Origin of the sequence: Anianabacter salinae (assembly GCF_019061145.1) — a bacterium.
Taxonomy (GTDB): domain Bacteria; phylum Pseudomonadota; class Alphaproteobacteria; order Rhodobacterales; family Rhodobacteraceae; genus Anianibacter; species Anianibacter salinarum.
Genome location: NZ_JAHQZS010000003.1, coordinates 439,616 through 483,965, shown reverse-complemented (window position 1 = coordinate 483,965; position 44,350 = coordinate 439,616). Strand labels below are relative to the sequence as shown.

Sequence of the window (44,350 nt, the reverse complement as noted above, 5' to 3'; positions counted from 1 at the left end):
CATGGGGGCTTTGCCCCCAAACCCCCGCAGCATTTGGGGGCCCCCCCCCCCCCCCCCCCCGGCCCCTGGGGGCCAAAAAGGGGGGGGGGGGGGCGGGCGGGGGGGGGGGCGGCGGGCGGGCGCGGCGGGGGCGGGGGGGGGGGGGGGGGGGTTTCCCCCCCCCTGCGCCTTCGGCGCATTCCCCCCCAGAGGTATTTGTGGACCAAAGATGCAGGGCGCGCGCCATGGCGGCGATTGACGGACTGCCGCCCCTGAGGGACGTGATCGCGGCCCATGACTTGCGCGCGAAGAAGGCACTGGGGCAGAACTTCCTGCTGGACCTGAACCTGACCGCCAAGATCGCGCGGCAGGCGGGCGATCTGTCGGGCTGCGATGTGCTCGAGGTCGGCCCCGGCCCCGGCGGGCTGACCCGGGGGCTGCTGGCCGAGGGCGCGCGCAGGGTGCTGGCGGTCGAGAAGGACGCGCGCTGCCTGCCCGCGCTGGCCGAGATTGCGGCGGCCTATCCCGGGCGGCTGGAGGTGATCGAGGGCGATGCGCTGGCGCTCGACCCGCTGGCGCATCTGACGCCGCCGATCCGGATCGTCGCCAACCTGCCCTACAACGTGGGAACGGAGTTGCTGGTGCGTTGGCTGACGCCCGCGGTCTGGCCGCCGGTCTGGGACAGCCTGACACTGATGTTCCAGCGCGAGGTGGCCGAGCGGATCGTGGCGCGCCCCGGGTCCAAGGCATATGGGCGGCTGGCGATCCTGGCGCAATGGCGCTGCGAGGCGCGGATCGTGATGGACCTGCCGCCCGAGGCATTCACGCCGCCGCCGAAGATCCGCTCTGCGGTGGTGCATCTGGTGGCGCGGGCCGAGCCGCTGTATCCCGCCGATGCCGCCGTCCTCAGCCGGGTGGTGGCCGCCGCTTTCAACCAGCGCCGCAAGATGCTGCGGGCCAGCCTTAAGGGCGTGGCGCCCGGGATGGAGGCACTGCTGGAAGAGGTCGGGATCGCGCCGACATCGCGCGCCGAGGAGCTGTCGGTCGAGGCGTTTTGCGCGCTGGCGCGCCGTGTCGCCACGGCGCGCTAGGGATTATTCCGCCGCCTCGGACGATCCGTCGCCGCTGCCTTGCGGCGCGTCCGCACCGCTGGCTGCGCGCGGCTTGCGCGGGCGGCGGGGCTTGGGCTTGTCGGCCTTCATCTCGGGTGTCTCGACAAGGCCGCTGTCCCGGGTCTCGCCGTCCTCGTCGCTGGCCACGAATTCGAGAGGCTCGGGCTTCTTGCGGCGGCGCGGTCGGTCGGCCTGATCGGGCTGCGGCTGGCGCGGCTGATCGCCGGACTGGCTGTCGGGCCGACTGTCTGAGCGGTCATCCTGCTGGCGGTTGTCTTGTTGGCGGTTTTCCTGCTGGCGGTCGTTCTGGGAACGATCGTCACGCTGGCGGTTGTCGTGCTGGCGGTCGTTGCGCTGTCCGCCGTCGTCGCCGCGCTGGTCGCCCCGCCCATCTTGCCGGTTGTCTTGACGCCCATCCTGACGCCCATCTTGACGGTTGTCCTGGCGCCCATCCTGACGGTTGTCTTGACGTCCATCCTGGCGGTTGTCCTGGCGTCCATCCTGGCGGTCGTTGCCGTCGTTGCCTTGCTGTCCGCCGTTCTGGTCCTGCTGGTCGCGGCGCTGGTCCTGTTCGCGCTGCGCCTCGGCCAGCATCCGCAGGTAGTGTTCGGCGTGCTGCTGAAAGTTCTCGGCTGCGACGCGGTCGTTGCTGAGCTGCGCATCGCGGGCAAGCTGGTTGTACTTTTCAATGATCTGCTGGGGGGTGCCGCGCACCTTGCCCTCGGGGCCCGAGGAGTCGAAAACGCGGTTGACGACGTTCCCCATGGACCGACTGCGGTTCTGCTTTGACCGCGAACGTGACTTCGAAGATCTCATAAACTCTCGGTTCCAGCCAATATTAGGCGTTCGTGCCTGTGCGTTGGGACCTGTCGCTTTGTGGAAAACGGCGCGAAAACAGGTCTCTCTTGTCCGGCTTGTCGACCCGGCGAGGGCGGACCCTCAGCCAAGGTGTGCCTCGACTAACCACGCAGGTTTCGCGCTGACAAGCGAAAAATAGGCATGTTTCGCGGCTTTGGCGCGATATTGCGCGATTGTCACGGGTTTTGGTGCCGTTGTGCGGGCGCGCGGCCCAGAACCACGCGGTCCTTGCCATTGAGATCAGGCCGGACCTCGACCATTTCAAGACCCGCTGACGTGAAGAGACCGCAGACGGCCTGCCCTTGCCCGTGGCCGATCTCGACCAGCAGCCAGCCTTGCGGCGTCAGGTGGCCCCGCGCCCGGGCGGCGATGATGCGGTAGGCTGCCAGACCATCGCCGCCGGGTGTCAGGGCCAGACGCGGCTCGAACGCAAGTTCGGGGGCAAGTGTCTGCATCTCGGCGCCGGAGATATAGGGCGGGTTCGACACGATCAGATCGAACGGGCCGGTGACGCCGTTCCACCAGTCGGATTTCAGGAACGCCGCGCGGCCCCGAAGCCCCAGCGCCTCGGCGTTGCCCCTTGCGACGGAAAGGGCGGCGGCGGAGACATCCGTGCCGGTGCCGGTCGCCCCCCCGCGCTCGGCCAGCAGAGACAGCAGGATCGCGCCCGATCCGGTGCCGAGGTCCAGCACGCTGCGCCACTCAAGGTCCAGCGCCGCCGCAACCAGCGTTTCGGTGTCGGGACGCGGATCGAGCACGTCAGGGGTCACGTGGAAGCTGTGGCGCCAGAACTGGCGGGTTCCGGTGATGTGGCTGACCGGCTCGCGCGCGGCGCGGCGGGTGATGGCAGCCGCATAGGCGGCGGCCTCGTCCGGGGTCAGGCTGTCGGGGACGGCGCGTCCTGTGACATGGGCCAGAAGGCGCCGCGCGTCGGTGGCGGGGTCGGGCACGCCTGCTGCTGCCAGTCGGGCCCGCGCGGCTGCAATTGCGGCAGCGGCGTCCGTCACGCCCCCATCTCGGCCAGCAGCGTCGCCTGATCGTCCGAGATCAGCGCGTCGATGATGTCGTCGAGATCGCCCTGCATCACCTGGTCGAGCTTGTAGAGCGTCAGGTTGATGCGGTGGTCGGTCATCCGGCCCTGCGGGAAGTTGTAGGTGCGGATGCGCTCGGACCGGTCGCCGCTGCCGACCTGGGACTTGCGGGCAGAGGCGCGTTCGCCGTCGGCGCGGGCACGCTCGGCCTCGAACAGCTTGGCGCGCAGCACGCCCATCGCGATCTCGCGGTTGCGGTGCTGGGACTTTTCCGACGAGGTGACGACGATGCCCGACGGGATATGCGTGATGCGCACCGCCGAATCGGTCGTGTTGACGTGCTGGCCGCCCGCGCCCGAAGACCGCATGGTGTCGATGCGGATGTCGCCCGCGTCGATCTTCACGTCGACCTCCTGTGCTTCGGGCAGGACAGCGACCGTCGCGGCGGAGGTGTGGATGCGCCCGCCGCTTTCGGTTTCGGGCACGCGCTGGACACGGTGGACGCCGGATTCGTATTTCATCCGCGCGAACACTCCCTCGCCTTTCACGCTGACAACGGCCTCGCGCACGCCGCCAAGCTCGGATTCGGCCAGTTCGATGATCTCGGTGCGCCAGCCCTTCGTCTCGGCATAGCGCTGATACATCCGCAGAAGATCGCCTGCGAACAGCGCCGCCTCCTCGCCGCCCGTGCCGGGACGGATCTCGACGATGGCGGGGCGGGCATCGGCGGAATCCTTGGGCAGAAGCGCGATCTGCAGCGCCTTCTCGACCTCGGTCAGGCGCCTTCGAAGGGTCGGCAGTTCCTCTTCGGCGAGCGCGCGCATCTCGGGGTCGGACAGCATCGCCTCGGCCTCGTCGATCTGGTCCGTCAGCGCCTGCCAGTCCTCGATGATGGCTACGATGGGCCGCAGGTCGGCATATTCGCGCCCGAGCGCCGCGATGTCGCCCGTGCCGGAGGACATCCGCGCCTGCACGTATTCGAACCGCTCGGTGATGCTGTGAAGTTTTTCTCTGGGGATCATGGGCGCGGTTTTGCCGAAAGCCCCGGCGCGGTCAAGGGTGACAGGCATCGCGGCGCGTGCCATGCTGAATGGATGATCCGCGCGGCAGCCCTTGCCCTGCCCGTCTGCGTCCTGGCCGCGTCCGCGTCGGCCGAGACGAAGCCCGGGCTCTACAGCCCCCTTCCGGGGATCGAGTATTATTGCCGCGACCGGGACGGCGGGCGCCGTGAGATCGGCGAGGTGATGTGCATCACCGCCTCGTGCCAGACCTGGACCGCACGCTGCGAGATGGGGGCGAACAACAACCTCGCGATGTGGCGCAAGTTGCAGGACGGCTGCCCTGGCGCGTCAGCCCTGCCCCTTGAGGATCGCATCGAGGCGCTCAAGCACGCGCTCTGAACGGGCGCGGTTCACGCCCATGTCGCTCTTGCCGAAGCGCAGGCGCGAATAGAGCCACAGCCCCGTGCCACCCTCAACCGCGGCGGCCTTGACGGTGATGTAGTCGGGAAATCCCATCAGGCGCGAGCGGGCGATGTAGGTCACTTGCCCCTCCTCTGCCGAGCCCGCCAGCCGGGTGATGCGCGGCTCTGCCCGCAAGGCGGCATCGAAGGCATTCAGCAGTTCGGCAGGGCTGGCCGCGCGCAGCGGGTTGCCGGGATCGCCGGGCTTCAGCCGCACACCGCCGTCTCCGGGATCGGGCGCGGCACCGGGATCGACGTGCCAGCGCGCGGGATCGGACGGCGCGGCGCGCACCCAGACGAGGGCGGCGGCGAGAACCAGAAGCACGAGAAGCAGGGCGAATTTCATGTCACATCCTTCGGGCCGGGCTGAGGGTGGAGGGGGCTGGAGGGGCGCTGCCCCTCCAGACCTCCCCGGAGTATTTGCAGACCAAAGATGGGACGATCAGCCTGCCTGACCAGTGCGGCGCGCCAATGCGACGAGGCACAGGATGGCTTGCGCCACATGCGCGCCCGCGATGGCGGTGGCGCCGGTGGTGTCGAAGGGAGGCGAGACCTCGACCACGTCGCCGCCCTTGATGTTCAGACCCTTGAGGCCCTGCAGCATCGCCTCGGCCTGCCATGTCGTCAGCCCGCCCCAGACCGGCGTGCCGGTGCCGGGCGCAAAGGCCGGGTCGAGCGCGTCGATGTCGAAGGTCAGGTAGGCGGGCGCGTCGCCGACGATCTCGCGGATGCGGGCGACGATGGCGCCCGGCCCGTCGCGGTGGACCTGCGGGGCGTCAAGGATGGTGAAGCCGTGGGTGTCAGGGTTGGTGGTGCGGATGCCGACCTGCACCGATTTCGCCGGGTCGATCAGGCCGGTCCTGGCGGCCTTGTAGAACATCGTGCCATGGTCGATGCGCGTCAGGTCGTCGTCGGTCCAGGTGTCGGAATGGGCGTCGAAGTGGATCAGCGCAAGCGGGCCGTGTTTCGCGGCATGGGCCTTGAGGCAGGGATAAGAGATGTAGTGATCGCCGCCGATGGCGATGGCCGCCGCGCCCGCGTCGAGGATGCCCGCGATATGGGCGGTCAGGGTGTCGGGGAAGTCGGACACCTTGGCATAGTCGAAGGCCAGATCGCCGTAGTCGACGATGTCGAACTCCTCGAGCGGCTCGAACCCCCAGCCATAGGGCGGATCGACCGACAGAAGCGCCGAGGCTTCGCGCACCGCGCGGGGACCAAGCCGGGTGCCGGGGCGGTTCGTCACCGCCTGGTCGAACGGAACGCCGGTCACCGCGATGTCCACGCCCGTGAGGTCCTTGGTGTAGCGGCGGCGCAGGAAGGAGGTGGCCCCGGCAAAGGTATTCTCGAACGAATAGCCGCGGTTGCGGTCGGCGGTGAAGGCACGGTCGATGTGGCGTTTGGCGTCTTCAAGGGCCATCAGGCATGCTCCAGCGGTTGGGCGGTCTCGACGAGGCGGGCGAAGAACGACGCGCCCAGCGGTGCGACGGCGTCGTTGAAGTCGAATTTCGGGTGGTGCACGAAGGGCCCCGGCCCGGTGCCGAGGAACAGGTAGGCACCGGGGCGCTGGTTCAGCATATAGCTGAAATCCTCGGCGCCCATCTCGCGGCTGGCGGTGTCGTTGACGCCGTCGGTGCCCGCGACCTCGCGCGCGACGCGGGCGGCAAAGGCGGTCTTGCCGGGCTCGTTGACGGTGGCCGGATAGCCGGTCTCGTAGAGATAATCGGTGGTCACGCCGTAGGCGGCAGCCGTGCCGTCCACGACCTCGCGCAGGCGGCGTTGCACCATCGCCTGAACCGCGGGATCGAAGGTGCGTACCGTGCCCGAGAACCGCGCGGCATCGGGGATCACGTTGTTCGCCGTCCCTGCGTGCACCTGCGTCACCGAGATCACCAGATCGTCCAGCGCATAGTGGTTGCGGCTGAGGATGGTCTGGATCGACTGGATCATCGCAATAGCGGCGATCAGCGGATCGACACATTCATGCGGAAACGCGCCGTGTCCGCCCTTGCCCTTGACCGTGACGTAGAACTCATCGACCGCCGCCATGATCGGCCCCGGCGTGGTGATGAATTGTCCCTCGGGCATCTCGGGGCCGCAATGCAGGGCATAGATTTCGGCAATGTCGAACCGGTCCATCACACCCTCTTGCACCATCACCTCGCCGCCGCCGCCGTCTTCCTCGGCGGGCTGAAAGATCAGCGCCACACGGCCCCGAAAGTTCCGCGTCTCGGCAAGGTAGCGCGCGGCGCCCAGCAGCATCGTGGTGTGCCCGTCGTGGCCGCAGGCGTGCATTACGCCGGGGCGGGTGCTGGCATGGGCCGCGCCGGTGTCCTCGGGGATCGGCAGCGCATCCATGTCGGCGCGCAGGCCGATGGTCGGCCCGTCGCCCTGCCCTTCGATGATCGCCACAAGGCCGCTGGTGGCGATGCCTTCGTGAATATCGGTGATCCCGAAGCTGCGCAGCTTGTCCGCGACGAACCCCGCCGTCTCGTGGCAGGCGAATCCAAGCTCGGGGTGGCGGTGCAGGTGCTGGCGCCATTCGGTCATGTCGTCGGCGAATGAGGCGATGCGGTTCAGGACGGGCATGGGGTTGGCCTTGGTCGAGGGCGATGGAATAACGGGGCCACCTTCCGTGATGGCAAAGGCTCTCGCAATGACCAATTCCTCGGACGACCTTGTGCACGATCCCGATGGCGGCTTGCCGCGCCTTCTGGAGATCATGCGCCGCCTGCGCGACCCTGAAACGGGGTGCCCCTGGGACATCGAGCAGGATTTCGCCAGCATCGCGCCCTACACCATCGAGGAGGCCTACGAGGTCGCGGACGCCATCGAGCGGCAGGCGTGGGACGAGTTGGAGGGCGAGCTTGGTGATCTGCTGTTGCAGACGGTCTATCACACCGCCATCGGAGAGGAGCGCGGGCTGTTCAGCTTTCAGTCCGTGACGAAGGCGATCGCCGACAAGATGGTGGCGCGGCACCCGCATGTCTTCGGCGACGAGAGCCGCGACAAGACGCCTGAGCAGCAGACCGCCGACTGGGAGACGATCAAGGCGGCAGAGCGCGCGGGGCGCGACAGGGGCGGCGTTCTGGACGACGTGGCGGTCGGGCTTCCGGCTTTGCTGCGCGCGATGAAGCTGCAGAAGCGCGCGGCGCGCGTGGGATTCGACTGGCCCGAGACGACGCAGGTTCTGGACAAGATCGTCGAGGAATCACGCGAGTTGGTCGAAGCGAAAGAACGCCTGGGCGCTGCCGAGATCGAGGAGGAGATGGGCGACCTTTTGTTCGTTATGGCTAATCTTTCGCGGCACCTCGGTGTCGATCCCGAAGCGGCATTGCGAGGAGCGAATGCCAAATTTACCCGCCGTTTCCGAAGTATAGAAGCCGATCTTGCAGCGATCGGAAAACGGCCTGAAGAGTCTGGCTTACGCGAAATGGACAAGCTTTGGGACAAGGCCAAGGCTGCGGAAAAGGCGCGCAAGGCCGGCACGGATTAATCCGAGTGTTCCAATCAGATATTGACCCGACAAAAACACTCGGGTTTAACGGCGGCATCTGCAACTGACATCCAACAGGAGAGTCACCATGTTTCTGCGTGCAACGCTTCTTGCATCTGCCGCCATGATCGCCGCCCCCGCGCTGGCCGACGTCAACGTCTACACCACGCGCCAGCCGGAACTGATCCAGCCCGTCGTCGATGCCTTCACCGATGAGACCGGCATCGCGGTGAACCTCGCCTTCATCGAGGACGGCATCGTCGAGCGCCTGCGCGCCGAGGGCGACCGCTCGCCCGCCGATCTGGTGATGACCGTCGACATCGCGAACCTCAAGCAGATCGTGGACGCCGATGTGGTGCAGCCCGTGGACAGCGACGCGCTGACCCAGGCGATTCCCGAAAACCTGCGCGATCCCGATGGACTTTGGTTCGGCCTGACCACCCGCGCCCGCATCGTCTATGCCTCGAAAGAGCGCGTGGCGGACGGTGAAGTGACCACCTACGAAGACCTCGCGACCGACAAGTGGCAGGGCCGCATCTGCACCCGCCCCGGCACGCACAACTACAACCTCGCGCTGCTGTCCGCCGTCATCGCGCACCACGGCGAAGAGGCCGCGCGCGAATGGGCCGCCGGTCTCAAGGACAACCTCGCGCGCACGCCGCAGGGCAATGATCGCGCGCAGGTCCGGGCGATCTGGGCGGGCGAATGCGACATCTCGCTCGGCAATACGTATTACATGGGCCTGATGCTGCAGGACCCCGAGCAGACGGAATGGGCGAATTCGGTCCGCATCGTGTTCCCCGAATTCGAAGACGGCGGCACCCACGTCAACGTCTCTGGCGTCGCCATGACCAAGGCCGCGCCGAACCGCGAAGAGGCGCTGCAGTTCATGGAATTCCTGGCGTCGCCGACGGCACAGGAAATCTATGCCGAGGAGAACAACGAATACCCCGTCCTGCCCAGCGCGAACGCGAGCGATTTGGTGGCAAGCTGGGGCGAGTTCACCCCCGATGACGTCGATCTGAGCGAGTTGGCCAGCCACCGCGCCGCCGCCTTGCGGATCATGGAAGAAGTCAACTACGACGGCTGATCGCCAGCCGCCGCTTGCCTTGACGGGCGGCTTCTGAAACCTCTGAGCGCGGCGGGTTCCCCCGCCGCGTTTTTCGTCGAAAGGGGCCCCTCATGGCGCGCAAGATCATCATCGACACCGACCCCGGACAGGATGACGCTGTGGCGATCCTGCTGGCGCTCGCATCGGACGAGCTGGAGATTCTGGGCATCACGGCGGTCGCCGGGAACGTCCCGCTTGACCTGACCTCCAAGAACGCGCGGATCGTCTGCGAATTGGCTGGGCGCAGCGATGTGAAGGTCTTCGCGGGATGCGACAGGCCGATGGGGCGCGATCTGGTGACGGCCGAACATGTGCACGGCAAGACCGGCCTCGACGGCATCGAACTGCCCGATCCGGTGATGCAGATGGCAGACGGGCACGGCGTCGATTTCATCATCGACACGCTGCGCGCACAGCCCGCCGGATCAGTCACCTTGTGCCCGCTCGGGCCGCTGACCAACATCGGCACAGCATTTCAGCGCGCACCGGACATTGTTGGAAAAGTGCAAGGTATTGTCTTGATGGGTGGCGCTTATTTCGAGGTTGGAAACATCACTCCTGCGGCGGAGTTCAACATATATGTCGATCCGGAAGCCGCTGATATCGTTTTTAAGTCAGGCGTTCCACTGGTCGTGATGCCGCTTGACGTGACGCACAAGGCGCTGACCACTCGGGAAAGGGTCGAAAGGTTCCGAAAGATCAACCGTGTCGGCGAAGCGGTGGCAAGCTGGACCGAGTTCTTCGAACGCTTCGACAAGGAGAAGTACGGCAGCGAAGGCGCGCCGCTGCATGACCCCACGGTGATCGCCTACCTGCTGAAACCCGAACTGTTCAGCGGTCGGCACATCAACGTCGAGATCGAAACGCAGTCGCCCCTTACCCGCGGAATGACCGTCGCTGACTGGTGGCGCGTCACGGGCCGTGCGCCCAACGCGATGTTCATAGGCGATCTGGATGCGGACGGTTTTTTCGGCCTTCTGGCGGACCGGATTGCACGTCTGTGACCAGCACCCCCTCGAAAATGCCAGTGGTTGCCCCCACGTTGGGTGGCATGGATACGCGACCCCTCTTTGGCTTCGACAACAGCTATGCCGCGCTGCCGGACCGGTTCCATGCCCGGCTGAGCCCGACGCCCGTAAGGGCGCCGGACCTGATCGCGCTGAACGACGATCTGGCGCGCGAGCTGGGGCTTGATCCTGCGCAACTGCGCAGCCCCGAAGGCATCGCCGTGCTGGCAGGCAACACCTTGCCGGACGGCGCCGATCCGCTGGCGCAGGCTTATGCCGGGCACCAGTTCGGCGGCTGGGTGCCGCAGCTTGGCGACGGGCGCGCGATCCTTCTGGGCGAGGTGATCGACACCCACGGCCAGCGCCGCGACGTCCAGCTTAAAGGCTCCGGCCCCACCCCGTTCAGCCGCATGGGTGACGGGCGCGCGTGGCTTGGTCCGGTGCTGCGCGAATACATCGTGTCAGAGGCGATGCATGCGCTTGGCATCCCGACGACCCGCGCGCTGGCCGCCGTTGCCACCGGAGAGCCGGTGCTGCGCGAAACCGTCCTGCCCGGTGCGGTTCTGACGCGGGTCGCGTCCAGCCATATCCGCGTCGGGACGTTCCAGTTCTTTGCCGCGCGGCAGGACATCGAGGCGCTGCGCATGCTGGCGGACCACGTCATCGCCCGGCATTACCCCGATGCCGAGACGCCGCTCGACCTGCTGCACGCCGTCATCGACCGGCAGGCGCGGCTGGTGGCGCAGTGGATGGGCGTCGGCTTTATTCACGGGGTGATGAATACCGACAACTGCCATGTCGGCGGCGAGACGATCGACTATGGCCCCTGCGCGTTCATGGACGCCTACCACCCGGAGACCGTGTTCTCGTCCATCGACCGCTTTGGGCGCTATGCCTATGCGCGCCAGCCCGAGATCGCGGCGTGGAACCTGGCACAGTTCGCAAGCTGCCTGGTGCCGCTGATCGACGAGGATGCAGACCGCGCCGTCGCCGCCGCGCAGAAGGCAATCGACGGCTTCGGCGACCTGTATGCTGCCGCGTGGCTGAACGTGTTCCGCGCCAAGATCGGGCTCACCGCCACTGAAGACGGCGACGCAGACCTGATCCAGCGGCTCCTGACGCTGATGGCCGAGGCCGAGGCCGATTTCACCAACACGTTCCGCGCGCTTGGTGAGGGCGTGACGCGCAAAGAATTCATAAATCCCGCCGGGTTCGACGACTGGGAAAAGGACTGGACGGACAGGCTGGCCCGCGACGGGCGCGGCGCAGAGGCACAGGCCGCGACGATGCGCGCCGCGAACCCCGCCCTGATCCCCCGCAATCACCGTGTGGAAGAGGTCATCACAGCCGCCGTCGGCGGTGATCTGGCCCCGTTCCACCGCCTGACCGCCGCGCTGGCGCGTCCCTTCGATCCAGAACCGGAGGCGCGCGATCTTGCGCGGCCGCCCGATCCGGGGGAACGTGTCACCGCGACATTTTGCGGAACGTGACGCATGTCAATCCGGGCGACCACACGTCACGGGGGCTTGCGCTGCGCTTTGAAATTCCTGAAATGTCGTGTCTCGGTCGCATCTCGGCGCGCTGTCCGGCCAGCCTGACAGAGCGTTCGCAAAGGAGGGCAGGATGCTCGCACCCCCGCATCCCCGCGAAGCAGAACGAATTGCCGCCTTGCGCAGCCTGTCGATCCTCGACACGCCGCCCGAGCAGTCGTTCGACGACATCACCGATTTCGCGTCACGGGTCTGCGGCACGCCGATTTCCCTGATAACCTTCGTCGACAGCGACCGGCAGTGGTTCAAGTCGGCCTGCGGGATTGGCGACCGCGACCCGGAAACCCCGCGAGAGGATGCGATCTGCGATCACGCCATGGCGCAGGGCGACTATCTTGAAATCCCGGACACCACGAAAGACCCGCGCACGGCGGACAATTCGCTGGTCACGCCCGTGGACGGCGTGCGGTTCTACGCGGGCGCAGTGCTGCGGACATCCGAGGGCATGCCGGTCGGTTCGGTCTGCGTGCTCGACACCCGGCCGCGGGAACTGGACACGTTCCAACGCGAGACGCTGCTTTTTCTGGCCAAGCAGGTGATGGCGCAGATCGGGTTGCGCAAGGCGCTGGAACAGGAGACCGCGCTGCGCGGCGAGATCGACCACCGGGTGAAGAACTCGCTCCAGACCGTCGCCTCGATCCTGCGGGTGCAGCGCGCGACCGTTCACAGCGAGGAAGCGCGCGAGGCGATTTCGGCGGCAGAGCGGCGGATCAAGACGATCTCGCTGATGCACAACGAACTGTATTCGACGGAAAGCTACCAGGCGCTGGAACTGCGCGGCTTCATCGGGCGGCTGTGCGGGCTGCTGCGGGCGACGCTACCCGACGGCATCACGCTCAACTCTGCGATCGACCCGGTGGATGTGCCCTCGGGCAAGGCCAAGGCGATCGCCATGATAATCGGCGAATTCATCGCCAATTCGTCAAAGCATGCTTTCGACGAGGGGGCGACCGGGGTGATTACCGTCGAAGGCCGGGCAACGGACAACGGCTATGACCTCTTGATGCATGACAACGGACGTGGGATGACCTCTGATCCTGCGGCAAGCACGGGGCTTGGCCAGCGGATCATCGCAGCGTCCGTCGATCAGCTGGGCGGCGAGTTTCACTATGGCGCGCCGCCGGACGGCGGCTGCGGGTCCTGCCTTCACATCAGCTTTGTGCCGGTGCTGCGTCCTGTCGAGGACGCCGCGCTGGCCGGTTGATCAGCACGATCCCCACCGCGACCAGAGCAAGGGCGACGAGGATCGCGGGCGTGATCGTCTCGTTCAGCAACAGCCAGCCCAGCAGCACGGCGAGAACAGGCGACAGGAAGCTGAACGAAGCGACACCCGATGCCGGATAGATCGTCAGAAGCCAGAACCAGAACAGGAACCCCGCGGACACGATCACCGCCGACTGGAACGCCAGCCCCCACAGGTGGATCGGCGCAAGATCGCGGATCAGCGGGCCAAAGAACAGCGCCGCGACTAGAAGCACCGGCGCCGACAGGACCAGTTGCCACAAGAGCTGCATTTCGGGACGCACCGACGACAGCCGTGTGCCGCGCACCAACAGGGCCGTGCCCGCCCAGAGAACCGCCGCACCCAGCGCCATGATGTCGCCCGCAAGGCTTGCCTCGCCGCTGTCGGGACGGATGCCGATCGCCACGACGACCCCGGCCATCGCGGCGGCCAGTCCCAGCATCTTGCGCATGGTCAGGGCGTCGCCCGGCAGCAGGAAATGCGCGCCGATGGTCAGCCAGACGGGCATGGAATAGAACAGGATCGCGCTGCGCGACACGGTCGTGAGGTCAAGCGCGAGGAACAACAGCAGGAACTCGCCGCTGAAGAACAGGGCGGCCAGGATGCCGGGCACGACGGTGCCCTTCGGCGCGGACAGGGGGATGCCCCGCAGCCGCATCCAGCCATAGAGGCAGATCGCGCCCAGCGCCGACCGCAGCCCCGCGAAGAACGCCGGTTGAAGCCCGTCGTTCACGACCTTGATGACCACCTGGTTGAACGCCAGAAGCATCGCGAACGACACCAGAGAGAGTGCTCCGAAGGCGTCGATCCTGTCCTTGCGGTCCATCCGGGACTCTCCCTTTGGTTGCGGTGTCTTGAATTCGGTCCTGCGGCGCCCTTAAACCGCCCAACTTGTTTGGCCAAGGTTAACGGACGCCTCGGGATGGGTGTTATGCCCAATCCCCGGACCAAGCAATTGCAGGAGCCACAGATGCCGCACCCGGACAGTCTTTCCGTCCACGCGAATCCGGTCGAGGGGACCGGATTCCGCAAGCTGCCGCAGTCCGGCACCGGGCCATTGCCGCATACCGAAGAGGATGAGGTGCGCACGCTGGAAGTCGCGCGCGTCGTTCTGTTCACCTCGGCCATCGCGTCGATGATCGGGATCGTCTGCTACGTCATCCTTGGCTAACAGGACGCCGCCCAGAGGGAAGTGCCGGGCATTGCCAGCCTGACGGGCCTCGGCCATAGTCTTGGGTAAGCCCCCAAGGCGAAGGCCCCCGCGATGATGAAACACCCCGAACAGGAGGGGCGGTCCTATGCCGCGCCGCCCGATGGCAGTCAGGTCCGGCACACATCGGACGGACGGTCTGTCGTGGTTCCGTTATGGCTGCTGGTGGCCCTGTCGGCGGGAATGTCGGTCAAGCTGGTCGCGGTGCTGGCCTATGTCGCGGTGCGGTCGGCGTGACAGACTCCCCTTTGCCTGCCGACCTGCATCCTGCCGGAAACCTGCGCGGCATCGTCCTGATGGTGCTGGCGATGGCAGGCTTCGCGCTTGAGGACATGGCGATCAAGATGCTGTCGGCGACCCTGCCCAGCGGCCAGATCCTGGTGTCGATCGGGCTTGGCGGCAGCGTCGTCTTTCTTGCCTCTCTCAAGCCGAGCGACCGCCGCATGATGCGCCATGTCTGGCGCCATCCGAACGTCATGCTGCGCAACTGCGCCGAGTTGATCGGGACGATGGCCTTTGTCACCGTGCTGGCGCTGGCGGCACTGGCGCCCGCGTCGGCGATCATCCAGGCCAACCCGCTGATCGTGACGGCGGGGGCGGTTCTGGTCTTTGGCGAGAAGGTCGGCCTGCACCGCTGGGGCGCGGTGATCGTCGGCCTGTTCGGTGTCGTGCTTATCATTCGACCCTGGGCGTCCGATTTCGACCCTGCGCTGTTGCTGGCGGTCGTGGCGATGCTGGCACTGGCGACGCGTGACCTGGCAACCCGCCGCGTCCCGCGCGAAATCCCCGACCGGGTGCTGGCGACCTTTGCCTTCATGGCCGTCGTGCCCGCCGGTCTGGCGTTGATGCTGGCCGGTGTCGGCGGCGCGCCGTCCTGGCCGAGTGTGCGCGAATGGCTGTGGCTGGGCTTTGGCGTGGGGTTCGGGATGCTGGCCTACTGGGCGATCACCGCGTCTCTGCGCGCGGGCGAGATGTCGGTGATTGCGTCATTCCGCTACAGCCGCATCGTGTTCGCCACGCTGATCGCCCTGTTCGTGTTCGGCGAGCGACCGGACCCGCTGGTCTGGGCCGGGATGGCCATCGTCATCGCCTCGGGGCTTTATACGCTGATGCGGGAACGCCGCGCCCTTGAGAAGCGAGGGGCAACGCGCTAACCCGGCGACAACGCATCCCAGCCGGAGCCTTCAGCGCCATGAGCACCATCATCGACATCCTCGCCCGCGAGATCCTAGACAGCCGCGGCAATCCGACCGTCGAGGTCGACGTGATCCTTGAAGACGGCAGCATGGGCCGCGCCGCCGTGCCCTCGGGCGCCTCGACCGGCGCGCACGAAGCGGTGGAACGCCGCGACGGCGACAAGGCGCGCTACAAGGGCAAAGGCGTGCTGGATGCGGTCGGGGCCGTCATGGGTGAGATCGCAGAGGCGCTGGTCGGCAGCGACGCGACCGAACAGGAAGCCATCGACGCCGCGATGATCGAACTCGACGGCACCGACAACAAGGGACGGCTGGGCGCGAACGCGATCCTTGGCGTGTCGCTCGCCTGCGCCAAGGCGGCGGCAGAGTTTACCACGCAGCCGCTGTTCCGCTATGTCGGCGGCACCTCGGCGCGCACCCTGCCGGTGCCAATGATGAACATCATCAACGGCGGCGAACATGCCGACAACCCCATCGACATCCAGGAATTCATGATCATGCCGGTCGCTGCGGACAACATCCGCGAAGCCGTGCGCATGGGGTCCGAAATCTTCCACACGCTCAAGAAGGAGCTGTCGGACGCGGGCCTCTCGACCGGCATCGGCGACGAGGGCGGCTTTGCGCCGAACCTGTCATCGACCCGTGACGCGCTGGATTTCATCCTGCGCTCGATCGAGAAGGCGGGCTATGCGCCGGGGCAGGACATCTTCCTCGCCATGGATTGCGCCGCGACCGAATACTACAAGGGCGGCAAGTACGAGATGGCAGGCGAATCCGCCTCACTGTCGTCCGAGGAAAACGTCGCCTATCTGGCCAAGTTGGCCGCTGACTATCCGATCATCAGCATCGAGGACGGCATGTCCGAAGATGACTGGGACGGCTGGAAGATGCTGACCGACGAGATTGGCGGCAAGGTGCAGCTTGTCGGCGACGATCTGTTCGTGACCAACCCGCGCCGTCTGGCCGAGGGCATCGAAAAGGGCGTCGCCAACTCGATGCTGGTCAAGGTGAACCAGATCGGCACGCTGTCGGAAACGCTGCGCGCCGTCGAGATGGCGCACCGCGCGCGCTATACCAACGTGATGAGCCACCGCTCGGGCGAGACCGAGGACGCGACCATCGCTGACCTCGCCGTTGCCACGAACTGCGGACAGATCAAGACCGGCTCGCTGGCGCGCTCGGACCGGCTGGCGAAATACAACCAGCTGATCCGGATCGAAGAGATGCTTGGCGAATCCGCCGTCTACGCGGGCCGTTCGATCCTGCGCTGATCGTGGGCCTGCGCGGGCCTGCCGGGGCCTGAACGGGCCGCACCCCGGGCGGGTGCGGCCTTGCCGCCACGGCGCGCCAAGGCGCGTCAGTCCGCGCCGATGACGCCCTGCACTTCCTCGGCGTCCTCGATGGCGGTGCGTGACATCCGGGTGACGACGTAGAATTCGTCGTCGTCCGGGTTCTGCACCAGCCGCAGATCGTCCAGCGGCACCAGCACCTCGTTGTCTCCGATGCCGAGGAAACCGCCCACATCGACGGTCACGCCCTGCACCTGCCCCGACTGGCTGATAATCAGGTCCTCGACCTCTCCGATGTCGGCCCAGTCGGCGGTGATCGGGCCGAACGGCTCGTTCGATTCCCACAGGTCGGCGTTGTAGGCGTCGCCAAGCGAATAGACGCGGGCGTCCTCGATCGACTCGGCGGCGATCATCGACATGGCAGCAGAGCCAGTGCCGGACGGGGCCGCCTCGGACATCTCGGCGGCGTCGCCCGACGCCGAGCTGTCGCCGGTCGCTTCGGTCTGGGCGATGGCGGGCGCTGCGGTCAGCAGCAGGATGGAGAGGAAACTCGTTCCACGCATTTCAGGAAATCCTTTGTTGCGATTGTATGCGTCGCCAACGACCCGCAGGCATCGCAGGTTCCGGACGATCCGCCTTGCCGTCCTGCCCCGGACCGCCCACTGTGGCGCCATGACGCGCGCGGTATCGCCCAAGGCCCTGATCTTCGACGTTTTCGGCACCTGTGTGGATTGGCGCGGGTCGGTGGCCCGCGTCGTGGCGCAGCATCTGCCGGGCGTTGATGCCGTCGCCTTCGCAGAGGCCTGGCGCGGCGAGTATCAGCCCGCGATGGCCCGCATCCGGGACGGCGCGCGCGGCTATGTCCCGCTGGACGATCTGCACCTTGAGAACCTCGAACGGGTCGCCAGCCGCTTTGGCGCCATGCCCGCCGACCCCGGCACGTTGAACCGCGCCTGGGAACAGCTCGATCCCTGGCCGGATGTCGTCGGCGGCCTGATGCGGATGCGCGGTGCGGCCATCGTCGCGCCCTGCTCGAACGGGTCCATCGCGCTGATGACGCGGCTGGCGCGCCACGCCCGCCTGCCGTGGGATTGCATCCTCGGCGCGGACCTTGCGCAGGGCTACAAGCCCAGCCCTTCGGTCTACCTGGCCTCTTGCGCCGCGCTGCGGCTGGACCCGCCACAGGTGATGATGGTCGCGGCGCACAATGACGATCTGCACGCCGCCCGCGCACTTGGCCTGCGCACCGCCTTTGTGCCGCGCCCCACCGAATACGGCCCCGGCCAGACCACCGACCTTGGGCCGGACGGCGACTGGGACGTCATCGCCGACGATTTCAACGACCTAGCGGAGCGCCTGACATGACCGCCGACGACATCATCGCGACCCTCGGGCTGACGCCCCATCCCGAAGGCGGCTGGTATGCCCAGACATGGCGCGCCGATGCCGCAGAGGGGACGCGCGCCAGCGGGACGGCGATCTATTTCCTGCTGAAATCGGGCGAGCGCAGCCATTGGCACCGCGTCGATGCGGCCGAATGCTGGCATTTCTACGCGGGCGCCGCCCTGACGCTGTCGATGGCCACGTCCGAGGACGGCCCCGCGCAGCATCACCGCCTTGGCCCCGTGCTGGCTGCGGGAGAGCGTCCGCAACTTGTGGTGCCGACCGGCTGGTGGCAGGCCGCCGAGACCACCGGAGACTTCACGCTGGTCGGCTGCACGGTCTCGCCGGGATTCGAGTTCGCCGGGTTCGAGCTTGCGCCCGAAGGCTTCGCGATCCCCGGCTAGACCGTTTCGGGCCGGGTAAAGACGCCGCCGCCGATCGCCGCCGCGACGCCGGTGGTGCGCGAACAGCTTGTCGGCAAACCGCGCGCGACCCGCACGGCGAGATAGGCAAAGGCCTGTGCCTCGATCATGTCGCCGTCCAGCCCCGCCGCCTCGACGGGCTGCACCCGGCAGCCCGCGCGGGCGGCCAGCCCCTCCATGATGACGCTGTTCTTGCGCCCGCCCCCGGTGACCAGCAGCCGCCTTGGCGGTTCGGGGCAATGCCGCAACCCGTCCAGCACCGACGCGACGACGGCTTCGGTCAGCGTTGCGGCGGCATCGGCGTCCCCCAGCGCGGATACCGCGTCGATCAGCGCCGGAAACCCGTTCCGGTCCAGAGACTTTGGCGGCATCCGCAAGAAATACGGATCGTCCAGGAACGCCGCGATGATCCCGCCGTCCACGGTCCCCGACCGCGCCAGCGCGCCGCCTTCGTCAAAGGCCAGCCCGCGCCGCGATGCGACCAGATCGTCGATCGGCGCGTTCGCCGGGCCGGTGTCGAAGGCGACACATGCCTTCTCGGGGCGCGGGATGCGCGGGTCGGTCCAGGTCAGGTTGCCGACGCCGCCGAGGTTCAGGAACGCCACCGGCGCCTGCGCCCCGATCCGGCGGGCCAGCGCATGATGATAGAACGGCGCCAGCGGCGCGCCCTGCCCGCCCAGCCGCACGTCAGCGTCGCGGAACTGCCAGACCACCGGCAGCCCCAGCGCCTCGGAGATCAGGCTGCCGTCGCCCGCCTGATGGGTGCGCCGATTAGCGGGATCGTGGGCCAGCGTCTGGCCGTGAAACCCGACGATCTCGGCGCCTTGAAAGCGCGCAAGGATCTCGGCATGGGCGATCTCGATCACCTCGGCCGCCTCGGCCACCCCCGCCTCTCCCGGCCAGCGTCCCAGCGCCGCGCGCAGCACCGCGCGTTCGGATGCCGAATAGGGTCGGTAGTCGGACGGCCCGAAGGCCAGCACGTCGTGCCCGTCGGTGTGGATCATCGCCGCGTCCACCCCGTCGAGCGATGTGCCCGACATCGTTCCAAGAGCCCAGATCGCCCCGTCCCGCTTCATGTCTTTCCCTCGGTCCACCCCGGCGCTATAGACGCACGCGCAGCCATGATTGGACCGAAGGCCGATGACTTACCACCCGAAATCAGACTTCCTCTCCGTGGTGATCGAGCGCGGCTTTCTCGCCGATTGCACCGACTACCAGGGACTGGACGAGGCCCTGATCGCAGGCGTGGTTCCGGCCTATATCGGCTATGACGCGACGGCGGCCTCGCTGCATGTCGGGCACCTTCTGAACGTGATGCTGCTGCGCTGGCTGCAAAAGACCGGGCACAAGCCGATCACCCTGATGGGCGGCGGCACCACCAAGGTCGGCGATCCGTCGTTCCGCGCCGACGAGCGCCCGCTGCTGACGCCCGCCCAGATCGACGCCAACATCGACGGGATGAAGCAGGTCTTCGCCAAGTACCTCACCTACGGCGACGGCGCCAGCGATGCGCTGATGCTGAACAACGCCGAATGGCTGGACGGACTAAACTACCTCGATTTCCTGCGCGACATCGGGCGGCATTTCTCGGTCAACCGGATGCTGTCCTTCGAGAGCGTGAAATCCCGCCTCGACCGCGAACAGTCGCTGTCGTTCCTCGAATTCAACTACATGATCCTGCAGGCTTACGATTTCCTCGAACTGAACCGACGCTACGGCTGCCTGTTGCAGATGGGCGGATCGGACCAGTGGGGTAACATCGTCAACGGCATCGACCTGACGCGCCGGGTGCTCGACCACGACATCCACGGGCTGACGACACCGCTGCTGACCACGTCCGACGGGCGCAAGATGGGCAAGTCGCAGGGCGGCGCGATCTGGCTCAACGGCGACATGCTGAGCCCCTACGCGTTCTGGCAATTCTGGCGCAACACCACCGACGCCGACGTGGGCCGGTTCCTCAAGCTCTACACCGAGATGCCGGTCGATGAATGCAACCGCCTCGGCGCGCTCGGCGGCGCCGAGATCAACGATGCCAAGATCGTGCTCGCGAATGCCGTCACGACCCTGTGCCACGGCGCAGAAGCGGCCACCGCCGCCGAGGCGACCGCGCGCGAGGTGTTCGAGAAGGGCGGCGTCGGCGACGACCTTCCGACCCTGGCGCTGACAGCGGCAGAGATCGGCGCGGGCATATCCATCGTGCAGTTGATCGTGCGCGCCGGTCTGGCGAGCACCGGCAAGGAGGCCAAGCGCCTCATCGCCGACAACGGGGCGCGGATGAACGATGCGCCGCTTACGGATGCGGGGCTGGTCCTTGGCGCCGCCGACCTGTCCGACCCGGTCAAGCTGTCGGCGGGCAAGAAACGCCACGCGCTGGTGACGCTGGCGGGCTGAGCCGCCTCAGCGGTCGTGCATGCCCTTGCCTTGCAGGATGCGCGCCCGGTGCCTGTAGATCCGCGCCCTCCGGGTCTCGGGCTGCTTGCCGCCCGAGATGTGGATCGCGTAGCCCCGCTGCCGCCCCGGTGTCAGCGCCGCGAACGCGCCCGCCAGTGCGACGTCCGTGTCGAACGCCTCGACCAGTTCGCGGGGAAGCGCGATGTCGTCTTTCGGCAGATCGACCCGCGCGCCCTGCGCCTCCAAGGCGACCGCTTGCGCAACGAGGGCGCGCAGCGCGTCCTCCGCCTGGTCGATCTCGGCCAGCGAGGTCACCCGAAACACGCGCGCTGATCGCGAGTTGGGTCCCGCAGGCGTCAGAACACCGTGCGGATCGCTCAGCAGCACGCCCTTGAAAAAGCCAAGGCCCACTGCGTCGTTGAACCCGTGCAGGATGCAGATGTTGCCGCCATGGGCGACATAACAGGGCTGGCGCCACTTCCAGACCTCTACCAGCGGGCAGGACAGCAGAACCCCGCGCAACCGGCGCAGCTCGTCCCGCCAGGGGCCATCCTCATCGAACCAGGCTTCGATGCGTGCATCTTGCAAAATGCGACCCTCCCATCTTTGGTCTCAAAATACCTCTGGGGGGTGAATTGGCCGAAGGCCAAGAGGGGGGCAAAGCCCCCCTTCCCCCCGCGACGCCGAAGGCGGCGCAAAACCTCCGCGTGGACGCCGAAGGCGGCGCAATACATCAGCATGAACGCCGAAAACAGTGCAAATCCTCGGCGCAGGCGTGCCCGCCCTACCGCAGCATCCAGGTCCCGTCCGGGTGGAAGGCATGAAAGGCGAAGGCGAACATGATGTCATGCGCCACGTCGCGCCCCGAAGCATCCTTGACCCGGATGTTGCCGACCTCGCGCCCGGCGGCGATCTCGCGGGTGTCGAGGGCCGAGGCTTGCCCCGCCTCCCAGGTGATCGTCACGCCCGCCTCGGTGATCGCGCCCGCTTCGGACAGCCGTGTCAGCGGCCAGGCACGGGCGCCCACGCGCACCACGCGGGCGAGCGGCTCGATCCCGTGCGGCGGGGTCTCGCCGCTATAGAGGAACGGCCGCGAAGATCCGTCATAACCGACATAGGGGTTCGCGCCGTAGCTGCGCGGAAACGCCGGCTGGTCCATCACCAGACCGTTCGGGTTGCGCGTGCGGAACGCCTCCCAGCTTTCCATCCAGGCGGGCAGTTGCGTCAGCTCGGTGCCGGTCAACTCGCCGACGATGCCCTCGCCGACCGCTTGCTGCCACCAGCTTTCGGTCTGCCGGTCGTACATAATCATGTCCGAATTGCGCAGCTTGCCCGAGACACCGAAATCCAGCACCCGGCCAGCCGCGCGGCGGTCGAACACCATGCCGGTGTTGCACAAGGGGCAGAAAGTGACGGCCACGGGCACGCCGCCGACCGTGTCGTTCACGATCTCATGCCAGGTGAGATAGCGGATCGGGTAGGCGCGCGGCGTCTGCCCGTCGATCTCGACCGTCATCACCGGCTCACGCTCGGCGATGCGGGATTCCTCGGACACGGCGATGAAGGAGGGATCGTCGATCGCCGGGATGCCGTCCTTGGGCGGGCCGCCAGACAGGATTTCGCGCCAGTCGTCGATGGCCGTGGTGGAGAAATCGGTGTCCGGCCATTCGTTCCGCCAGATCTCGGGGTTCGCGGCGGCGGGACCGGACAGGAGCACGACAGCTGTGGCAAGCGTGGCGGCAAGGCGTCTCATGGGCATCTCCCCTGGCATCACATGCCGCGAAGTCTGCCAGCGACGGGGGCCGCGCGCCAGCCGCAAGGGTCTGGCGCGCAGCCACCTTTCCGTAGGGTCACTCTATGACGGTGACCGTCTGCATCCGGTCCGGCTCGCCGATGACCGCGCCGTTCGGGGGCTCGCCGAGCTTGATCTCGTCCAGCACCTCAAGGCCGCCTGTCACCTGCCCGACGACGGTATAGTCGCCGTTCAGGAAATATCCCGGCTCGAACATGATGAAGAACTGCGAGTTGGCGCTGTCGGGCGACGCCGCGCGCGCCATGCCGACGACACCGCGATCGAACGGCAGGTCCGAGAACTCGGCCGGAAGGTCCGGCAAATCGGAACTGCCCGACCCGGCGCGGCGCAGGTCGCTGCCCTCGCGTCCGTGTTCCACATCGCCGGTCTGGGCCATGAAGCCCTCGATCACGCGGTGGAAATAGACGCCGTCATAGGCGCCCTGTTCTGCCAGCGTGGTGATGCGTTCGGCGTGCCGAGGTGCCACGTCCTCGAACAGGTCGATCGTGATCGTACCCGTTGCCTCGCCCGCCACCTCGATCTCGATGCCGCTCGCCAGCGCGGGGCTGGAGACAAAAGCCAGAAGGACCGCAAGCCTACGCATCTGCGGCCACCTTCATGCTGATCATCTGGTCGGGCTTCGCGGGCGGCTCGCCCCGCGTGATCGCATCGACATGCTCCATCCCCGAGATCACGCGGCCATAGACCGTGTATTGACCGTTCAGGAAATGGTTGTCGCTGAAGTTGATGAAGAACTGCGAGTTGGCGCTGTTGGGGTTGGACGAGCGCGCCGCCCCGATGGTGCCCCGGTCATGCGGCAGCTTGGAGAATTCTGCCGGAACATCGGGCTTGTCCGACCCGCCGGTGCCCGCGCGGCGCAGGTTGAAGTCGCCGGTGGCGTTGCCGTGCTCGACATCGCCGGTCTGGGCCATGAAGCCGTCGATCACGCGGTGGAACACGACGCCGTCGTATTTGCCTTCGCGCACCAGCTCCTTCATCCGCTCGACATGCTTCGGCGCCACGTCGGGCAAGAGTTCGATGGTGACGGTTCCGTCCTTCAGTTCCAGCAGGATGGTGTTCTCGGGGTCCTTGATCTCGGCCATGTATCTCTCCTTGGTCGCGTTGCGCGGCACCCTAGACGCGGGACCGGGGAAAGGGAACGGGTCAGCGGCTCTGCGGTTGACCTTGCATCCCGTTTCGGGTGCAAAGTGCCGAAGACCCGCCCAAAGGAGAGCCGCAATGGCCTGGAAGACCCTCGACGACATGGACCTCAAGGGTCGTCTCGTGCTCGTCCGCGTGGACATCAACGTGCCGGTCGAGAACGGAGTGGTCACCGACGCGACGCGGATCGAAAAGATCGTGCCGACCGTGACGGACATCCTGGCCAAAGGCGGCAAGCCGGTGCTTCTGGCGCATTTTGGCCGCCCCAAGGGGCAGGAAGTGCCCGAGATGTCGCTGAGACCGCTGGTTCCGGCCCTGACCGAGGCCTTGGGCGTGCCGGTTAAGTTCGCGGGCGCCACCATCGGCGGCGAAGCCAAGACCGCCGTGTCCGAGTTGCAGGAGGGCGAAGTCCTGCTGCTGGAGAACACGCGCTTCGATCCGGGCGAGGAAAAGAACGACGCGATGTTCGCCGCGTCGCTCGCCGCGCTTGGCGAGATCTATTGCAACGATGCGTTCTCGGCGGCGCACCGCGCCCATGCCTCGACCGAGGCGCTGGCGAAACTGCTGCCGTCCTGCGCGGGCCGCCTGATGGAGGCGGAGCTCAAGGCGCTGGAGGCGGCGCTTGGCACGCCCGACCGCCCGGTGGCGGCCGTCGTCGGCGGCGCGAAGGTATCGACCAAGATCGACCTGTTGTCGAACCTCGTGCGCAAGGTCGACTATCTGGTCATCGGCGGCGGGATGGCGAACACGTTTCTTCTGGCGCAGGGCCACGAGATCGGCACCTCGCTGGCGGAACGCGAGATGACCGACACCGCGCTTGATATCCTCGCCCGCGCGGGCGAGGCGGGATGCGAGATCGTGCTGCCCGTGGACGTGGTCGCCGCCACCGCGTTCAAGGCGCAGGCGCCGCATGTCACCGTGGCGGCGGATGCCTGCCCTGCGGACCACATGATCCTCGACGCCGGACCGGGCAGCGTGGCGCGCATCGCCGAGGTGTTCGAGGCCAGCAAGACGCTGATCTGGAACGGACCGCTTGGCGCGTTCGAGATCGCGCCCTTCGATGCCGCCACCAATGCCGCCGCCGCCAAGGCGGCCGAACTGACCGAAGCGGGCGCGCTGGTGTCCGTCGCGGGCGGGGGCGACACCGTGTCGGCGCTGAACCGCGCGGACGCTGCGGACCGGTTCACCTACATTTCCACGGCCGGCGGCGCGTTCCTCGAATGGATGGAAGGCAAGACATTGCCCGGGGTCGCCGCACTCGGCGCTTGATTTGAAGACGACGACACAGTCCTAATCGGTGCAGTTGCCCGCCGCACCGAAAGGACATGTCATGTTCCGCCGCCCGATTCTCGCCGCCTGCGCGGCAATGCTTCCTGCCAGCGCCATCGCGCAGGACCGCCCCGGCCTTCTGGATCTGATCACACCCGACCGGATCATCCGCACCATCATGCAGTCCGGCATCATGACGCTGCGCACCCAGATGGATGTGAAATACGGCGACATGAGCGTCGATTTCGCCGCCGGACGCCTTGTGCTGACCGACGTGCAGGTCTGGCCCCTGCCCGACTGGGACGATGGCGGCGACTGCCTGGTCGAGATCGACCGGCTGACCATCCGCACCGCCGCGCTGGACGAGGTCGACCGGCTGCGGATCAAGGTGCAGACCGCGGGCGCCTCGATGCCGCCCGCCTGCCTGCCCGAAGAGGCACGCGAAGGGTTCGGGATGCTGGGGCTGGAACGGCTGGTGCTGCCGCGCCTCGCGCTCGACATCGACTATGACATTCCGTCCTCGGCGGCGGACATGGTGCTGTATGCCACCGTGCAGGACGTCGCCTCGGCCGAGTTGTCGGTGAACACCACCTATGTCTGGGCCGACGCGCGCGACAACCCGGACGAACCTGCGCCGGTCGTGTTCCTCGACCGAGCCACCCTCAGCGTCGAGAACCTTGGAGGATGGGAGACGCTGAAGGGCCTGTTGCCGCCGCCGCTGTCCGATCCGGGATCGGCGCCGCTGATGATCGAGGGGATGCTTGGCGGCATGATGATCGATTCGAACGGCGCAGCGGGCGATCTGTCCGAGGCGCAGGCGACGTTCCTTGCGTCCGTCAAAGAGGCCTGGCCCGCGTTCCTGAGCAATCCCGAGCGGCTGGTCCTCGAGACGTCGATCGACGGCGACACCTATATCGACTTCGAGGCGCTGGAAGCCTCGCCGCTGGCCGCGTTCGACACGCTCCGGCCAGTTCTCGGCGTCGCTCCGGCAGCGCATGCGGATGTCTTGCCGACCGCGCTACTGACGGCAGCGCTGAACGAGGCCGACATGTCGCCCGAGGATCGCCGCCGCGCAGGGCTTGCGCTGGTCACGGGAACCGGCGCGCCGCGCGACATCGGCCTTGGCGTGGCGCTGCTGGCGCCGCTGGCAGAGGACGGTGACGGCGAAGCGGCGCTGGTCGCGGCCGAAGGGCTTGCCACGCGCGATCCGCAGGCCGCCTACCGGCTTGCGCTGATCGCGGGCGCTGCGGAACAGGCGGGCGCCACGGCGCTCCTCGACCGGCTCGAGCGCGAGATCGGCCTGGCCGCCGCGCTGGACCTGCAGGCCGAGGCGGGCGGGCTGGACCAGCCCACCGCCGAGGATCTTGGCCTGTCCTATGTCGTGCGCGACCGCGCGGCGCAGCAGTTCTCGGGGAACGGCGCGACGCGCAACTACGCGGGCGCGTTGATGTGGGCGACCATCGGCGCCGCCGCGGGCGACGCCGAAGCTGCCTCGATCCTGTCCGAGATCGACGCGCGCATGGCCTGGGAGGACGGCAAGGCCCGCACCGCCTGGGACGCGGCCGAAGCGGCAGCCAGCCGCGCCGCGACCGAGGCCTGGCTGAACGCAGACATGCCCGCGCGGCTGGGGTCGCGATAGCCAGGCGGCGTTAGCGCGAACGGGGTTGGCCCCGCCTTCGGGCGGGGCTAGACCCGGCGTGACACCCGTACATCCGCGAAGGAGCACCCAGCGATGAAGGCCACCCGCACCGTCCAGAAGATCCTGTCGAACTACGAGAGCGAGACGCCCGGCGTGAAGGGCAAGCTGTGCCAGATGCTGATGGCGGGCAAGCTGGGCGGCACCGGCAAGATGATCATCCTTCCCGTCGACCAGGGGTTCGAGCATGGCCCGGCGCGCAGTTTCGCGCCGAACCCGGACGGCTATGATCCGCATTACCACTACCAGCTTGCCATCGACGCGGGCCTGAACGCCTATGCCGCGCCGCTGGGACCGCTCGAGGCGGGCGCCGATACCTTCGCGGGGCAGATCCCGACGATCCTCAAGGTGAACTCGGCCAACTCGCTGATGTCGGACACGGCAGGCAAGAACCAGGCGGTGACGGCCTCGGTGGACGATGCGCTGCGGCTCGGGTGCGCCGCCATCGGCTTCACGATCTACCCCGGTTCGGACATGGCTCTCGACATGTTCGAAGAGATCGTCGAGATGCGCCGCGAGGCAGCGGCCTGCGGCATCGCCACGGTGATCTGGTCCTATCCGCGCGGCGAGGCGGTCACCAAGGACGGCGAGACCGCCATCGACATCGCAGCCTACGCCGCCCATATCGCGGCGCTGCTGGGCGCGCATGTCATCAAGGTGAAGCTGTCGACCGACCACCTGATGTTGCCCGAGGCGAAAAAGGTCTACGAGGCCGAGAAGATCGACATCTCGACCCAGGCCGCGCGAGTGGCCGATTGCGTGCGCTCGTCTTTCAACGGCCGGCGGATCATCGTGTTCTCGGGCGGATCGAAAAAGGGTGCGGACGCGGTCTATGACGACGCGCGCGCGATCCGCGACGGCGGCGGCAACGGCTCGATCATCGGGCGCAACTCGTTCCAGCGCCCGCGCGCCGAGGCGCTCGACATGCTGGGCAAGCTGGTCGACATCTACAAGGGCAAGGCCTGAGGGGTTTCGCCTGACGGCGACCCGGCTGGGGGGCTCTGCCCCCCAGACCCCCCGGAGGTATTTGTGGACCAAAGATGGTAATAGAGTGCTTGATGCCATCTTTGGTCGGCAAATACTCCGGGGTGAATTGGCCGAAGGCCAAGAGGGGCAGCGCCCCTCTCCCTCAGCTTGCCAGGGACACCCGGCGCAGGATGGCGGCGGGGTCGTAGCCGGTGGCGGTTCCGGTGATCTGGCCGCGCTGTGGATCTAGGCGGCAGGCGGCATAGGCCTCGGCGATGTCATGCGGGGCGGTTTCGGCCAGGGTGGCGGCGGTCAGCAGCGTCGCGATGCGTTCGGCGAAGGCGCGGGCCTCGGCCTCGGGGGGCAGTCCGGGCCAGCGGGTGCGGCTGTCGCTGAGCGCCGAGTCATAGGCCGGGTGCACACCGCGCGCGGCGTCGAGGACGGCATCGAGCGCGGCAGCCGCGGCGGGGTCACGCTCCAGCGTGCGCAGAATGTCGAGGCAGATGACATTGCCCGAGCCCTCCCAGATCGAATTGAGCGGCGCCTCGCGGTAGAGCATCGGCAGGGGGGTATCCTCGACATAGCCCATGCCGCCCAGTGCCTCCATCGCCTCGTAGATGGCATTCGGTGCGCGCTTGTTGGACAGGAACTTGGCCAGCGCGACGGCGATGCGGGCGAAGGCGCGGGCCTCGGACGCCGTGCTGTCAAAGGCACGCGCCACGCGCAGGCCCAGCGCCAGCGCCCCCTCGGCGTCAAGGGCAAGCTCTGACAGGACGGCGCGCATCAGCGGCTGGTCGATCAGGCGCTTCTGGAAGGCGCTGCGCCCTTCCGCCCACCACACCGCTTCGGCCAGCGCGGCGCGCATCAGGCCTGCGGGGGCCATCGCGGTGTCAAGCCGGGTGTGGTGGACCATCTCGATGATCGTGCGCACGCCCGCGCCCTCGTTGCCCAGCCGCCAGGCGACCGCATCGTGATACTCGATCTCGGCCGAGGCATTGGCGCGGTTGCCAAGCTTGTCCTTGAGCCGCATCAGGTGGATCCCGTTGCGCCGCCCGTCGAGCCAGCGCGGCACCAGAAAACAGGTCAGCCCCTCGTCCGCCTGCGCCAGCGTCAGGAACCCGTCCGACATCGGCGCCGAGCAGAACCACTTGTGGCCGTTCAGGATGTAGAGGTCTCCGTCGCGCTGCGCAGTCGTGGTGTTGGCGCGCACGTCCGAGCCGCCCTGTTTCTCGGTCATCGCCATGCCGAGCGTCGCGCCCGTCTTGTCGGCGACATGGGCGACGGCGGGATCGTAGCGGCGCGACACCAGTTTCGGCCGCCATACCTTTGCGACAGCAGGGTTCGCCGCCAGCGCGGGCACGGCGGCATAGGTCATCGTCATCGGGCAGCAGACGCCGGGTTCGACCTGGCTCATCAGGTAGACCATCGCGGCATGGGTGACATGGCCCCCGGCGGCCTTGCCTTCCCAGGCGATGGCCGAATACCCAGCGCCGATGCCGGTCTCCATCAGGCGGTGATAGCTTGGGCTGAACGCGACCTCGTCGAGGCGGCGGCCCGCACGGTCGAACGCGCGCAATTCGGGCGGATGGCGGTTCGCCTCGCGCCCGGCCTCGATCATCGCGCGGTCCGACAGGCGGGCGGCAAGGTCGGACAGCGGCTTGATCTGGCCGTGGTTCGCGGCGACGGCGCCGCGCAGGGCAGCGTCGTCGTTCCACAGATCGACGGGGCGCGGCCCGGGCTGGTTCGTGACCTCGTGCGTGGACAGGGCGGATGTGGGACGCGAGGGGCGCATGGGCGACTCCTTTGTGCGCGACGGTAACGCCGCAGGGCGGTGCGCTTCCAGCGGTGAATCATCCGTTCACATGATCCCGCCGATATGGCATGCTGTGCATAGTCCGTCCGGTGAACGAGACGGCACGACGAGGCACGAGCGTTCCATGACCCGATCCAAGCCCGCTTACGGGGCCCTGATCTATTTCGCCATCGCCTTCGGGCTGGGCGCGTATTTCACCTTTGCCAGCGTGCAGGGGGAACAGGGCCTGTTCCGCCGCATCCAGATCGAGGCCGAGGCCGAGGCGCTACGCGCCGAGAAGACCGCGCTCGAGGCCGAGGTCGCCGTGATGCGCAACCGCACGCGCCGACTGTCCGACAGTTATCTCGACCTCGACCTTCTGGACGAGCAGGCGCGCGACGTGCTGGGACTGCTGCGCCCGGGCGAAATCGTCATCCGCTGACCTGACGTCAAGGGTTTCGCAGACTGCATGGCCGGGTCCCGCCCGGCGATGGCGAAACCCGCTTGGGCATTTGACCGCACCCGTGCTAGGAGATAGTTCAACGCTAAACTATTTTCTCACGGCTCTGGAGGAGACGGTCACATGGCCACGCGCAAGAGCACCAAGGCACCCGATGCAGGACACGGGGCGACCAAGGACGAGCTGCTTCACTACTACCGCGAAATGCTGCTGATCCGGCGTTTCGAGGAAAAGGCGGGCCAGCTTTACGGCATGGGCCTGATCGGCGGCTTCTGCCACCTCTACATCGGGCAGGAGGCGGTCGTCGTCGGCCTGCAATCGGTGGCCGAAGAAGGTGACAACGTCATCACCACATACCGCGATCATGGCCACATGCTGGCCTGCGGGATGGACCCCAAGGGCGTGATGGCCGAACTGACCGGGCGCATCGACGGCTATTCCAAGGGGAAAGGCGGCTCGATGCACATGTTCTCCAAGGACAAGCGGTTCTACGGCGGGCACGGCATCGTCGGCGCCAACGTGCCGCTGGGCGCGGGGATCGCCTTTGCCGACAAGTACAAGGGCAACGACCGCGTGACGTTCACCTACTTCGGGGACGGGGCGGCGAACCAGGGCCAGGTCTATGAGGCCTATAACATGGCGGAACTCTGGGATCTGCCGGTGATCTTCGTGATCGAGAACAACCAGTATGCCATGGGCACATCCGTCAAGCGCGCCACCAAGTCCAATTCGCTGTGGGAACGCGGTGCGGCCTACGGGATCGAGGGCGAGGAAGTCGACGGCATGGACGTGCTGGCCGTGCGCGCCGCGGGCGCCAAGGCCGTCGCGCACTGCCGCGCGGGCAAGGGGCCGTACATCCTTGAAGTCATGACCTACCGCTACCGCGGGCATTCGATGTCGGACCCGGCGAAATACCGCACCCGCGACGAGGTGCAGAAGATGCGCGAAGAGCGCGACGCGATCGAACAGGTCCGCAAGCGCCTGATCGAGGCGGGCGCGCAAGAGGATGACCTCAAGGCGATCGACAAGGAGATAAAGGACGTGGTCAACGCCTCGGCCGAGTACGCCAAGGACAGCCCCGAGCCGCCGGTGGACGAGCTGTACACCGATATCTACGCCGCAGAAGTGCCGCAGGACGCGTAAGGGAGACAACTTACATGGCAACCGAAATTCTGATGCCCGCGCTGTCCCCCACGATGGAGGAAGGCACGCTTGCGAAATGGCTGGTCAAAGAGGGCGACACCGTGTCGTCCGGCGACATCCTGGCCGAGATCGAGACCGACAAGGCGACGATGGAATTCGAGGCCGTCGATGAAGGCATCGTCGGCAAGATCCTGATCGCCGAAGGCACCGAGGGTGTGAAGGTGAACACGCCCATCGCCGTCATGGTCGAGGAAGGCGAGGACGCCGACGCCGCTGCAAGCGAGGCCAAGGCCGAGCCTGCTCCGAAGGCCGACGCGCCCGCCGAGGAGGCCCCGAAAGCACCCGCCGAGCCGAGGTCGGCGCCTAAATCGGCCTCTCCCGACTGGCCCGAAGGCACCAAGATGAAAGAGCAGACCGTGCGCGAGGCGTTGCGGGATGCCATGGCCGAGGAAATGCGCCGCGACGACGCGGTCTTTGTCATGGGCGAGGAAGTCGCCGAGTACCAGGGCGCCTACAAGATCACCCAAGGTCTGCTGGACGAGTTCGGCGCGCGCCGGGTCGTGGACACGCCGATCACCGAGCACGGCTTTGCCGGCATCGGCGTCGGCGCGTCGTGGAACGGTCTGCGCCCCATCGTCGAGTTCATGACCTTCAACTTCGCGATGCAGGCCATCGACCATATCATCAACTCGGCCGCCAAGACACTGTATATGTCGGGCGGTCAGATGGGGTCGCCCATCGTGTTCCGGGGTCCGAACGGGGCCGCAGCCCGCGTCGGCGCCCAGCACAGCCAGGACTACGCGGCGTGGTATGCCTCGATCCCCGGCCTCAAGGTCGTGCAGCCCTATTCGGCGGCTGACGCCAAGGGCCTCTTGAAATCCGCGATCCGCGATCCCAACCCGGTCGTGTTCCTTGAGAACGAGATCCTCTATGGCCGCACCTTCGAAGTGCCGGACATCGACGATTTCACCATCCCCTTCGGCAAGGCCAAGATCTGGCGGAAGGGCAGCGACGTGACCATCGTATCCTGGAGCATTGGCATGACCTATGCGCTGGAGGCGGCAGACGCGCTGGCCAAGGACGGCATCGAGGCCGAGGTCATCGACCTGCGCACCCTGCGCCCCATCGACTATGCCACCGTCATCGAGAGCGTGAAGAAGACCAACCGCTGCGTCACCGTGGAAGAGGGTTTCCCCGTCGCGTCAATGTCGAACCACATCGCCGCGCATATCATGACCGAGGCGTTCGATTACCTTGACGCGCCGGTCCTGTCCTGCACCGGCAAGGACGTGCCCATGCCTTATGCCGCGAACCTTGAAAAGCTGGCGCTGACGACCACCAAAGAGGTCATCGACGCCGTCAAAGCCGTCACCTACCGCTAAGGAGAGCGCGCGATGCCCACGGAAATCCTGATGCCCGCGCTGTCCCCCACGATGGAGGAGGGCACGCTGGCGAAATGGCTGGTCAAGGAAGGCGACACCGTTTCGGCGGGCGACCTTCTGGCCGAAATCGAAACCGACAAGGCGACGATGGAATTCGAGGCCGTCGACGAAGGCACCATCGGCAAGCTGCTGATCGCCGAGGGCAGCGAAGGCGTGAAGGTCAACACGCCGATCGCCGTGCTGCTGGAGGAAGGCGAAAGTGCCGACGACATCGGCGCGCCGTCCGCCCCGAAATCGGAACCCGCGTCGTCCAACGTCGAACCCGCCTCCGCGTCCGAGGCAACCGCCCCGCAGGCGGGCTATGGCCGGGGCGGGGCGCCTGCGCAGGTCGAGGCGTCAGATACCCCTGCCCCCGCCGCGCCCACCGATGCCGACGGCAACCGCGTCTTCGCCTCTCCGCTCGCGCGCCGCATCGCCAAGGATCGCGGCGTGGACCTTGCCTCGCTCAAGGGGTCAGGCCCCAAGGGCCGCGTCGTCAAGGCCGACGTTCTGAACGCCAAGGCGTCGGACGCGCCCGCAAAGGCGGACGCGCCCAAGGCCGAGACCCCCGCCAAGGCCGCAGAGGCGATGCCCACCGGCATGAGCGCCGCGCAGGTCATCAAGATGTACGAGGGCCGCGACTATGCCGAGGTCAAGCTGGACGGGATGCGCAAGACCATCGCGGGCCGTCTGACCGAGGCCAAGCAGACCATTCCGCACTTCTACCTCCGCCGCGACATCCATCTTGACGCGCTACTGAAGTTCCGGGGCACGCTCAACAAGCAGCTGGAAGCGCGCGGCGTGAAGCTGTCGGTCAACGACTTCATCATCAAGGCCTGCGCGCTGGCGCTGCAACAGGTGCCGGATGCGAATGCGGTGTGGGCGGGCGACCGGATGCTCAAGCTCAAGCCATCGGACGTGGCCGTCGCCGTCGCCATCGAGGGCGGGCTGTTCACGCCGGTGCTGAAGGACGCCGAGATGAAGTCGCTGTCCGCGCTGTCCGCCGAGATGAAAGACCTCGCCGCCCGCGCCCGCGACCGCAAACTCGCGCCGCACGAATACCAGGGCGGCAGCTTTGCGATCTCGAACCTTGGAATGTTCGGCATCGACAACTTCGACGCGGTCATCAACCCGCCCCACGGCGCGATCCTTGCGGTGGGCGCGGGCGTGAAGAAACCGGTGGTCGGGGAAGATGGCGAACTGGCCGTCGCCACGGTGATGAGCGTGACGTTGTCGGTCGATCACAGGGTGATCGACGGCGCCCTTGGCGCGCAGCTTCTGGCGGCAATCAAGGAGAACCTCGAGAACCCGCTGGGGATGCTGGCGTAGACCTTCCGTCCAGCCAAACGCAAAAGGCGGCCCATCGGGCCGCCTTTTTCAATGTCGCACCAAAGCCGCGCTCAGTCCTCCCCGCGCAGCCCCACGCTCACCAGGTGGTCCATGGTGATCGACGGCTGCGAACAGCCCGCCTCGCCCACGATCCGGGCGGGCACGCCTGCCACGGTCTTCTTCGGCGGCACCTCTTCCAGCACCACCGACCCGGCGGCCACGCGCGAGCAGTTGCCGATGCGGATATTGCCCAGCACCTTGGCGCCCGCCCCGATCAGCACGCCGTCGCCGATCTTGGGATGGCGGTCGTCGTCTTCCTTGCCGGTGCCGCCCAGCGTCACCGAATGCAGCATCGACACGTTGTCGCCCACCACCGCCGTTTCGCCGATGACGATGGAATGCGCGTGGTCGATCATGATGCCCTTGCCGATGCGGGCGTTGGGATGGATGTCGACGCCAAAGATTTCGGATGCCCGCATCTGGTAGAAATACGCCAGATCCCTGCGCCCCTCGGTCCACAGCCAGTGCCCGATGCGGTAGGCCTGAACCGCCTGGAACCCCTTGAAGTACAACAAGGGCTGCATCAGCCGGTGGCAGGCAGGATCTCGGTCGTAGATGGCGACCAGATCGGCGCGCGCCGCTGCGCCCAAGGACGGGTCTGCCGCATAGGCGCTGTCGCAGATCTCGCGCAGGATCTGTTCGGGCATCTCGCCCGAGGCCAACTTGAACGACACCCGATGCGCCAGCGCCGCCTCGAGCGAGCGGTGGTGCAGGATGCTCATATGGATAAGGCCGCCCATCAGCGGATCGGCCGCGATGGCCGCTTCGGCCTCGCCGCAGATGCGGTCCCAGACAGGGTCCAGTTCCGCCAGTTTCTTGCGCGTTTCAGCCATCGCCGGTCTCCAAATCCTTGCGATTTTCTACTACAAATAGGGTTCGCTGACAAAGCGCAATGCCGAGAGGGCAGATTTGAAACACGGGAGACCATGACGAGGAGCGGCGCGTCCGGATCGAGGCAAGGCCACCTCGACGTCCGACGCTGGATCGGGCCACAACTCACAGCCCGGGTGGGTTGCCGATCGCAATGCCACCGCGACGGGCCAGCGCCGTGAACACCAATGCCAGGCAATCGCAGTAGTCGGCGTCGTCCAGGTGCGGCTCTGGCCCTGGGCGGCGCGCAAGGGCGGCAGCCATCAGGCTGCCGTCGCCCCACAAGGGATGCAGCCGCCCCTGCGCGCGGCGAAACCGGTCCGCCGCTTCGGTCTGACGCAGGAGCCGCACCAGAAGCGCCGCGCGCAAGCTGCCCGGCACGCCCTTCAGGACCCGCGCGGCGGCGACAACGTCGCCGTGCATCACCGGGCGCATCGCTCAGGCGGGCACGGACGGCACATAGTATTGCACCCGCACCAAAAGCCGCCCCCCGGCAATCGTTCCGCTGTCGGGCGAGAACCGCACCGGACGCTCGGAACTGGCGCGCGCCGGCCAGCTTGGCGTGGCCACGATCTCGGTGCCCGCAGCCGTGTCAAACCCCCAGCCGAACCAGTACACATCGGTGTCATGCCCGACGGACAAGGTATTGAGCGTGCCGGTGACCTCTTCGATCACCCGCGCGCCAACGCCGAACATCACCGAGTTGGCAGGGAACCGGAAGGTGGTGTCGCTATAGGCGCCGGGGGCCAGGATATGCTCGAATTCCGTCGTGGTTATCGCGCCCAAAGGCATCGCCGCGCCCTCCGCTATCCAGTCCGTCCCATCAAACCGTACCGCCCGCGCGTCCGCCGCGTGCCAGGCGCTCCACCCGGCCCGGGGCGAGACGAACACCCAGGCGCCCGACAGCCGCAGCGCAAGCCTGCCCTCCTGTCCGGCCCAGAGCCCCGACGCCCCGCTTGTGACAGCGTGCACATCGCCCTCGGCAGGGTCGGCGGGCGGATCGGGACGCTCCGATACGATCCGAAGATTGGCCAAGGCATCAAGGCGCGTCAGCGCCTCGTTCACCGTGACGTGCTTCTGCGCCTGCGACGGCGCCAGAAGCGGAAGCTGGAATTGAGCGGTTTCAGACATGGAAGGTCATCCTTCTTGTAGGTCCGGGACCGAACCGGTCCGAAATCTGGGCAACGCTGAGCGTCAGGGCGCCCGCCACCCCGTCGGCGCTGATATCCGCGGAAGTGTAGGTCCAGCGCGGCGCGTCCAGGACAGCCTCGCGCAGGGTCACCCCGCCTTGTTCGATGCGCAGGGCATAGGCTTCGCGATCCTCGCCCAGCGGCACCTCGTAAGAGGCCCAGCTGTCGCCGTCGATGCGGGTGCGCCGCAGCCATGTGATATCCACCCCGCCATCCGCCCGCTGCACGGCGCGAAGATGTGCAGGCGTGTAGGGGCGTAGTCCGACACCGTCGAAGGCCGCCGAAAGCTCGGAATAGGCCGGATGGTCATACCCCAGCCGCGCCGGACCGATGCGGTAGCGCCGCGCAATGCCCCTGTCCGCCGCCGCCAGCCCGATCTGCCGCACCGCGCCATCCAGAAGCACGAAGCGGCTCCCGGCCGACCAGACATCGGGCATCACGCCATCCGTGCCAGCCTGCCCGCGCAGCCGCAGCGACAGATCGAAGGTGTGCGGCGCGACAAGCTCTGCATCGGCGAACTGGAAGACTTCCCACGCGCCTTGCCCGTCGCCGATCGCCGCGACATTGGCGCCGTTCAGCACCTCGTCCAGCCCCGCCGACGCCAGCGCCCCGCTGAACAGCCGCACCCGCAGCGCAGGCCCCCGGTCGAACAGTCCCGCCTCTGCCCGCGCCAGCGCCGTTTCCGTCACGCCCATGGTGGCCGCCGCGTCCAGCACGGTATCGAGCGCAAAGCTCTCTCCCCCGGCCGAAGCCATCACCGCCACCTGTCCCGGCCAGACCTCTGCGGTGGCCGCGATATGCGGGGCGTGCGCCACCTCGTCACCGCGCAGAAGCGGCAGATCGAGGAACAGCACCTGCACCGGCTGAGGGGCGGCAAAGGTGACCGGCACAGGCGTCTCCTCCAGCAGCGCAGGGGCGTCATGCGCCGCCGCGTCCACCCGCACCGCCTCGACGGTCTGCGCTTCGGCGCGTTCCACCCTGTCGATCCGGTAGCTGACAGGCCCCGCGTCCGAGGGCAGCGACACGATGTCCCCCGCGCCGATCCCGAAGGCCGACGGCGGCAGCGCAAAGCGCGCGCTGCTGCGGGCGATCCGGGCCTCTGCCAGCCAGCGCTCCACGATGCGCCGTGCCTCGGCCCGCGTCAGGACCAGCGGCACCTCGGTCTGCGCGACCGCGTGGCTGGACTCGTCGGGCAGAACCGCCTCTTCCGAGCGGGCGTTGAACGCGCCGTCCGCCTCGGCAAAGACCAGCCGCAACCGGCCCGCCAGCTCGGCCTCGGGCGCGCGCGTCAGCTCCAGCACGCCGTCTGTCTTCGGCACCTCGACCAGCCGCTCGGTGTCGATCACGGCATCGACACCTCCCCCGCGCGAGCGCAGGCGGAGCACCCCATCCCGCTCGACGGCATCAAAGCCAAAGGCCAGCATCAAAGGCTGCAGCGCGGCGCGCACGGTGCCGGGATCGCTGACGGTATAGCCGCGCACCAGCCCGTAGAGCCGCGCGGTATCAAGCCCGTCCAGCCCCGCCTCATTCGCCAGTTCCGCCACCAGCCCGTCCAGCGCGCGCGCCACGGACCGCCCGTTCAGCCAATGGCCGCGCAAGTAGTTGTCGCCGTCCGACCACAGCGCAAGATTGCCGGGAAACTGCGGAAAGGGCCGCGCGTCCCAGGCCCAGACATGGGTGCGCGCGACGTCGATCATCGCCCCGCCATAGACATCGGATACGGGGTTCTTCGCAGGATCGCTCCAGTAGTCACAGATCGCCCGCAGCGCCTGAATCTGCATCAGGTCGTCGCGCTGACCGTTCGAATACAGCGGAAGCCCCGATTCCGATGACTTGGGATCTAGAAACCGGTTCGGCTGGTTCGCGCCCTTGTCGATCGCGGCGCACCCGATCTCGGTGAACCAGATCGGCTTGCTGCCCGGAACCCACGCCGTCGGCGTCTCCTGCCGCACCCAGCCGCGCCTCTCGTGGTGTGCATTCGACCACCAGCCGCGCACATCCTTGTAGCGCCAGACCCACGGCTCGTCATATCCGCCATCGGTGATCGGCGTGCGGTCCTGCAGGTCGCGCGCGGCGTCGCTGGCATAGTACCAGTCGAACCCCTCACCGCCCTCGATGTTGGCCTGCAGATAGCCAAGGTCGTAGATCGACTCCCAGCCCGCGTCGGCGTGGTCCGGCGTGTCCCGCCAATCGGCAAGCGGCATGTAGTTGTCGATGCCGATGAAATCGATGTTCGGATCGGACCACAGCGGATCGAGGTGGAAATACACGTTCCCTGACCCGTCCTGCGGCTGATAGCCGAAATACTCCGACCAGTCGGCGGCGTATCCGATCTTTACGTCCGGCCCGAGGATCGCGCGCACATCCGCCGCCAGTGCACGCAGCGCCGCCACCGCCGGAAAGCTGTCCCCCGCCCCGCGGATCTGCGTCAGCCCGCGCATCTCCGAGCCGATGCAGAACGCCGTGACCCCGCCCGCAACGGCGCACAAGTGCGCCTGATGCAGGATGAAGCGGCGATAGGACCACTCGGCAGGGCCGGAATAGGCCACACCGTGAGCCGTCGCCGCAAAGTGCCCCGGGACCGCGCTTCCGAAGAACGCCGCCACCTCGGCCTCTGCCGCCGCCGTGCCGTCGCTGCTGCCCGCCTGCCCGGGCGCCTTGCCCGTGGTGATCCGTCCCCGCCACGGCAAGGCCGCCTGTTCGCCGCCGCCATAAGGATCGGCCAGAGCGTTGCCTGCCAGTTGGTCCATCAGGATGAACGGATAGAACACCGCGCCCTTGCCCCGCGCCGAGATCGCACGAAGCGCCTCGATCACCGCCCTGTCCGTCGGCGTGCCGCCATAGACCGGCTTGCCGTCGATGCGCGGCACCTCCTGCGCTCCGGCGCGCGCCAGCCCCGATACCGACCACGGCATCACGTCACCGTCCGCGTCGTGGTGCTCGACCTTGGGCTGAATGGTGCACTGCCCTGCGCGCAGGTCGCTGCCGAACCATGACACCACCAGCGACACCGATCCGCAATTCGGCAACTCTGCCGTCAACGCATCCAGCGACACCGAGATGTCGGTGCGCAGCGCCGAGGCATTCAGGTTCGCCGCCTGCCGCAGTCCATACCCATGATCGTAGTAGACTGGCGTCGTCGCCAGCGCGTATTCCCCCGTCCCCGGGATCAGCGCGACGCCGCGTACCGCATGGGACAGCTCCGCCACGCCGCCCGCCTGCTCGGGAGCAGGGCGCAGAACCTCGAAACTGAACTGCGGCACACGGTTGCCGAACCGCTCCAGCATCAGGTCCTCAAACACCACATAGGCGATCCCGCGATAGGCCGGGGCCTGCCCCGCCCCCTGCACCGCCTCGATCTTGGGATCGGGCAACTGGTCCTCAGCGCCGGTGTAGACGCGGGCGCCGATCTCCTCGGGGTCGATCTCCTGCCCGTCGGCCCAGAGGCGCCCGATCCCGGCAATCGGCCCCTCGCACACCGCCACGGCAAGGCTGACTGAATAGGCATAGCGCGTTGTCGTCACGGTGTTGCGCGGCCCGCCGCCTTTGCCTCCGCCGCCCGTGGTCTGGGTGGTGGTCGAGGCATGCTCGCGGAACCGCGTGGCCCAGATCACCTGCCCGCCCAGCCGCACCCGGCCATAGGCCCGCGCGATCGGCGCGCCCTCGCTGGCGCCGTTGATGCGAAACCGCTCGATCCGGCCGGTCTCCACCGCCTCCGATCCGCCGCCCATCACCTGCTGGTCGATCCAGCGCCCCAGCGTCGCCCCGACGGCGCGGCCCAGAACCGCCGTCGACAGCCCCAGGACCGACCCGCCAAGCGCCGAGCCAAGCGCGCCGCCGACAGCGGAAAGAACGATGGTCGCCATCACAGGCTCCTTTCAGGAAAGCTGAACCGCGCCGCGATCCGCCGCGCCCAGGCCGCCGACAGCGGGCTTTCGATGACACCGTGCCCCGAGTAGCTGTGAATGAACGCAGCGCCCGCGCCGATGTCCGAGGCGATCCCCAGATGTCTGGCGACCGCGCCCGTCCGCATGCGGAACAGCAGCAAGTCCCCGGCGCCCGCCTCGCCTGCCCCGCGCTCAGCCAGATGCCGCCGCGCCGCCTGCCACAACCGTTCCTCGCCCGAGACCTCGCTCCAGTCCCAGCCATAGACAGGCACCGCCTCGGGCTCGCGCCCATAGACCCCGCGCCAGACGCCCCGCAACAAGCCAAGGCAATCCGCGCCCGCCCCAAGGGCCGAGGCCTGGTGCAGATACGGCGTGCCGATCCAGCGCCGCGCCTCGGCGACCACTTCAGATGCGATTGCGGTCATTGAATCAGCGCGCCCCCGTCCATCGCACCGCTGCCCGGATAGGACATCAGCCAGTCGTCCCCGGGAATGTGCGGGAAGCCGCGAAAGTTCAGGAAATTGCCGAACTTGGCGCGGCAGGTCTCGGCGCGCTTGTCGCATCCTGCGATCAGACGTACCCGCGCGCCGGTCTCGATCGGGGCCGGAACCGGCTGCCACAGCCGCACCGCTCGCGCCCCGTCCTCGAGCACATCCGATTTGATCATGCCGAAGATCCCATAGGCTTCGCCGTCCAGAACCTCAAAGCTGCCACGCTCGAACCAGCCACTCGCAAAACTCTCTGCGCCGGACAGGGTGAACAGGCTTCTCCCGCTCTGCGCGGTGACGACCGCCTCGACCGACACGGAGGGATCGCCAATGTCGACCCTGCACGCCGCATCACCCAGCACCGCCGAACACGCCGCCTGGAACACCCGCCCGACAGGCCGGTTCAGCACCTCGGTCAACCCGCGCAATTCGGCGTGGAACGCCCCGCCGCCACGCCGGATCTCACCGATGGTGCCGCGAAACTGCACCTGCCGCTGCTTGGGATCGGCCCAGTTGACCAGAAGCGCAAGCACCTCGGCGCCGTCAAAGCGCCCCGCCTCGATATCCGCCTCGGTGATGGCAAGGTCCGACAGCGCGCCGACCGCCTCGGAGTTGTCCACCGACAACCCGGTCGAGGATTGCAGCACCCCCGCCGACATGCCCGTATCCGCGCGATATCGCAGCCCGTCGATCACCAGATCGCCGTCATGGTCGGTAAAGCCGTGCACCGTCCCGTCGCGCCGCGTGACCCGCCAGCAGCGGCACACGCTCGTGTCGCCGCTGCCCAGATGAAATTCGAACCCGCCTTCCATGCTCACAGCCTCACTTCGACGATGGGCACGTTCGGCGTGTCGCCCGCCTGAAAACTGGCTACGCTGGTCTGTATGAGGTCGGTGTCGAACCGCACCGGAACGTCGAACTCGAACCCCGCGGTCACCGCGACGCCCACGTCCGGCGGCTCGTCCAGCACGACCTCACCCGTCAACGCGTCGAAGGCAAAGGCGTCCGGCGGCAGCTCCTGGTCGTGCACACCGATGCGCAGACTGCCGTCCACCGGCTTCAGGATCGGGCGTTCATAGGACACTCCGCCCGAAACGTAGGTCTTCACCAGGGCAAACCGCAGCGTCTCGCCGTCGCCAGTCCCGATCCGCTGGTCGAACGCCCCCACGGCGCGCGACGCGGGGCCGGATTTGTAATCCGACCAGTCCTTCCAGCGGAACCCGTGCAGCCGCCCGCCCCGCGCCTCGAAGAACGCGATCAGCGCCTCCAGATCGTCGAGCGAGCGCATCGCGACCCCGGCATCATAACGCCGCCGCGAATGCGCCCAGGGCGTGTTGCGCTCCTCGAACCCGTTCGCCAGCGTCACGATCTCCGTGCGCCGCTCCGGCCCGCCGGTCGAGCCGAAACTCAGGTTCGCGGGAAACCGCACCTCGTGAAACGCCATGACCTAGCCCCTTCTCAACGGTTGCGCTGGCCGCGCTGGATCGCGCGGCCCATCTCGGCGGCGATCTGCGAGTGCGAGCGCCGAAATCCCTCGACATCGGGCGTCGAGACGTTGACCTGAACGCTGACGGCCCGCCTGCCACCTTGCTGCGCGACCCCCAGCCGTCCATCCGCGCCACGGGCGAGCGGCAGGATCGCCTCGGGTCCCGCCTCTCCCATCAAGCCCGTGGCGCCCCGCATCGGAAAACTGGTCGGCGTGCTCACCACACCGCCCTTGGCAAAGGGCATCACCCGCCCCTGGCTGAAGGCAGCCCCGTCCGCAAAGGGCAGCACCCCTTGCACCAGCCCTTCGACTCCGCGTGCCAGCAATCCGCCGAAATGCGACGTCACCGGCCGGATCGCCGCCGAATACGCCGCATCCGCCATCGACTTTGCGACACCCGCCAGCGCGTCCGAAAGCTTCATCCCGTCGAACACCAGCCCGTCGAAGGCGCGGCGCAGCCCGCGCCCGATCCCGCCCGACAGCACGTTCACCTCGCGGTTCGCGCCCGCGACCGTCGCCTGCATCTCGCGCAAGCTCCCGTCAAAGGCGGCCACCAACGCCGATGCGCCGCCAAGCGTGCCTTCCAGCGCGGCGGCATGGTCATCCAGCCGGTCCCAGTCATCCATCCGCTTGCCCTTTCCGGTCGGGATACGCCCGCACCAATTCCTCAAGCCGCGCGCGTGTCAGCGGCGGCGCGCCCGCGTCCACGCCCAGCATCAGGCGCAATTCCGCAGGCGTAAGCGCCCAGAACTCGGCGGGCCGCAGCCGCAGACCCAGAAGCCCCGCGCGCATCAGCCCCGCCCAGTCGATCGCGCTCACTCCGCCGCTCCGAAGGCGCGCACCAGAAGCGCACCCGCCGCCTGCGCTGCCGCCACCGGCCCGCCCTCGATCTCTGCTGACAAGAGGTCGGCAGATGTGCCGCGCCAGCCGCCACCCCGCAGCCCCGCCACGATCAGCGCCAGCACATCACGCGCTGCCACCTCGCCGCGTTCGAACCGCTCGACCAGCACCACCAGCGACCCCGCGCCCAGCTCCGCTTCCAGCTCGGCCAGCGCCCCCAGCGTCAGCTTGGCAAGGTGCCGCTCGCCGTCCACGACCAGCGCCACCTCGCCCGCGTGCGGGTTCGCCATGGATCAGGCCGCCACGAACTGCAGCGCACCCGCCGAAGCCATCGACAGCTCGTAGGTCGCCTCGCCGTCATGCGCGCCTGCGTATTCGATCGAGGTGATCTGGAACGGCCCGTCGACGATGCCGAAGTCGGGGATCACCACCTGAAAGCGCGGCACCACGCCGTCAAAGAAGATCTGCCGCGCGCGCTCGTCCGTCACCTCGTCGCGGAACACGCCCGATCCGCTGATCGACGCGCTGCGCACGCCAGCGCCCGCCAGCAACTCGCGCCATCCGCCCTGGCTTTCGAGACTGGTGATGTCCACGCTCTCGGCGTTGAAACTCACCCGCGTGGCACGCAGCCCCGCAAAGGTCTCGAACGTGCCGTCGCCGGTCATGTCGATCTTGATCAGTAGGTCCTTGCCGTTCTGGGCAGCCATGTCCGTCCCTCCAGATGAAGTGTTCAGTCTTCCACGCGGGCACGGAACCGCAGCTCGATCCGGCGGATCGTGCCCGCCTCCTCGCGCCGAGCCCGCGCCGAAACAAAGCGCAAGCCCACCAGCCGCCCCCGCGTCAGCGTCAGGTCCGCATCCGACAGCGCGTCCGACACCGCCCCCGCGACAGCCTTCGCCGCCTGGAACCCGTCGGCTTCCGTCACCACGCTGACCGCAAAGTCATGGTCCGCGCCGCGCCCCGTCTTGTCCGAGCGGTCGCGCACGACCTCTGGGCCAAGGCTGACATAGAGCGAGGGCAGAACCCCCGGCGGCATCGCATCGTAGACATGCGCGCCCACCAAGGCGGCCAGCGCCGTGTCGCCGACCAGCTGGCCATAGACCGCCGCCTGAAGCGCGGCTGAAACGCCATAGCTCATGCCGCAACCTCCTCACGGGCGGTGCACACCAGGTATCTCTGGTGCCCGTCCGCCTCGGCCACGGCGAGGATGCGGAACACCCGTGCCCCCTCGCGCAGCCGTTGCCCCGCACGCGGCCGCGACGGCGCGCCCACCGGCGCCGCCCGGCAGGTCAGACGATGCGTCACCTGCCCCACGGCCAGCCCCGCCACGTCGCCGCCGCGCCCGGCGCCGGGCCGTACCCCGACCCAGACCGTGCCCAGCGCCTGCCAGCCTTCAGAGAAGCCTCCCGCGCCATCGGGCAGTTGCACGCGGTCCTCCAGCACCATCGGGCGGTTCAGCACCGGCGCCGTCATCGCCCGCCCTCACCGAACAACCGCACCGTGCGGTAGCGGTCGATCAGCAGCGACACGGTGAACGGGATACCGTCCTCACCCGGCGCGCTGCCCCGGTTTTCGTAGAAATGCGCCGCCAGCGTCAGCACCGCTTGCCCCAGGTCGGGCGGCAGATCGTCGAACGACGCGCCGTAGCCCGCCTCGAACGTGATCTCCACCGACCCGCCCATCGGCACCAGCGGAAGGTGCAGCCCCGCCGACACCAGCCGCGGCCTCTGCCCGTCCGGTTCCAGCCGATAGCGCGACGG

At 67.6% G+C, this 44,350-nt stretch carries 49 protein-coding genes (1 of these 49 only partly in view); 21 read left to right on the top strand and 28 right to left on the bottom strand.

Annotation, left to right across the window (positions count from 1 at the left end; genetic code table 11):
- The first annotated feature begins 224 nt into the window (after positions 1-224).
- Positions 225-1,070: a 16S rRNA (adenine(1518)-N(6)/adenine(1519)-N(6))-dimethyltransferase RsmA gene (gene rsmA / locus KTJ87_RS11415; RefSeq protein ID WP_267139245.1), complete on the top strand. Its 846-nt coding sequence runs from the start codon at positions 225-227 to the stop codon at positions 1,068-1,070.
- Positions 1,071-1,073: 3 nt separating this feature from the next.
- On the opposite strand, the gene KTJ87_RS11410 is transcribed toward rsmA, so the two are convergent.
- From KTJ87_RS11410 to prfA, 3 genes are all read right to left on the bottom strand, one after another.
- Positions 1,074-1,907: a DUF4167 domain-containing protein gene (locus KTJ87_RS11410; protein ID WP_267139244.1), complete on the bottom strand. Its 834-nt coding sequence runs from the start codon at positions 1,905-1,907 to the stop codon at positions 1,074-1,076.
- Positions 1,908-2,125: 218 nt separating this feature from the next.
- Positions 2,126-2,956, bottom strand: a complete 831-nt coding sequence (prmC, locus tag KTJ87_RS11405) for a peptide chain release factor N(5)-glutamine methyltransferase (RefSeq protein ID WP_267139243.1) — start codon at positions 2,954-2,956, stop codon at positions 2,126-2,128.
- Positions 2,953-4,002, bottom strand: a complete 1,050-nt coding sequence (gene prfA, locus KTJ87_RS11400) for a peptide chain release factor 1 (protein WP_267139242.1) — start codon at positions 4,000-4,002, stop codon at positions 2,953-2,955. Before prfA ends, prmC begins: the two co-directional genes overlap by 4 nt.
- A gap of 72 nt (positions 4,003-4,074) precedes the next feature.
- On the opposite strand from prfA, the gene KTJ87_RS11395 reads away from it, so the two are divergent.
- Positions 4,075-4,380, top strand: a complete 306-nt coding sequence (locus KTJ87_RS11395; RefSeq protein WP_267139241.1) for a hypothetical protein — start codon at positions 4,075-4,077, stop codon at positions 4,378-4,380.
- Here KTJ87_RS11395 and KTJ87_RS11390 read toward each other — a convergent pair.
- The 3 genes from KTJ87_RS11390 to KTJ87_RS11380 form a co-directional block, all read right to left on the bottom strand.
- Complete coding sequence (locus KTJ87_RS11390) at positions 4,330-4,788, bottom strand: DUF1499 domain-containing protein (protein ID WP_267139240.1); 459 nt, start codon at positions 4,786-4,788, stop codon at positions 4,330-4,332. The two genes, KTJ87_RS11395 and KTJ87_RS11390, sit on opposite strands and share 51 nt — an antisense overlap.
- Positions 4,789-4,884: 96 nt before the next feature.
- Positions 4,885-5,859 carry an agmatinase gene (speB, locus tag KTJ87_RS11385; protein WP_267139239.1) on the bottom strand — a complete coding sequence of 325 codons (975 nt, stop codon included), beginning with the start codon at positions 5,857-5,859 and terminating at the stop codon, positions 4,885-4,887.
- Entirely contained in the window at positions 5,859-7,028 is a 1,170-nt protein-coding gene (locus tag KTJ87_RS11380) for a M20 aminoacylase family protein (protein ID WP_267139238.1), read from the bottom strand. The genes speB and KTJ87_RS11380 overlap by 1 nt, the downstream gene beginning before the upstream one ends.
- 67 nt (positions 7,029-7,095) lie before the next feature.
- Between KTJ87_RS11380 and mazG the strand changes: the two genes are divergently transcribed.
- From mazG to KTJ87_RS11355, 5 genes are all read left to right on the top strand, one after another.
- Entirely contained in the window at positions 7,096-7,935 is an 840-nt protein-coding gene (mazG, locus tag KTJ87_RS11375) for a nucleoside triphosphate pyrophosphohydrolase (protein WP_267139237.1), read from the top strand.
- Between the two features lie 88 nt (positions 7,936-8,023).
- Positions 8,024-9,025 (top strand): Fe(3+) ABC transporter substrate-binding protein, encoded by a 1,002-nt coding sequence (locus KTJ87_RS11370; protein ID WP_267139236.1) that lies wholly within the window; start codon positions 8,024-8,026, stop codon positions 9,023-9,025.
- 92 nt (positions 9,026-9,117) lie between these two features.
- Positions 9,118-10,050 (top strand): nucleoside hydrolase, encoded by a 933-nt coding sequence (locus KTJ87_RS11365; protein ID WP_267139235.1) that lies wholly within the window; start codon positions 9,118-9,120, stop codon positions 10,048-10,050.
- A 47-nt stretch (positions 10,051-10,097) separates the two neighbouring features.
- Entirely contained in the window at positions 10,098-11,543 is a 1,446-nt protein-coding gene (locus KTJ87_RS11360) for a protein adenylyltransferase SelO (RefSeq protein ID WP_267139234.1), read from the top strand.
- Positions 11,544-11,676: 133 nt separating this feature from the next.
- Positions 11,677-12,807, top strand: a complete 1,131-nt coding sequence (locus KTJ87_RS11355; protein WP_267139233.1) for a histidine kinase dimerization/phosphoacceptor domain -containing protein — start codon at positions 11,677-11,679, stop codon at positions 12,805-12,807.
- Here KTJ87_RS11355 and KTJ87_RS11350 read toward each other — a convergent pair.
- Positions 12,755-13,672: a DMT family transporter gene (locus KTJ87_RS11350; protein ID WP_267139232.1), complete on the bottom strand. Its 918-nt coding sequence runs from the start codon at positions 13,670-13,672 to the stop codon at positions 12,755-12,757. The genes KTJ87_RS11355 and KTJ87_RS11350 overlap by 53 nt on opposite strands.
- Before the next feature lie 144 nt (positions 13,673-13,816).
- Here KTJ87_RS11350 and KTJ87_RS11345 point away from each other — a divergent pair, with 144 nt between their 5' ends.
- From KTJ87_RS11345 to eno, 4 genes are all read left to right on the top strand, one after another.
- Complete coding sequence (locus KTJ87_RS11345) at positions 13,817-14,017, top strand: hypothetical protein (RefSeq protein WP_267139231.1); 201 nt, start codon at positions 13,817-13,819, stop codon at positions 14,015-14,017.
- A 93-nt stretch (positions 14,018-14,110) separates the two neighbouring features.
- Complete coding sequence (locus KTJ87_RS11340; RefSeq protein ID WP_267139230.1) at positions 14,111-14,293, top strand: hypothetical protein; 183 nt, start codon at positions 14,111-14,113, stop codon at positions 14,291-14,293.
- Positions 14,290-15,210 carry a DMT family transporter gene (locus KTJ87_RS11335; protein WP_267139229.1) on the top strand — a complete coding sequence of 307 codons (921 nt, stop codon included), beginning with the start codon at positions 14,290-14,292 and terminating at the stop codon, positions 15,208-15,210. Before KTJ87_RS11340 ends, KTJ87_RS11335 begins: the two co-directional genes overlap by 4 nt.
- A 38-nt stretch (positions 15,211-15,248) precedes the next feature.
- Entirely contained in the window at positions 15,249-16,523 is a 1,275-nt protein-coding gene (eno, locus tag KTJ87_RS11330) for a phosphopyruvate hydratase (RefSeq protein WP_267139228.1), read from the top strand.
- A gap of 86 nt (positions 16,524-16,609) precedes the next feature.
- Here eno and KTJ87_RS11325 read toward each other — a convergent pair whose 3' ends face one another.
- The gene (locus tag KTJ87_RS11325; RefSeq protein ID WP_267139227.1) at positions 16,610-17,104 is read right to left on the bottom strand and encodes a PRC-barrel domain-containing protein; all 495 of its coding nucleotides are present in this window, start codon (positions 17,102-17,104) and stop codon (positions 16,610-16,612) included.
- 109 nt (positions 17,105-17,213) lie between these two features.
- Between KTJ87_RS11325 and KTJ87_RS11320 the strand changes: the two genes are divergently transcribed.
- The gene (locus KTJ87_RS11320) at positions 17,214-17,906 is read left to right on the top strand and encodes a haloacid dehalogenase type II (RefSeq protein ID WP_267139226.1); all 693 of its coding nucleotides are present in this window, start codon (positions 17,214-17,216) and stop codon (positions 17,904-17,906) included.
- Positions 17,903-18,328, top strand: coding sequence for a cupin domain-containing protein (locus KTJ87_RS11315; protein WP_267139225.1), 426 nt, complete (start codon positions 17,903-17,905; stop codon positions 18,326-18,328). The genes KTJ87_RS11320 and KTJ87_RS11315 overlap by 4 nt, the downstream gene beginning before the upstream one ends.
- On the opposite strand, the gene KTJ87_RS11310 is transcribed toward KTJ87_RS11315, so the two are convergent.
- Positions 18,325-19,422 (bottom strand): anhydro-N-acetylmuramic acid kinase, encoded by a 1,098-nt coding sequence (locus KTJ87_RS11310; protein ID WP_267139224.1) that lies wholly within the window; start codon positions 19,420-19,422, stop codon positions 18,325-18,327. The two genes, KTJ87_RS11315 and KTJ87_RS11310, sit on opposite strands and share 4 nt — an antisense overlap.
- A 64-nt stretch (positions 19,423-19,486) precedes the next feature.
- Between KTJ87_RS11310 and tyrS the strand changes: the two genes are divergently transcribed.
- On the top strand, positions 19,487-20,740 hold the full coding sequence (gene tyrS, locus KTJ87_RS11305; protein ID WP_267139223.1) for a tyrosine--tRNA ligase: 1,254 nt from the start codon (positions 19,487-19,489) through the stop codon (positions 20,738-20,740).
- A gap of 6 nt (positions 20,741-20,746) precedes the next feature.
- Here the strand turns inward: tyrS and KTJ87_RS11300 are convergent, their stop codons facing one another.
- The 4 genes from KTJ87_RS11300 to KTJ87_RS11285 form a co-directional block, all read right to left on the bottom strand.
- Positions 20,747-21,328, bottom strand: a complete 582-nt coding sequence (locus tag KTJ87_RS11300) for a YdeI/OmpD-associated family protein (RefSeq protein WP_267139222.1) — start codon at positions 21,326-21,328, stop codon at positions 20,747-20,749.
- A gap of 196 nt (positions 21,329-21,524) precedes the next feature.
- Positions 21,525-22,493, bottom strand: a complete 969-nt coding sequence (locus tag KTJ87_RS11295; RefSeq protein ID WP_267139221.1) for a DUF3179 domain-containing protein — start codon at positions 22,491-22,493, stop codon at positions 21,525-21,527.
- A 97-nt stretch (positions 22,494-22,590) separates the two neighbouring features.
- Entirely contained in the window at positions 22,591-23,136 is a 546-nt protein-coding gene (locus KTJ87_RS11290; RefSeq protein ID WP_267139220.1) for a peptidylprolyl isomerase, read from the bottom strand.
- Positions 23,129-23,635, bottom strand: coding sequence for a peptidylprolyl isomerase (locus KTJ87_RS11285; RefSeq protein ID WP_267139219.1), 507 nt, complete (start codon positions 23,633-23,635; stop codon positions 23,129-23,131). Before KTJ87_RS11285 ends, KTJ87_RS11290 begins: the two co-directional genes overlap by 8 nt.
- Positions 23,636-23,771: 136 nt before the next feature.
- On the opposite strand from KTJ87_RS11285, the gene KTJ87_RS11280 reads away from it, so the two are divergent.
- From KTJ87_RS11280 to KTJ87_RS11270, 3 genes are all read left to right on the top strand, one after another.
- Positions 23,772-24,962, top strand: a complete 1,191-nt coding sequence (locus tag KTJ87_RS11280) for a phosphoglycerate kinase (RefSeq protein ID WP_267139218.1) — start codon at positions 23,772-23,774, stop codon at positions 24,960-24,962.
- A 61-nt stretch (positions 24,963-25,023) separates the two neighbouring features.
- Complete coding sequence (locus tag KTJ87_RS11275; protein ID WP_267139217.1) at positions 25,024-26,601, top strand: hypothetical protein; 1,578 nt, start codon at positions 25,024-25,026, stop codon at positions 26,599-26,601.
- Positions 26,602-26,694: 93 nt separating this feature from the next.
- Positions 26,695-27,624: a class I fructose-bisphosphate aldolase gene (locus KTJ87_RS11270; protein WP_267139216.1), complete on the top strand. Its 930-nt coding sequence runs from the start codon at positions 26,695-26,697 to the stop codon at positions 27,622-27,624.
- 163 nt (positions 27,625-27,787) lie between these two features.
- On the opposite strand, the gene KTJ87_RS11265 is transcribed toward KTJ87_RS11270, so the two are convergent.
- On the bottom strand, positions 27,788-29,416 hold the full coding sequence (locus KTJ87_RS11265) for an acyl-CoA dehydrogenase family protein (RefSeq protein ID WP_267139215.1): 1,629 nt from the start codon (positions 29,414-29,416) through the stop codon (positions 27,788-27,790).
- 145 nt (positions 29,417-29,561) lie between these two features.
- On the opposite strand from KTJ87_RS11265, the gene KTJ87_RS11260 reads away from it, so the two are divergent.
- From KTJ87_RS11260 to KTJ87_RS11245, 4 genes are all read left to right on the top strand, one after another.
- Positions 29,562-29,858, top strand: a complete 297-nt coding sequence (locus KTJ87_RS11260) for an FtsB family cell division protein (protein WP_267139214.1) — start codon at positions 29,562-29,564, stop codon at positions 29,856-29,858.
- A gap of 141 nt (positions 29,859-29,999) precedes the next feature.
- Complete coding sequence (gene pdhA, locus KTJ87_RS11255) at positions 30,000-31,019, top strand: pyruvate dehydrogenase (acetyl-transferring) E1 component subunit alpha (RefSeq protein WP_267139213.1); 1,020 nt, start codon at positions 30,000-30,002, stop codon at positions 31,017-31,019.
- 14 nt (positions 31,020-31,033) lie between these two features.
- Positions 31,034-32,401 carry a pyruvate dehydrogenase complex E1 component subunit beta gene (locus KTJ87_RS11250; protein WP_267139212.1) on the top strand — a complete coding sequence of 456 codons (1,368 nt, stop codon included), beginning with the start codon at positions 31,034-31,036 and terminating at the stop codon, positions 32,399-32,401.
- 12 nt (positions 32,402-32,413) lie between these two features.
- Positions 32,414-33,769 carry a pyruvate dehydrogenase complex dihydrolipoamide acetyltransferase gene (locus KTJ87_RS11245; RefSeq protein WP_267139211.1) on the top strand — a complete coding sequence of 452 codons (1,356 nt, stop codon included), beginning with the start codon at positions 32,414-32,416 and terminating at the stop codon, positions 33,767-33,769.
- A 71-nt stretch (positions 33,770-33,840) separates the two neighbouring features.
- Here the strand turns inward: KTJ87_RS11245 and cysE are convergent, their stop codons facing one another.
- The 14 genes from cysE to KTJ87_RS11175 form a co-directional block, all read right to left on the bottom strand.
- Complete coding sequence (gene cysE / locus KTJ87_RS11240; RefSeq protein ID WP_267139210.1) at positions 33,841-34,662, bottom strand: serine O-acetyltransferase; 822 nt, start codon at positions 34,660-34,662, stop codon at positions 33,841-33,843.
- Between the two features lie 163 nt (positions 34,663-34,825).
- Positions 34,826-35,122 (bottom strand): DUF7742 family protein, encoded by a 297-nt coding sequence (locus tag KTJ87_RS11235; protein ID WP_267139209.1) that lies wholly within the window; start codon positions 35,120-35,122, stop codon positions 34,826-34,828.
- A 15-nt stretch (positions 35,123-35,137) separates the two neighbouring features.
- Positions 35,138-35,830, bottom strand: a complete 693-nt coding sequence (locus tag KTJ87_RS11230; RefSeq protein WP_267139208.1) for a DUF2793 domain-containing protein — start codon at positions 35,828-35,830, stop codon at positions 35,138-35,140.
- On the bottom strand, positions 35,823-39,755 hold the full coding sequence (locus tag KTJ87_RS11225) for a baseplate multidomain protein megatron (protein ID WP_267139207.1): 3,933 nt from the start codon (positions 39,753-39,755) through the stop codon (positions 35,823-35,825). Before KTJ87_RS11225 ends, KTJ87_RS11230 begins: the two co-directional genes overlap by 8 nt.
- Positions 39,755-40,201, bottom strand: a complete 447-nt coding sequence (locus tag KTJ87_RS11220; RefSeq protein WP_267139206.1) for a C40 family peptidase — start codon at positions 40,199-40,201, stop codon at positions 39,755-39,757. The genes KTJ87_RS11225 and KTJ87_RS11220 overlap by 1 nt, the downstream gene beginning before the upstream one ends.
- Positions 40,198-41,076, bottom strand: coding sequence for a DUF2163 domain-containing protein (locus tag KTJ87_RS11215; RefSeq protein WP_267139205.1), 879 nt, complete (start codon positions 41,074-41,076; stop codon positions 40,198-40,200). The genes KTJ87_RS11220 and KTJ87_RS11215 overlap by 4 nt, the downstream gene beginning before the upstream one ends.
- Before the next feature lie 2 nt (positions 41,077-41,078).
- Positions 41,079-41,708 carry a DUF2460 domain-containing protein gene (locus KTJ87_RS11210; RefSeq protein WP_267139204.1) on the bottom strand — a complete coding sequence of 210 codons (630 nt, stop codon included), beginning with the start codon at positions 41,706-41,708 and terminating at the stop codon, positions 41,079-41,081.
- A gap of 14 nt (positions 41,709-41,722) precedes the next feature.
- Positions 41,723-42,376, bottom strand: coding sequence for a phage tail tape measure protein (locus KTJ87_RS11205; protein WP_267139203.1), 654 nt, complete (start codon positions 42,374-42,376; stop codon positions 41,723-41,725).
- Positions 42,369-42,569: a rcc01693 family protein gene (locus tag KTJ87_RS11200; protein ID WP_267139202.1), complete on the bottom strand. Its 201-nt coding sequence runs from the start codon at positions 42,567-42,569 to the stop codon at positions 42,369-42,371. Before KTJ87_RS11200 ends, KTJ87_RS11205 begins: the two co-directional genes overlap by 8 nt.
- Positions 42,566-42,880, bottom strand: coding sequence for a gene transfer agent family protein (locus KTJ87_RS11195; protein ID WP_267139201.1), 315 nt, complete (start codon positions 42,878-42,880; stop codon positions 42,566-42,568). Before KTJ87_RS11195 ends, KTJ87_RS11200 begins: the two co-directional genes overlap by 4 nt.
- Positions 42,881-42,883: 3 nt before the next feature.
- Positions 42,884-43,297, bottom strand: coding sequence for a phage major tail protein, TP901-1 family (locus KTJ87_RS11190; RefSeq protein ID WP_267139200.1), 414 nt, complete (start codon positions 43,295-43,297; stop codon positions 42,884-42,886).
- 23 nt (positions 43,298-43,320) lie between these two features.
- Positions 43,321-43,728 carry a DUF3168 domain-containing protein gene (locus KTJ87_RS11185; RefSeq protein WP_267139199.1) on the bottom strand — a complete coding sequence of 136 codons (408 nt, stop codon included), beginning with the start codon at positions 43,726-43,728 and terminating at the stop codon, positions 43,321-43,323.
- A complete protein-coding gene (locus tag KTJ87_RS11180; protein ID WP_267139198.1) occupies positions 43,725-44,063 on the bottom strand; it encodes a head-tail adaptor protein in 339 nt (112 codons plus the stop codon). The genes KTJ87_RS11185 and KTJ87_RS11180 overlap by 4 nt, the downstream gene beginning before the upstream one ends.
- Positions 44,060-44,350 carry the 3' end of a head-tail connector protein gene (locus tag KTJ87_RS11175; protein WP_323371754.1) on the bottom strand. The gene runs 303 nt beyond the window's last position, so only the last 291 of its 594 coding nucleotides appear in the window; its start codon lies beyond the right edge, outside the window; the stop codon is at positions 44,060-44,062. Before KTJ87_RS11175 ends, KTJ87_RS11180 begins: the two co-directional genes overlap by 4 nt.

What these genes read in the sequence shown, in the direction of transcription:
- rsmA (WP_267139245.1), top strand. Translation starts at nt 225, where the DNA reads ATGGCGGCGATTGACGGACTGCCGCCCCTGAGGGACGTGATCGCGGCC.
- KTJ87_RS11410 (WP_267139244.1), bottom strand. Translation starts at nt 1,907, where the DNA reads ATGAGATCTTCGAAGTCACGTTCGCGGTCAAAGCAGAACCGCAGTCGG.
- prfA (WP_267139242.1), bottom strand. Translation starts at nt 4,002, where the DNA reads ATGATCCCCAGAGAAAAACTTCACAGCATCACCGAGCGGTTCGAATAC.
- KTJ87_RS11395 (WP_267139241.1), top strand. Translation starts at nt 4,075, where the DNA reads ATGATCCGCGCGGCAGCCCTTGCCCTGCCCGTCTGCGTCCTGGCCGCG.
- KTJ87_RS11390 (WP_267139240.1), bottom strand. Translation starts at nt 4,788, where the DNA reads ATGAAATTCGCCCTGCTTCTCGTGCTTCTGGTTCTCGCCGCCGCCCTC.
- speB (WP_267139239.1), bottom strand. Translation starts at nt 5,859, where the DNA reads ATGGCCCTTGAAGACGCCAAACGCCACATCGACCGTGCCTTCACCGCC.
- KTJ87_RS11380 (WP_267139238.1), bottom strand. Translation starts at nt 7,028, where the DNA reads ATGCCCGTCCTGAACCGCATCGCCTCATTCGCCGACGACATGACCGAA.
- mazG (WP_267139237.1), top strand. Translation starts at nt 7,096, where the DNA reads ATGACCAATTCCTCGGACGACCTTGTGCACGATCCCGATGGCGGCTTG.
- KTJ87_RS11370 (WP_267139236.1), top strand. Translation starts at nt 8,024, where the DNA reads ATGTTTCTGCGTGCAACGCTTCTTGCATCTGCCGCCATGATCGCCGCC.
- KTJ87_RS11365 (WP_267139235.1), top strand. Translation starts at nt 9,118, where the DNA reads ATGGCGCGCAAGATCATCATCGACACCGACCCCGGACAGGATGACGCT.
- KTJ87_RS11360 (WP_267139234.1), top strand. Translation starts at nt 10,098, where the DNA reads ATGGATACGCGACCCCTCTTTGGCTTCGACAACAGCTATGCCGCGCTG.
- KTJ87_RS11355 (WP_267139233.1), top strand. Translation starts at nt 11,677, where the DNA reads ATGCTCGCACCCCCGCATCCCCGCGAAGCAGAACGAATTGCCGCCTTG.
- KTJ87_RS11350 (WP_267139232.1), bottom strand. Translation starts at nt 13,672, where the DNA reads ATGGACCGCAAGGACAGGATCGACGCCTTCGGAGCACTCTCTCTGGTG.
- KTJ87_RS11345 (WP_267139231.1), top strand. Translation starts at nt 13,817, where the DNA reads ATGCCGCACCCGGACAGTCTTTCCGTCCACGCGAATCCGGTCGAGGGG.
- KTJ87_RS11340 (WP_267139230.1), top strand. Translation starts at nt 14,111, where the DNA reads ATGATGAAACACCCCGAACAGGAGGGGCGGTCCTATGCCGCGCCGCCC.
- eno (WP_267139228.1), top strand. Translation starts at nt 15,249, where the DNA reads ATGAGCACCATCATCGACATCCTCGCCCGCGAGATCCTAGACAGCCGC.
- KTJ87_RS11325 (WP_267139227.1), bottom strand. Translation starts at nt 17,104, where the DNA reads ATGCGTGGAACGAGTTTCCTCTCCATCCTGCTGCTGACCGCAGCGCCC.
- KTJ87_RS11320 (WP_267139226.1), top strand. Translation starts at nt 17,214, where the DNA reads ATGACGCGCGCGGTATCGCCCAAGGCCCTGATCTTCGACGTTTTCGGC.
- KTJ87_RS11315 (WP_267139225.1), top strand. Translation starts at nt 17,903, where the DNA reads ATGACCGCCGACGACATCATCGCGACCCTCGGGCTGACGCCCCATCCC.
- KTJ87_RS11310 (WP_267139224.1), bottom strand. Translation starts at nt 19,422, where the DNA reads ATGAAGCGGGACGGGGCGATCTGGGCTCTTGGAACGATGTCGGGCACA.
- tyrS (WP_267139223.1), top strand. Translation starts at nt 19,487, where the DNA reads ATGACTTACCACCCGAAATCAGACTTCCTCTCCGTGGTGATCGAGCGC.
- KTJ87_RS11295 (WP_267139221.1), bottom strand. Translation starts at nt 22,493, where the DNA reads ATGAGACGCCTTGCCGCCACGCTTGCCACAGCTGTCGTGCTCCTGTCC.
- KTJ87_RS11290 (WP_267139220.1), bottom strand. Translation starts at nt 23,136, where the DNA reads ATGCGTAGGCTTGCGGTCCTTCTGGCTTTTGTCTCCAGCCCCGCGCTG.
- KTJ87_RS11285 (WP_267139219.1), bottom strand. Translation starts at nt 23,635, where the DNA reads ATGGCCGAGATCAAGGACCCCGAGAACACCATCCTGCTGGAACTGAAG.
- KTJ87_RS11280 (WP_267139218.1), top strand. Translation starts at nt 23,772, where the DNA reads ATGGCCTGGAAGACCCTCGACGACATGGACCTCAAGGGTCGTCTCGTG.
- KTJ87_RS11275 (WP_267139217.1), top strand. Translation starts at nt 25,024, where the DNA reads ATGTTCCGCCGCCCGATTCTCGCCGCCTGCGCGGCAATGCTTCCTGCC.
- KTJ87_RS11270 (WP_267139216.1), top strand. Translation starts at nt 26,695, where the DNA reads ATGAAGGCCACCCGCACCGTCCAGAAGATCCTGTCGAACTACGAGAGC.
- KTJ87_RS11265 (WP_267139215.1), bottom strand. Translation starts at nt 29,416, where the DNA reads ATGCGCCCCTCGCGTCCCACATCCGCCCTGTCCACGCACGAGGTCACG.
- KTJ87_RS11260 (WP_267139214.1), top strand. Translation starts at nt 29,562, where the DNA reads ATGACCCGATCCAAGCCCGCTTACGGGGCCCTGATCTATTTCGCCATC.
- pdhA (WP_267139213.1), top strand. Translation starts at nt 30,000, where the DNA reads ATGGCCACGCGCAAGAGCACCAAGGCACCCGATGCAGGACACGGGGCG.
- KTJ87_RS11250 (WP_267139212.1), top strand. Translation starts at nt 31,034, where the DNA reads ATGGCAACCGAAATTCTGATGCCCGCGCTGTCCCCCACGATGGAGGAA.
- KTJ87_RS11245 (WP_267139211.1), top strand. Translation starts at nt 32,414, where the DNA reads ATGCCCACGGAAATCCTGATGCCCGCGCTGTCCCCCACGATGGAGGAG.
- cysE (WP_267139210.1), bottom strand. Translation starts at nt 34,662, where the DNA reads ATGGCTGAAACGCGCAAGAAACTGGCGGAACTGGACCCTGTCTGGGAC.
- KTJ87_RS11235 (WP_267139209.1), bottom strand. Translation starts at nt 35,122, where the DNA reads ATGCACGGCGACGTTGTCGCCGCCGCGCGGGTCCTGAAGGGCGTGCCG.
- KTJ87_RS11230 (WP_267139208.1), bottom strand. Translation starts at nt 35,830, where the DNA reads ATGTCTGAAACCGCTCAATTCCAGCTTCCGCTTCTGGCGCCGTCGCAG.
- KTJ87_RS11225 (WP_267139207.1), bottom strand. Translation starts at nt 39,755, where the DNA reads ATGGCGACCATCGTTCTTTCCGCTGTCGGCGGCGCGCTTGGCTCGGCG.
- KTJ87_RS11220 (WP_267139206.1), bottom strand. Translation starts at nt 40,201, where the DNA reads ATGACCGCAATCGCATCTGAAGTGGTCGCCGAGGCGCGGCGCTGGATC.
- KTJ87_RS11215 (WP_267139205.1), bottom strand. Translation starts at nt 41,076, where the DNA reads ATGGAAGGCGGGTTCGAATTTCATCTGGGCAGCGGCGACACGAGCGTG.
- KTJ87_RS11210 (WP_267139204.1), bottom strand. Translation starts at nt 41,708, where the DNA reads ATGGCGTTTCACGAGGTGCGGTTTCCCGCGAACCTGAGTTTCGGCTCG.
- KTJ87_RS11205 (WP_267139203.1), bottom strand. Translation starts at nt 42,376, where the DNA reads ATGGATGACTGGGACCGGCTGGATGACCATGCCGCCGCGCTGGAAGGC.
- KTJ87_RS11195 (WP_267139201.1), bottom strand. Translation starts at nt 42,880, where the DNA reads ATGGCGAACCCGCACGCGGGCGAGGTGGCGCTGGTCGTGGACGGCGAG.
- KTJ87_RS11190 (WP_267139200.1), bottom strand. Translation starts at nt 43,297, where the DNA reads ATGGCTGCCCAGAACGGCAAGGACCTACTGATCAAGATCGACATGACC.
- KTJ87_RS11185 (WP_267139199.1), bottom strand. Translation starts at nt 43,728, where the DNA reads ATGAGCTATGGCGTTTCAGCCGCGCTTCAGGCGGCGGTCTATGGCCAG.
- KTJ87_RS11180 (WP_267139198.1), bottom strand. Translation starts at nt 44,063, where the DNA reads ATGACGGCGCCGGTGCTGAACCGCCCGATGGTGCTGGAGGACCGCGTG.